This is a genomic window from Pulveribacter sp. (assembly GCF_032079985.1).
GTDB lineage: Bacteria > Pseudomonadota > Gammaproteobacteria > Burkholderiales > Burkholderiaceae_C > Melaminivora.
Genome location: NZ_DAMATK010000001.1, coordinates 1,044,579 through 1,099,020 on the forward strand (window position 1 = coordinate 1,044,579; position 54,442 = coordinate 1,099,020).

Below are 54,442 nucleotides of genomic sequence, written 5' to 3' on the forward strand. Positions count from 1 at the left end.
CCCAGGTTTTGAACAGTTCCGGGCACCCGGGCCGCTTTTTTCAACGGCGCGTGTAGCCCAGGCAGGCGCCGGCGTTGGGCAGGCCCTTGCATTCGCGGTACAGGCGGCGGTCGCGCTCGGCGGCGGTTTCCTGCGAATTGTTCTGCTGCGGCTTGACCTTCACGGCCTTGGATTTCTTCGGGGGCGCACCGGATGCCGGTGCTGCTTGCGCCATGCCGGCAGTGGCCAGGGCGAGCAGGGCGCATAACAGCGCGCGGTGCAGCGGAAGCGGGGCAAAGTGCATGGCGTGGACGTGGTTTCTGGCGGGCTGCGATCATGGATGGCCCGTCGCCGGCCGGCCATCCGTGGGGCTGCGGGTACCGGAAAAAGAACGCAGGCGATATAATCGACAGGTTTTGCATAGTGCAAGACGCACGCCGGCGGCCTTTCCAGTTGCCGGCGCAAGTCACAACCAGGCATCGGACACAGGCCTTTGCGTGGCGCGCGAACTCTCAGCTTCCGCCGCCCGCCTGCCGCCCGGCCTACATCAGGAAAAATTCATGATCGCATCCTCCGTCAAGGCCGAAGTCGTCAAGGCCAACCAGCGCGCCGCCAACGATACCGGCAGCCCCGAAGTGCAGGTGGCCCTGCTCACGGCCCGCATCAACGAGCTGACGCCCCACTTCAAGCAGCACGCCAAGGACCACCACGGCCGCCGTGGCCTGCTGCGCATGGTGAGCCGCCGCCGCAAGCTGCTGGACTACCTCAAGGCCAAGGACGCCGAGCGCTACACGGCGCTGATCGCCAAGCTGGGCCTGCGCAAGTAAGCGCCATGCCCGAGAGCAACGCCTGAGTTGGATGGTCTGACTCAGGCGTTTTTACTTCAAGTTTCCCGTTTGGAGATCCGTCGGCAGAGCGAAGCTGTGTCATTCCACGTGCGCGTTGGCTCATTTTTTGATAGCTGCCAGCGCTTGCCTGGAATGGCATCGCGGTCTGTTTGACCTCCAAAGCATTGCTGCTCAAGCGTGAGCAGCTATTTTTTCAGGAGCAAACCATGACGATGTTCAACAAGGTCACCAAGACGTTCCAGTGGGGCCAGCACACGGTCACTCTGGAGACGGGCGAGATCGCCCGCCAGGCCGGCGGCGCCGTGCTGGTCAATGTCGACGACACCGTGGTGCTGGCCACCGTGGCCGCGTCCAAGACGGCCAAGCCGGGCCAGGACTTCTTCCCGCTGACGGTGGACTACATCGAGAAGACCTACGCCGCCGGCAAGATCCCCGGCAGCTTCTTCAAGCGCGAGGCCAAGCCCTCCGAGCTGGAGACGCTGACCAGCCGCCTGATCGACCGCCCGATCCGCCCGCTGTTCCCCGAGGGCTTCTACAACGACGTGCACGTGGTCATCCACACCATCTCGCTGAACCCCGAGGTGGACGCCGACATCGCCGCCATGCTGGGCGTGAGCGCCGCGCTGTCGGTCTCGGGCATCCCGTTCAACGGCCCCATCGGCGCCGCGCGCGTGGGCTACATCAACGGTGAATACGTGCTCAACCCCGGCCAGACCGAGCGCAAGAACTCGCAGCTGGACCTGGTCGTGGCCGGCACCGAGGCCGCCGTGCTGATGGTCGAGTCCGAAGCCGAGCAGCTGCCCGAGGACGTGATGCTGGGCGCCGTGGTCTTCGGCCACGAGCAGGGCCGCATCGCCATCGAGGCCATCCACGAGCTGGTGCGCGAGGCCGGCAAGCCCACCTGGGACTGGCAGCCCGCCGCCAAGGACGAGGCCTTCATCGCCAAGGTTACGCAGCTGGCCGAGGACAAGCTGCGCGCCGCCTACCAGATCCGCAGTAAGCAGGCCCGCACCCAGGCGCTGCGCGAGGCCTCCGCCGCCGTGCTGCAAAGCCTCAAGGACGAGGGCGCGGCGTTCGACGCCACGGCCGTGGAGGCGCTGCTGTTCGACATCGAGGCGCGCATCGTGCGCAGCCAGATCCTGGCCGGCGAGCCGCGCATCGACGGGCGCGACACGCGTACCGTGCGTCCCATCGAGATCCGCAGCTCGCTGCTGCCGCGCACGCACGGCTCGGCCCTGTTCACGCGTGGCGAGACGCAGGCCCTGGTGGTGACTACGCTGGGCACCGAGCGCGACGCGCAGCGCATCGACGCGCTGGCCGGCGAGTTCGAGGACCGTTTCCTGTTCCACTACAACATGCCTCCCTTTGCCACCGGTGAAGTGGGCCGCATGGGCTCCACCAAGCGCCGCGAGATCGGCCATGGCCGCCTGGCCAAGCGCGCGCTGATCGCCGCGCTGCCCTCCAAGGACGAGTTCCCCTACACCATCCGCGTGGTGTCCGAGATCACCGAATCCAACGGCTCGTCCTCCATGGCCTCGGTCTGCGGCGGCTGCCTGTCGCTGATGGACGCCGGTGTGCCCATGAAGGCGCACGTGGCCGGCATCGCCATGGGTCTGATCAAGGACGGCAACCGCTTTGCCGTGCTGACCGACATCCTGGGCGACGAGGACCACCTGGGCGACATGGACTTCAAGGTGGCCGGCACCACGGCCGGCATCACCGCGCTGCAGATGGACATCAAGATCCAGGGCATCACCCGCGAGATCATGGAAGTCGCCCTGGCCCAGGCCAAGGAAGCGCGCATGCACATCCTGGGCAAGATGCAGGAAGCCATGGGCGAGGCGCGCACGGAGATCTCCAGCTTCGCGCCCAAGCTCTACACCATGAAGATCAACCCCGAGAAGATCCGCGACGTGATCGGCAAGGGCGGCGCCACCATCCGCGCGCTGACCGACGAGACCGGCTGCCAGATCAACATCGAGGAAGACGGCACCATCACCATCGCCTCTAACGACTCCGCCAAGGCCGACGAGGCCAAGCGCCGCATCGAGGAGATCACGGCCGAGGTCGAGGTGGGCAAGATCTACGAAGGCCCGGTCACCAAGATCCTGGACTTCGGCGCCCTGATCAACCTGCTGCCCGGCAAGGACGGCCTGCTGCACATCAGCCAGATCGCCCACGAGCGCGTGGAAAACGTGAACGACTACCTCAAGGAAGGCCAGGTCGTGCGCGTGAAGGTGCTGGAGACGGACGAGAAGGGCCGCGTCAAGCTGTCCCTGAAGGCCCTGACCGAGCGTCCCGCCGGCATGGAGCGCCCGGAGCGTGGTGACCGCGGCGATCGTGGTGAGCGCAGCGAACGCCGTGAAGGCGGCCGCGGCGAGCGCCGCGACGGCAACGGCCATGGCCAGCAGCACAACGGCCAGAGCGGCCATGGCGGCAACGCCGGCGGCGAGGCACCGGGCTCCACAGAGCTCTGATTGCTATTGAAAAAGTAGCTGCCAGCGCTTGTCCTACAAGCGCTGGCGCCTGTTTTAATGCCAATTTTTGCGATGAACGAAACCACCATGCAGGCCGTGGAAATCACGGCCTTTGGCGCGCCTGAAGGACTGCGCCTGGCGCAGCGTCCGCGCCCGCAGGCCGGCAGCGGCGAGTTGCTGATCCGCGTGGCCGCCAGCGGTGTGAACCGCCCCGACGTGCTGCAGCGCAAGGGCCACTATGCGCCCCCGCCCGGCGTATCCGATCTGCCAGGCCTGGAGGTCGCGGGCGTGGTCGAGTCCGGCGACGAGGCCGCCATGGAGCGTGCGGGCATCCGCGTGGGCGACCGCGTCTGCGCCCTGGTGGCGGGCGGCGGCTACGCGCAGTGGTGCGTGGCGCCCGTCGGGCAGTGCCTGCCGGTGCCGGCCGGACTGTCCGACGTCGAGGCCGCCTCGCTGCCCGAAACCTTTTTCACCGTCTGGAGCAACGTCTTCGACCGCGCCCGCTTGCAGTCGGGCGAGGTGCTGCTGGTGCAGGGTGGCTCCAGCGGCATCGGCGTCACGGCCATCCAGCTTGCGCGCGCCCGCGGCGCCACGGTGATCGTCACCGCCGGCTCCGACGACAAGTGCGCCGCCTGCCTGGGGCTGGGCGCGCACCACGCCATCAACTACCGCACGCACGACTTCGCCGCCGAGGTGCTGCGCATCACCGAAGGCCGCGGCGTCGACGTGGTGCTGGACATGGTGGCGGGCGACTACGTGGCGCGCGAACTCAGCTGCCTGGCCGAGGACGGGCGCATCGTCATCATCGCCGTGCAGGGCGGCGTCCAGGCGCAGATCGACGCCGGCGCGGTGCTGCGCAAGCGCCTCACCGTCACCGGCTCCACGCTGCGCCCGCGCCCGGTGGCCTTCAAGGCCGCCATCGCGCAGGCCCTGCGCGAGCAGGTCTGGCCGCTGCTGGCGGCGGGCACCATCCGCCCGGTGATCCACAGCACCTTTGCCGCCGCCGACGCGGCGCAGGCCCACACGCTGATGGAATCCAACCAGCACGTGGGCAAGATCGTCCTGACCTGGAGCGCGTGATGGCCAGAACCAAACTCATCGCCGGCAACTGGAAGATGAACGGCAGCCTGGCCGCCAACGAGGCCCTGCTGGGCGCGCTGCGCGCCGGACTGGAAGGCCAGCAGGGCGCTTGCACCGTAGCCGTGGCCGTGCCCGCGCCCTACCTGGCGCAGGTGCAGTCGCTGGTGGCGGGCTCCGCCATCCAGTTGGCCGCGCAGGACGTGTCGCAGCACGACGGCGGCGCCTATACGGGCGAGGCCTCGGCCACCATGCTGCGCGAGTTCGGCACGCGCTACGTGCTGGTCGGACACTCCGAGCGGCGCCAGTACCACGGCGAGAGCGATGCCGCCGTTGCGGCCAAGGCGCAGAAGGCACTGGCTGCCGGCATCACGCCCATCGTCTGCGTGGGCGAGACGCTGGCCGAGCGCGAGGCCGGCCAGACCATGGACGTGGTGCGCCGCCAGCTGGCCGCCGTGGTCCATACGAACGGTCATTGCATCAGCGAGATCGTCGTCGCCTACGAGCCCGTCTGGGCCATAGGCACCGGCCGCACGGCCACGCCCCAGCAGGCGCAGGAGGTGCACGCCGTGCTGCGCGCCCAGCTGGCCGCCGCCACCGGGCAGGCCGATCGCGTGCCGCTGCTGTACGGCGGCAGCATGAACGCGGCCAACGCCGCCGAACTGCTGGCCCAGGCCGACATCGACGGCGGGCTGGTGGGCGGGGCCTCGCTCAAGGCCCAGGATTTCTTGCAAATTATTGCTGCAGCCCGCGCCACGCAAGCGTGAGTAGCTATCAAATCAGGAGTTAAACGCGTATGAATGCCTTTGTGAACATCATCCTGGCGGTGCAGATACTGACCGCCCTGGCCATGATCGGTTTGATCCTCATCCAGCATGGCAAGGGTGCCGACATGGGTGCGGCTTTTGGCAGCGGCGGCTCGGGCAGCCTGTTCGGCGCCAGCGGCAGCGCCAACTTCCTGTCGCGCACCACGGCCGTGCTGGCCACCGTGTTCTTCGTGGCCACCCTGGCCCTGGCCTACCTGGGCAACCAGCGCACGCCCAGCGTGGGCAGCGTGCTGGAAGGCCCGGCGGCCGCGGTGCCGGCCAGCAGCGCCCCGGCGCCCGCCGCCGAGCCGGCCGCATCGGCCGAGGTGCCCGCACCCGCTGCCGAGCCGGCCTCCGGCGCGGCGCAGATCCCGACCAAGTAAGGCTGGGCAGGGCGGCGCAAATAATCCGCCGCCCGATCTGTCACAGGGTTTTTCCGGGTTAGAATCGCTGTCTGTCTGGAAAGCCGTGCCGGCCATCGGTCCGTGCTTTGAGGATGCGCAAAACAACAAGACAGCCGTCGTGGTGGAATTGGTAGACACGCTATCTTGAGGGGGTAGTGGCGAAAGCTGTGCGAGTTCGAGTCTCGCCGACGGCACCAATCACATAAGGCCGCCTTATCCGGGTCGCATGGCGATACGGGCAGGGCGGCTTTTCAACGGTGAGCAGGTCTCCACATGAATCTCGATCAGTACCTCCCAGTCCTCCTGTTCATTCTGGTGGGGGCTGCCATTGGGGTTGTACCCCTGCTGCTGGGCTACGTACTGGGCCCGAACCGGCCCGATCCGGCCAAGAACTCCCCTTACGAATGCGGCTTCGAGGCCTTCGAGGACGCGCGCATGAAGTTCGACGTGCGCTACTACCTCGTGGCCATCCTGTTCATCCTGTTCGATCTGGAGATCGCCTTCCTGTTTCCCTGGGCGGTGAGCCTGCAGCAGGTGGGAATGACCGGCTTCGTTGCCGTGCTGATCTTCCTGGCCATCCTGGTCGTGGGTTTCGCCTACGAGTGGAAAAAGGGTGCGCTGAACTGGGAATGAGCGCCGCAGAGCCGCTAGAAGGAATGACACGATGATTGAAGGTGTGATGAAGGAAGGCTTCATCACCACGAGCTACGACTCGGTGGTGAATTGGGCCAAGACCGGGTCGCTGTGGCCCATGACCTTTGGCCTCGCCTGCTGCGCCGTCGAGATGATGCACGCGGCGGCCGCGCGCTACGACCTGGGTCGCTTCGGCGCCGAGGTGTTCCGTGCCAGCCCGCGCCAGTCCGACCTGATGATCGTGGCCGGCACGCTGTGCAACAAGATGGCCCCGGCCCTGCGCAAGGTCTACGACCAGATGGCCGAGCCGCGCTGGGTCATCTCCATGGGTTCGTGCGCCAACGGCGGCGGCTACTACCACTACAGCTACTCGGTAGTGCGCGGCTGCGACCGCATCGTGCCGGTGGACGTCTACGTGCCGGGCTGCCCGCCCACGGCCGAGGCGCTGATCTACGGGATCATCCAGCTGCAGCAGAAGATCCGCCGCACCAACACCATTGCGCGTGCGTGAAAGGCATTCGATGATAGATATCGCTTCCGCCACCGCCGTTGCGCCCGAAGCCCTGCGCGACGCTGTCGCCTCTGCCCTGGGCGCCAAGGCACGTGCCATCACCCTGGCGCTGGACGAGCTGACGGTGGTGGTTTCCGCCGCCGACTATCTTGGTGCCATGCAGATTCTGCGCGACGCGCCCGGCTGCCGCTTCGAGCAGCTCATCGACCTGTGCGGCGTGGATTACTCCACCTACCGAGACGTTGGCGTCGAGGGCGCGCGCTACGCGGTGGTGGTGCACCTGCTGTCGGTGTCGCTGAACCAGCGCGTGCGCGTCAAGGTCTTCTGCCCGGACGATGACTTTCCCGTCGTGCCGTCGGTCAACGACCTGTGGAACTCGGCCAACTGGTTTGAGCGCGAGGCCTTCGACCTGTTCGGCATCGTCTTCGACGGCCACGCCGACCTGCGCCGCATCCTGACCGACTATGGCTTCATCGGCCACCCCTTCCGCAAGGACTTCCCGCTGTCGGGCCACGTCGAGATGCGCTACGACCCCGAATTGCGCCGCGTGGTCTACGAGCCGGTGACCATCGAGCCGCGCGAAGTCACGCCCCGCATCATCCGCGAGGAAAACTACGGAGGCCTGCACTGAAGCGCTGCCGCGCCCAGGTGAATCATCCATGGCTGAAATCAAGAACTACTCCCTGAACTTCGGTCCGCAGCACCCGGCAGCGCACGGTGTGCTGCGCCTGGTGCTCGAACTCGACGGCGAGGTGGTGCAGCGCGCCGACCCGCACATCGGCCTGCTGCACCGCGCGACCGAGAAGCTCGCCGAGCACAAGACCTACATCCAGTCGCTGCCCTACATGGACCGTCTCGACTACGTGTCCATGATGAGCAACGAGCACGCCTACTGCCTGGCGATCGAGAAACTGCTGGGTATCGAGGTGCCGCTGCGCGCGCAATACATCCGCGTGATGTTCGCCGAGATCACCCGGCTGCTGAACCACCTGATGTGGCTGGGCTCGCACGGCAACGACTGCGGCAGCTCGACCATCCTGATCTACACCTTCCGCGAACGCGAAGACCTGTTCGACATGTATGAGGCGGTGTCGGGCGCGCGCATGCACGCTGCCTACTTCCGTCCGGGTGGTGTGTACCGCGACCTGCCGGACAGCATGCCGCAGTACCAGGCCAGCAAGGTGCGCAACGCGCGCGCCATCGAGGAGCGCAACCGCAACCGCCAGGGCTCGCTGCTGGACTTCATCGACGATTTCACACAGCGCTTCCCCAAGTGCGTGGACGAATACGAAACGCTGCTGACCGACAACCGCATCTGGAAGCAGCGCACCGTGGGCATCGGCGTGGTGGCGCCCGAGCGCGCGCTGAGCCTGGGCATGACCGGCCCCATGCTGCGCGGCTCCGGCATCGCCTGGGACCTGCGCAAGAAGCAGCCCTACGAGGTCTATGACCGCATGGATTTCGACGTGCCCGTGGGCGTGACCGGCGACAGCTATGACCGCTACCTGGTGCGCGTGGCCGAGATGCGCCAGTCCAACCGCATCATCAAGCAGTGCGTGGACTGGCTGCGTGCCAACCCCGGCCCGGTCATCGTGGACAACCACAAGATCGCTCCGCCGCCGCGCGAGCGCATGAAGAGCGGCATGGAGGACCTGATCCACCACTTCAAGCTCTTCTCGGAGGGCTTCCGCGTGCCCGAGGGCGAGGCCTATGCCGCCGTGGAGCACCCAAAGGGCGAGTTCGGCATCTACATGGTGAGCGATGGCGCCAACAAGCCCTACCGCCTGAAGATCCGTGCCCCCGGCTTCGCACACTTGGCGGCGCTGGACGAAATGACCCGCGGGCACATGATCGCCGATGCCGTGGCCATCATCGGCACCCTGGATATCGTGTTCGGAGAGATTGACCGATGATCACGCAAGCGACCCAAGAGCGCTTTGCCCGCGAGGTGGCGAAGTACCCGCCCGAGCAGAAGCAGTCCGCCGTCATGGCCTGCCTGGCCATCGTGCAGCAGGAGCAGGGCCATATCACCCAGGCGGCCGAGGCCGAGATTGCCGAGTACCTGGGCATGCCCGAGATCGCGGTGCGCGAAGTCACCACGTTCTACAACATGTACAACCAGCAGCCCGTCGGCAAGTACAAGCTGGCCGTGTGCACCAATCTGCCGTGCCAGCTGCGCCGCGGCCAGGAGGCGCTGCACCATCTGGAGGCCAAGCTGGGCATCAAGATGGGCGAGACCACTCCCGATGGCATGTTCACGCTGCAGCAGTGCGAGTGCCTGGGCGCCTGCGCCGATGCGCCGGTGATGCTGGTCAACGACCGCAACATGTGCAGCTTCATGGAAGACGACAAGCTGGACCAGCTGGTGGACGGCCTGCGGGCCGCGGAGGGCCGGGCATGACGAGCGCGAGCCAAGTGCTGGAGCAGTTCCTGGCCACGGGCAACCAGACCTGCTTCCATGACCGCCACATCAACCCGCAGATCTACGCCGGCCTGAACGGCAGCAACTGGAGCCTGAAGGACTACGAGGCGCGCGGCGGCTACGCGGCGCTGCGCAAGATCCTGGGCCAGGACGGCGGCGAGGGGATGACGCAGGACCAGGTGATCGCCACCATGAAGGAGTCCGCCCTGCGCGGGCGCGGCGGCGCGGGCTTTCCCACAGGCCTGAAGTGGAGCTTCATGCCGCGCCAATTCCCGGGACAGAAGTACCTGGTGTGCAACTCCGACGAGGGCGAGCCGGGCACCTGCAAGGACCGCGACATCCTCATGTACAACCCGCACATCGTGATCGAGGGCATGGCCATCGCCGCCTACGCGATGGGCATCACCGTGGGCTACAACTACATCCACGGCGAGATCTTCCAGGTCTATGAGCGGTTCGAGGCTGCGCTGGAAGAGGCGCGTGCGGCCGGCTACCTGGGCGACGGCATCATGGGCAGCGGCTTCAACTTCCAGCTGCACGCCCACCACGGCTTCGGCGCCTATATCTGCGGCGAAGAAACCGCACTGCTGGAATCGCTGGAGGGCAAGAAGGGCCAGCCGCGCTTCAAGCCGCCTTTCCCGGCCAGCTTCGGCCTGTACGGCAAGCCGACCACCATCAACAACACCGAAACCTTCGCGGCGGTGCCCTGGATCATCCGCAATGGCGGCCAGGCCTACCTGGAGTGCGGCAAGCCCAACAACGGCGGCACCAAGATCTTCTCGGTCTCGGGCGACGTGGAGCGTCCCGGCAACTACGAGATTCCCCTGGGCACTCCCTTTGCCAAGCTGCTGGAGCTGGCCGGCGGCGTGCGCAAGGGCCGGCAGCTCAAGGCGGTGATCCCTGGTGGATCGTCCGCTCCGGTTTTGCCCGCGCACGTCATCATGGAATGCACGATGGACTACGACTCCATCGCCAAGGCAGGCTCCATGCTGGGCTCGGGCGCGGTGATCGTCATGGACGACTCGCGCGACATGGTTGAATCGCTGCTGCGCCTGTCGTATTTCTACATGCACGAATCCTGCGGCCAGTGCACGCCGTGCCGCGAGGGCACGGGCTGGATGTGGCGTGTGATCGACCGCATCCTGCACGAGAGCGGGCGCGATGGCGACCTGGACCTGCTGAACTCCCTGGCCGACAACATCCAGGGCCGGACCATCTGCGCTCTGGGCGATGCGGCGGCCATGCCGGTGCGCGCCATGATCAAGCACTTCCGTCCGGAATTTGAGACGCTGATTCGTCAGGCCAACCGCGAGGGCTCTCCCTCGGCGGGCGCCTGACCGCGAGTACACATATGGTTGAAATCGAACTGGACGGGCGCAAGGTCGAGGTCGGCGAAGGCTGCATGATCATGCATGCCGCCGAGAAGGCCGGCACCTACATCCCGCATTTTTGCTATCACAAGAAGCTTTCCATCGCCGCCAACTGCCGCATGTGCCTGGTGGACGTGGAAAAGGCGCCCAAGCCGCTGCCTGCCTGTGCCACGCCGGTCACGCAGGGCATGGTGGTGCACACCAAGAGCGACAAGGCCATCAAGGCCCAGCAGTCGGTGATGGAGTTTCTGCTCATCAACCACCCGCTGGACTGCCCGATCTGCGACCAGGGTGGGGAGTGCCAGCTGCAGGATCTGGCCGTAGGCTACGGTGCCAGCAGCTCGCGCTATGGCGAGGAAAAGCGCGTGGTGGCGCACAAGGACGTGGGCCCGCTGATCTCCATGGAAGAGATGACGCGCTGCATCCACTGCACCCGCTGCGTGCGCTTCGGCCAGGAGATCGCCGGCGTCATGGAGCTGGGCATGGTCAACCGTGGCGAGCACTCCGAGATCACCACGGTCATCGGCGACTCGGTGGACTCCGAGCTGTCGGGCAACGTCATCGACCTGTGCCCGGTCGGCGCCCTGACCAGCAAGCCCTTCCGCTACAGCGCCCGCACCTGGGAGCTGTCGCGCCGCAAGTCGATCAGCCCGCATGACTCGACCGGCGCCAACCTGATCGTGCAGGTCAAGAACCACCGTGTCATGCGCGTCGTGCCCTTCGAGAACGAAGAGGTCAACGAGTGCTGGCTGGCCGACCGCGACCGCTTCTCCTATGAAGCCCTCAACGGCGAGGAGCGCCTGACCCGTCCCATGCTCAAGCAGGGAGGGCAGTGGCAGGAAGTGGACTGGCAGACGGCCCTGGAGTACGTCGCCAACGGCCTGCAGTGCGTGACCAAAGAGCATGGCGCGCAGGCCATCGGCGCCCTGGTCAGCCCGCACAGCACGCTCGAAGAGCTGTACCTGGCCGGCCGCCTCGTGCGCGGCCTGGGCAGCGACAACATCGACCACCGCCTGCGCCATGCCGAGTTCGCGCCGGCCGACGGGGTGCGCTGGCTGGGCCTGCCCATCGCCGCCCTGAGCAATCTGCAATCGGTGCTGGTGGTGGGCTCCAACCTGCGCAAGGACCATCCGCTCTTTGCACAGCGAATTCGCCAGGCAGCCCGCTCCGGATGTGCGGTGGCAGCTATTAATTCGGTAGCATACGACTGGGCTATGCCGGTGCTGCAGACCCTGCTGGCGCCCGCCGCCGGCTGGGCCGGCCAGCTGGCCGCCGTGGCTGCGGCCGTCGCCGAGCACAAAGGTATCGCCGCTCCGGTGGCCGGCGCCCAGGCGGGCGACGAGGCCCGCGCCGTCGCCGCCTCGTTGCTGGCTGGCGAGCGCAAGGCCATCCTGCTGGGCAACGGGGCCGCGCACCACGCGCAGGCGGCGCAGCTGCTGGCCCTGGCTCAGTGGCTGGGCGAGCAGACTGGCGCCGCCGTCGGCTACCTGACGGAAGCGGCCAACACCGTGGGCGCGCAGTTCATCGGCGCGCAGCCGCAGCAGCAAGGCTTGAATGCCGCGCACATGCTGCAGGGCGGCCTGAAGGCGCTGCTGCTGCTGCAGACCGAGCCCGTGCACGATTCCGCCCTGGGCGCCGAGGCTGCGGCCAAATTGGGCCAGGTGGACATGGTCGTGACTCTGAGCCCCTTCAAGGCCAACATGGAATTCAGCGACGTGCTGCTGCCGATCGCGCCGTTTACAGAAACGTCGGGTACTTTCGTCAATGCCGAAGGGCGGGTGCAGAGCTTCCATGCCGCGGCCCGCCCGCTGGGCGAGACCCGCCCGGCCTGGAAGGTGCTGCGCGTGCTGTCCAACCTGATGGGCATCACCGGCGTCGACTACGAAACCTCGCAGGAGGTGCTGGCCGCCGCCACCGGCCAGCCGGCCGGTGCCATGACGCATCTGCCGGCCGAGCGCCTGAGCAACCACACGCAGGTGCAGCCCGCTGGCACCAGCGGCGAGTGCTCCGAGCCCGTGGTCGCCAGCATCTACCAGCTCGACGGGCTGGTGCGCCGCGCCCCCTCGCTGCAACTGACTGCCGATGCGCGCGCTGCGCGTGGCGAAGGAGTCGCCGCATGATCGACGCGCTGTACAACGGCGGCCTGAATCTGGTCGCCGCCGACTGGTGGAGCGCGGTGGCCTGGCCCATCGTGTGGAACCTGATCAAGATCGTTGCCGTGCTGCTGCCCCTGCTGGGCGCCGTGGCCTACCTGACGCTGTGGGAGCGCAAGTTCCTGGGCTTCATGCAGGTGCGCATGGGCCCCAACCGCGTGGGTCCCTTCGGCCTGCTGCAGCCTATCGCCGACGCGCTGAAGCTGCTGACCAAGGAGCTGATCCAGCCCACGGCCGCATCCAAGGGCCTGTTCTACCTGGGGCCGGTCATGGCCATCATGCCGGCGCTGGCCGCGTGGGTGGTCATCCCCTTCGGGCCGGACATGGCGCTGGCCAACATCAACGCTGGCCTGCTGCTGGTGATCGCCATCGCCTCGATCGAGGTGTATGGCGTGATCATCGCCGGCTGGGCTTCCAACTCCAAGTACGCCTTCCTGGGTGCGCTGCGCGCGTCCGCCCAGATGGTCAGCTACGAGATCGCCATGGGCTTTTGCTTCCTGGTGGTGATCATGGTCTCGGGCAGCATGAACCTGACCCAGATCGTGGCCGTGCAGGAGCGCGGGACGATGGCCGCCATGGGACTGAACTTCCTGTCCTGGAACTGGCTGCCGCTGCTGCCCATCTTCATCGTCTACCTGGTATCCGGCGTGGCCGAGGTGAACCGCCACCCCTTCGACGTGGTGGAGGGCGAGGCCGAGATCGTCGCCGGCCACATGGTCGAGTACTCGGGCATGGGTTTTGCCATCTTCTTCCTGGCGGAATACGCCGCGATGTGGCTGGTGTCCATCCTGGCGGTGCTGATGTTCCTGGGCGGCTGGCTTCCCCCGTTCTCCTTCCTGGCCTTCATCCCGGGCTGGATCTGGCTGGGCATCAAGACCTTCATGGTCGTGTCCTGCTTCATCTGGATCCGCGCCACCTTCCCGCGCTTTCGCTATGACCAGATCATGCGCCTGGGCTGGAAGATCTTTATCCCGGTCACCCTGGTGTGGCTGATCCTCGTGGGCGGCTGGCTGCTGTCGCCCTGGAACATCTGGAAATAACGGGGGCATCCATGGCTGCTGTTGCTGCTCCTTCTTCGTCCTTCTCCCTGAAGGACTTCTTCAAGAGCTTCCTGCTCTGGGAACTGGCCAAGGGCATGGTCCTGACCGGCCGCTACGCGTTTGCCCGCAAGGTCACCGTGCAGTTCCCGGAGGAGAAGACTCCGCTGTCGCCACGTTTTCGTGGCCTGCATGCGCTGCGTCGCTATGACAACGGCGAGGAACGCTGCATCGCCTGCAAGCTGTGCGAAGCCGTGTGCCCGGCGCTGGCCATCACCATCGAGTCGGACGTGCGTGCCGACGGCTCGCGCCGCACCACGCGCTACGACATCGACCTCACGAAGTGCATCTTCTGCGGCTTCTGCGAAGAAAGCTGCCCGGTCGATTCCATTGTCGAGACGCAGATCCTCGAGTACCACGGCGAAAAGCGCGGCGACTTGTACTACACCAAGGACATGCTGCTGGCCGTGGGCGACCGCTACGAGCCGCAGATCGCCGCTGCCAAGGCCGCGGACGCCAAGTACCGGTGACCCGCACGGCGACGACACCCTCACGCCTGAATTTTTGAAAAGACCCGATTCATGGACGTCAAGACCGGCTTTTTCTACCTGTTCTCGGTGGTGCTGCTGTATGCAGCCTTCCGGGTCGTCACGGCGCGCAATCCTGTGCACGCCGTTTTGCACCTGATCCTGGCGTTCTCGCAGGCGTCCGGTCTGTGGCTGTTGCTCAAGGCAGAATTTCTTGCCATCGTGCTGGTGCTGGTGTACCTGGGCGCGGTGATGGTGCTGTTCCTGTTCGTGGTGATGATGCTGGACATCCGCATCGAGAACATGCGGCGCAGCTTCTGGCGGCACTTCCCCCTGGCCGTGCTGATCGGTGCGCTGATCGCCCTGGAGATGGCGGCGGTACTGATGACGGGCTTTCGCGGCATGGAAGAGCCCAAGGTTGCGGGCGCGCTGGTTGACGCGGCTGGCAAGGCGCTGCCGTATTCCAACACCCAGGCGCTGGGCCAGCTGCTCTATACCGAGTACCTCCTGCCCGTGGAGATCGCCGCCGTGATTCTGCTGGTGGCCATGATCTCCGCCATCGCCCTGACGCTGCGCCAGCGCAAGGATTCCAAGGCCATCGACCCGGGCGAGCAGATCCGCGTGCGCGCCCAGGACCGCATGGTGCTGGTGAAGATGGCGCCCACCGCCGCACCCGTGCCGCAGGCCGCACCCACTGCCGAGGAGAACAAGCAATGACACCCACCCTGGGCCACTACCTGTCGCTGGGCGCCATGCTGTTTGCGCTGTCCGTGATGGGCATCTTCCTGAACCGCAAGAACCTCATCGTGCTGCTCATGGCCATCGAGTTGATGCTCTTGGCCGTGAACATGAATTTCGTGGCGTTCTCCAGCTACCTGGGGGACATGCACGGACAGGTGTTCGTGTTCTTCATCATGACGGTGGCGGCAGCCGAGGCGGCCATCGGCCTGGCCATCCTGGTGCTGTTGTTCCGCAACCGCTCCAGCATCGACGCGGAAGATCTCAACACCCTCAAGGGTTGATGCGGCCCCGCCACTTGCAAGGTTCTCAACAATGAGTCAAACGCTTTCTGTTTCGACGCTGCTGGCGGTGCCACTGGCGCCGCTGGCCGGCTCGCTGCTGGCAGGTGTCTTCGGCACGGCCTTTGGCGGTAACCGCATCGGCCGCGGCGTGTCCCACACGCTGACCATTCTGGGCGTGTTCATCGCCTTCGTGCTGTCCGCCATGACGCTCAAGAGCGTGGCCATGGACGGTGCCTACTTCAACGAAACCCTCTACACCTGGATGGTGGTGGGCGAGCTGAAGATGGAAGTGGGCTTTCTCATCGACAGCCTGACGGCGATGATGATGTGCGTGGTGACCTTCGTGTCGCTGATGGTGCACATCTACACCATCGGCTACATGGAAGAAGACCCGGGCTACAACCGTTTCTTCTCCTACATCTCGCTGTTCACCTTCTCCATGCTCATGCTGGTCATGAGCAACAACCTGCTGCAGCTGTTCTTCGGCTGGGAGGCGGTGGGCCTGGTGTCGTATCTGCTGATCGGCTTCTGGTTCAACAAGCCCACCGCCATCTTCGCCAACATGAAGGCGTTTCTGGTCAACCGTGTGGGTGACTTCGGCTTCATCCTGGGCATCGGGCTGATCGCGGCTTACGCAGGCACCTTCAACTATTCCGAAATCTTCGCCAAGTCGGGTGAGCTGGGGTCGGTAGGCTTTCCCGGTACCGACTGGATGCTGATCACCGTGATCTGCATCTGCCTGTTCATCGGCGCCATGGGCAAGAGCGCGCAGTTCCCGCTGCACGTGTGGCTGCCCGACTCCATGGAAGGCCCCACGCCGATTTCCGCGCTGATCCACGCCGCCACCATGGTGACGGCCGGCATCTTCATGGTCTCGCGCATGTCGCCGCTGTTCGAGCTGTCCGACACGGCACTGAACTTCATCCTGGTGATTGGCGCCATCACGGCACTGTTCATGGGTTTCCTGGGCATCATCCAGAACGACATCAAGCGGGTGGTGGCGTATTCCACGCTGTCACAGCTGGGCTACATGACGGTGGCGCTGGGCGCATCCGCCTATTCGGTGGCCGTGTTCCACCTGATGACGCACGCGTTCTTCAAGGCCCTGTTGTTCCTGGGTGCGGGCTCGGTCATCATCGGCATGCACCACAACCAGGACATCCGCTGGATGGGTGGCGTGCGCAAGTACATGCCCATCACCTGGATCACCTCGCTGCTGGGCTCGCTCGCGCTGATCGGCACGCCTCTGTTCTCGGGCTTCTATTCCAAGGAGAACATCATCGAGGCTGTGCACCACAGCAACCTGCCAGCCGCCGGCTTCGCCTACTTTGCCGTGATGGCCGGCGTGTTCGTGACGGCGTTCTACTCGTTCCGCATGTACTTCCTGGTTTTCCATGGCAAGGAGCGCTACGACCAGAACCCGGATGCCCACCACGACGACCATGGTCACGGCCACGATGCCCACGCCAAGCCGCACGAGTCTCCCTGGGTGGTGACGCTGCCGCTGATCCTGTTGGCGATTCCTTCGGTGGTCATCGGCTTCCTGTACGTGCAGCCCATGCTGTTCGGCGACTTCTTCAAGGACGTGATCTTTGTCGATGCCGCACGCCACCCCGCCATGGCGGCGATTGCCGAGGCCTTCCACGGCCCCATGGCCATGGCCACCCATGGCCTGATGACGCTGCCTTTCTGGCTGGCTGCCGCTGGTGTGGCGCTGTCGTATTACATGTACATGGTCAACCCCGCACTGCCAGCGGCCATCAAGCGCACCTTCCAGCCCGTCTACACACTGCTGGACAACAAGTACTACCTGGACTGGATCAACGAGAACATCGTCGCGCGCGGCGCGCGCGGTCTTGGTATTGCCCTGTGGAAGGGCGGCGATCAGGCGCTGATAGACGGCGCCGTGGTCAACGGTTCCTGGAAGCTGGTTGGCCGCATCGGGACGGTGGTGCGCTGGATGCAGTCCGGTTACCTCTACCACTACGCGCTGATCATGATCCTTGGCGTATTCGCCCTCATGACGTACTTCGTGTGGCTCAACAAATAACGGGAGCAGAAGAAAAATGGGTTTGTTGAGTCTTGCCATCTGGGTGCCCATCGCCTTCGGCGCCCTGGTGCTGGCCCTGGGCCGGGAGGGGCAGGCGCCGCTGGTGCGCTGGCTGTCGCTCATCGGTGCCCTGATCGGACTAGCCGTGACGGTACCGCTCATGAGTGGCTTCGACAGCACCAGCGCCGCCATGCAGTTCGTTGAAAAAGCGGTCTGGATCGAGCGCTTCAGCATCCACTACCACCTGGGCGTGGATGGCATTTCGCTGTGGTTCGTGCCACTGACGGCCTTCATCACGGTGATCGTGGTGATCGCCTCCTGGCAGTCGATCACCGAGCGCGTGAACCAGTACATGGGCGCGTTCCTGATCCTGTCGGGCCTGATGACCGGCGTGTTCGCCGCGCTGGACGGCATGCTGTTCTACGTGTTCTTCGAGGCCACACTGATCCCGATGTACCTGATCATCGGCATCTGGGGTGGCCCCAACCGAATCTACGCGGCGTTCAAGTTCTTCCTGTACACGCTGATGGGTTCGCTGCTCACCCTGGTGGCTTTCATCTACCTGTACAACCAGGCGGGCGGCAGCTTCGACATCCTGACCTGGCACCAGCTGCCCTTGACTGGCACGGCGCAGACGCTGCTCTTCTTCGCCCTGTTCGCCGCCTTCGCGGTAAAGGTGCCGATGTGGCCGGTGCACACCTGGCTGCCCGACGTGCACGTGGAAGCCCCCACCGGCGGCTCCGCCGTGCTGGCGGCCATCATGCTCAAGCTGGGCGCCTATGGCTTCCTGCGTTTTTCGCTGCCCATCGCACCCGATGCCGCGCATGAGTGGGCCTGGCTGATGATCACCTTCTCGCTGATCGCCGTGATCTACGTGGGCCTGGTCGCCATGGTGCAAAAGGACATGAAGAAGCTGGTGGCCTACTCGTCCGTGGCACACATGGGTTTCGTGACGCTGGGCTTCTTCATCTTCAATGACCTGGGCATCTCCGGCGGCCTGGTGCAGATGATTGCCCACGGCTTCGTCTCCGGCGCCATGTTCCTGTGCATCGGCGTGCTGTACGACCGGGTGCACTCGCGCGAGATCGCTGCCTATGGCGGCGTGGTCAACACCATGCCCAAGTTCGCCGCCTTCGCGCTGCTGTTCGCCATGGCCAACTGCGGCCTGCCGGCCACGGCGGGCTTCGTGGGCGAGTGGATGGTCATCATTGCCGCCGTGCGCTTCGACTTCTGGGTCGGCCTGGGCGCCGCCATCGCCCTGATCCTGGGCGCCAGCTACACGCTGTGGATGTACAAGCGCGTCTACCTCGGCCCCGTGACCAACGCCAACGTGCGCGCCATGGCCGACATCAACGGTCGCGAGTTCCTCATGCTGTCGCTGCTGGCCATCGCCGTGCTGTACATGGGGATCTATCCGAAGCCGTTCACCGACGCGATGGATCCGTCCGTGGCGCAGCTGCTCAAGCACGTAGCGCAAAGCAAGCTTCCCTGACCAGACTGAACCGAGAGATTGAAGATGATTGACAACATCAGCTGGCTGGCGATCTATCCCGAGATCGTGCTGCTGGTCATGGCCTGCGTGATCGCCCTGGTGGACCTGGGCGTCAAGAGCAGCCAGCGCACTGCGACCTACGTGCTGACCATGCTCACCCTGGCCGTCGTGGCCGCCATGCAGGCCATGTACGCCAGCACCGGCAACACCTTCTACGGCTGGGCCAACATGATCGTCAGCGACGCCATGGGCAACTGGCTCAAGTGCTTCGCCACCCTGGCCGTGATGGTCACGCTGGTCTACAGCCGTCCCTATGCCGCCGACCGCGACATGCTGCGCGGCGGCGAGCTGTTCACGCTGACCATGCTGGCGCTGCTGGGCATGTTCGTGATGATTTCGGGCAACAACTTCCTGGTGCTGTACCTGGGCCTGGAGCTGTTGACGCTGTCCAGCTATGCGCTGGTAGCCCTGCGCCGCGACCATGCGCAGGCCACCGAGGCGGCCATGAAGTACTTCGTGCTCGGCGCCATGGCCAGCGGCTTTCTGCTGTACGGCCTGTCGATGATCTACGGCGCCACCGGCTCGCTGGACATCGGCCAGGTCTTCAAGGCCATCAACGCCGGCCAGATCCGCCACCAGGTGCTGGTCTTCGGCCTGGTGTTCGTGGTGGCCGGCCTGGCCTTCAAGCTGGGCGCCGTGCCCTTCCACATGTGGGTGCCGGACGTGTACCAGGGCGCGCCTTCCGCCATCACGCTGTTCATCGGCAGCGCGCCTGAGCTGGCGGCCTTCGCCATCATCATTCGCCTGCTGGTGGACGGCCTGCTGCCGCTGGCCATCGACTGGCAGCAGATGCTGGCCGTGCTGGCCATCGGCTCGCTGCTGGTGGGCAACCTGGCCGGTATCGTCCAGACCAATCTGAAGCGCATGCTGGCCTACTCCACCATCGGCCAGATGGGCTTCGTCATGCTGGGCCTGATGTCGGGCGTGGTGCACGGCAACGTGGACGCCACGGCCGTCGAGAACGCCTACAGCTCGGCCATGTTCTACATCGTCACCTACGTGCTGACCTTCCTGGCCACGTTCGGCGTCATCCTGCTGCTGGCGCGCGACGGCTTCGAGAGCGAGGAGATTGCCGACCTGGCCGGCCTGAACCAGCGCAGCCCGCTGTACGCCGGCGTGATGGCGATCTGCATGTTCTCGCTGGCCGGCATTCCGCCGCTAGTGGGTTTCTACGCCAAGCTGTCGGTGCTGCAGGCGCTGGTCGCCTCCGGCCAGTCGCTGTACATCGCCCTGGCCGTGTTTGCGGTGGTCATGTCGCTGATCGGCGCCTTCTATTACTTGCGCGTGGTCAAGGTGATGTACTTCGACGCGCCGCTGACGGCTGCGCGCGTCACGGCGCCGCTGCAGGTGCGCGTGGTGCTGACGCTCAACGGCGCGCTGGTGCTGGTGCTGGGCATCCTGCCCGGCGGCCTGATGGCCCTGTGCGCGGACGCCATCGTGCGCGCGCTGGCGACCTGAGCATCGGTGCGCTGCACCCGGCCTGATCTTTCAATCCGATGACCCAGACTGCCGCCATCTGGCTGGTGATCGCCGCGGCCTTTGCCGCGGCCAACCTGCCGTTCCTGAGCGAGCGCTGGTTGATCGCCGGCCCGCGCGTTAAGGGCGGCCCCAAGCCCTTTGGCATGCGACTGGTCGAGCTGGTGCTCATGTATTTCATCGTCGGCGCACTGGCGCTGCTGATCGAGCAGCGCGCCGGCCAGATCGCCCCGCAGAACTGGGAGTTCTACGCCGTGACGGGTGCCCTGTTCGTCACGCTGGCCTTCCCGGGCTTCGTCTACCGCTACCTGGTCCGCCGCAAGGGGGCGGTCGTGGCCGAAGAGGCTTGAGGCCGCCGTGAAGGTGCTCGACCTCCTGTGCGCCCACGGCCACGGCTTCGAGGGCTGGTTCGGCAGCGAGGACGACTTCCAAAGCCAGCTGGCCCGCGGCCTAGTGCAGTGCCCCATGTGCGCCAGTGCCGACATCCGCAAGGCTCTGAGCGCCCCCCGCCTGAACCTGCGCAGCAACCAGGGCAGCGGCCCCGACCAGCCGACCGCGGCGCCTCATCCCCCACCGTCCACGGGCAAGGATGCCGCCCTGGCCTCCGTGCCGGCCGAGCTGCAGGCCGCCTGGCTGCAGCTGTCCCGCAGGATCATGGCCAACACCGAGGACGTGGGCACGCGTTTCGCGCAGGAGGCGCGCCGCATGCACCACGGCGAGATCGAGGAGCGCGGCATTCGCGGCCAAGCCACGGCGCAGGAGGCGGCGCAGCTGCTCGACGAAGGCATCGCCGTGCTGCCCTTGGCCCTGTCGGCGGCCGCCAAGGAATCGCTGCAGTAGTAGGGCGGCCAGGCCCTGCTTAAAAAAGGCCAAAGTGCGCCGCGAAGGCCTCGGCAAAGGCCGGCAGCCCGCTTATCGACAGCGTGAGGGTAACGCGTCCATCGCTTCCCGCCTGCAGGGCGGGCACCAGCTCGCCGCGCGCCCCGTCGTAGCGAAGCTCCTGCAGCGGCTGTCCCCGGCGTTCGCATTGCAGGTCGTATTGCCACAGGCCTCCCTCCTCATGAGGACCGTGCAGCGCGCCGAATTCCGTCCAGGCCCAGGCCAGTATGCTGTGCACCTCCTGGGCGAGCTCCTGCCGCCGCGCCTCGGGCACGCTGGCAATGGCGTCCCAGGTGGCGACGCCGTCCTCCGCCTCGCTGTAGTCGAAATCAAGAAAATGCAACGCCATGGCCTTTCCAACGTCTGAAATGCGAGCCCCGAGTGTGACCCAGGGCGCGGGCGCGCCGTCCTTCGTGCTGGCGGCGCATGCGGTGGATCTCGGCTTTCCCGGCAAGCCCCTCCTGCAGGGCTGGAGCCAGCATCTGCCGGCCGGCCTGGTCCTGGTGCTAGGGGACGAGGGCGCTGGCAAGACCAGCGTGCTACGGCTGCTGGCTGGCGAAATCGTGCCGGCCGCAGGCCGCCTGCAGCTGAACGGCCTGGCCCACGGCAGCCCCGGCTACCGCCAGCAGGTGTTCTGGCGCGACCCGCGCGATGCCTGGCTGCGGGACATGACGCCGCTGGCCTGGAGCATGGCCTTGGCCGCGCAATACCCGCGCTGGAGCGCCCCGGCATGGCAGCGCCATGTGCAAGGCTTTGCGTTGCAGCCCCACCTGGACAAGGCGATGTTCCAGCTCTCCACCGGCAGCCAGCGCAAGGTGCTGCTGGCCGCGGCCTTGGCCAGCGGCGCGCCGCTGACGCTGATCGACGAGCCCGTCGCCGCGCTGGACCGTGCCTCCATCGGCTACCTGCGCGCCGCGCTGCAGGACTGCGCCACGGCCGAGGCGGGCCGCGCCGTAGTGGTGGGCCACTACGACGACCTGGACGGCCTGCCCTGGCTGTGCACCGTGGCGCTGGACACGCACTAAACTGCGCTCCCGCCGTCCCGCCAACCAGGAGCGCGCCATGCAAGCCCTGCTGTTCTTCCCCGTGGCCTTTGCCATCGCGCTCACGCCCGGACCCAACAATTTCTGCGGCCTGAACAACGGCATGCGCGCCGGCGGGGGCGCCGCGCTGGTGGCCACCACCGGGCGCGTGGCGGCCTTCGCCATCTTCCTGGCCATCTCGGCCGTGGGGCTGGGCGCCATGCTGCTGGCTTCCGAGACCGCCTTCACCGCCGTGAAGTGGCTGGGCGCGGCCTATCTGTTCTGGATCGGTTGGCGCGCCTTTCACAGCCGCTCACTGGGCGGCACGGCGGACCTGTCCGAGGGAGCGGACGGGGCCATGGCGGGACGTGCGCCGCTGCGCGCGCTGGTGGCCCAGGAATTTCTGCTGGGCATCACCAACCCCAAGGCCATCATCCTGTTCGCGGCCATCTTTCCGCAATTCATCGACCCGGGTCAGCCCGCGGCGCGGCAGTTCCTGGTGCTGGGCTCGACCTATCTGCTGGCCGAGTTCGTCTCCACGGCCGTGTATGCCAGCTGCGGGCGGCAGATCCGCCGCCTGATCCGCACGCCGCGCGCCGTGGTGCGGCTGAACCGCGCCACGGACGGCTTCTTCATGGGCGCGGGCGGCCTGCTGCTGGCCGCCCCGCGCTGACGAAGGCTGCCGCTTAGACCACGCCCTGCGCCAGCATGGCGTCGGCCACCTTCACGAAGCCGGCGATGTTGGCGCCGTCGATGTAGCTCACGCGGCCGTCTGCGCGCTGGCCGTGCTGCAGGCAGGCCCCGTGGATGCCCTGCATGATCTGCAGCAGGCGTGCGTCGACTTCGTCGCGCGTCCAGGACAGGCGCGCCGAGTTCTGGCTCATCTCCAGGCCCGAGGTGGCCACGCCGCCGGCGTTGCTGGCCTTGCCGGGGGCGTACAGCACGCCGGCCGCTTCAAAGGCCTTGGCGGCCTCGTTGGTGGAAGGCATGTTCGCGCCCTCGGCGACGCACAGCACGCCGTTCTTGATGAGCGTGGCGGCGTCGCGCTCGTCCAGCTCGTTCTGCGTGGCGCAGGGCAGGGCCACGTCCACCGGCACGTGCCAGGGGCGCACGCCGGCCTCGAAGCGCACGCCGGTGCGCTCGGCGTAATCGCTCACGCGGCCATAGTGGTGGTTCTTCACGTCCATCAGAATGGCCAGCTTCTCGGGAGTGAAGCCTTCCTCGTCGATCACCGTGCCGCTGGAGTCGGACACCGTGACCACCTTGGCGCCGTGCTGCATGGCCTTCTCGACCGCGTACTGCGCCACATTGCCCGAGCCGGAGACCGACACGCGCAGCCCGTCCAGCGAGCGGCCGCGCGTCTTGAGCATCTCCTCGGCGAAATACACCGTGCCATAGCCCGTGGCCTCGGGGCGGATCAGCGAGCCGCCAAAGGCCAGGCCCTTGCCCGTGAACACGCCGGCAGCGGTGTTGGCCAGCTTCTTGTACATGCCGGCCATGAAGCCCACCTCGCGCCCGCCCACGCCGATGTCGCCGGCCGGCACGTCCGTGTCGGCACCCACGTGGCGGAACAGCTCGGTCACGAAGGCCTGGCAAAAGCGCATGACTTCGGTCGGGCTCTTGCCCTTGGGATCGAAGTCCGAACCGCCCTTGCCGCCGCCCATGGGCAGCGTGGTCAGCGCGTTCTTGAAAGTCTGTTCGAAAGCCAGGAACTTGAGCACCGACAGGTTCACCGAGGGGTGAAAGCGCAGGCCGCCCTTGTAAGGGCCGATGGCCATGCTGTGCTGGATGCGGTAGCCGCGGTTGATGTGCACCGTGCCGTGGTCGTCGAACCAGCTCACGCGGAACATGATCACGCGCTCAGGCTCGACCAGGCGTTCCAGCAGGCCCTGTTCGGCGTAGCGTGGGTTCTTCTCGATGAAGGGCCACAGGCTTTCCATCACTTCGGTGACGGCCTGCAGGAATTCCGGCTGGCCGGGGTTGCGCTGGGCGACATGCTCGAGGAATTGGCCCACGGACTGATGCTTCATAAAACAGGGACTTTCTGCAGGGAGAGAAGGGGAACAGAGTAACGGCCTTGCGGCGGTGCAGCATAGGATTATGTCTAAACGACATGAACTTATGCGCGACCAGCCTTTATCCGACTGCTCTTCGGGTTATTTCTGCTGTTTTTTTGCATCAGGAGCCGGTTTTCTTGCGTGCGCAGGCCTTCCCAACCCTGGGTCAGCAAGGCTGATCGACAGAACACAGGGGGCGGGCCGGTGGCCCGTACGGTCAGCGGCCGCGCAGGAAGAGCGCGTCCAGCTCTTTCATCGACAACTGGCGCCAGGTGGGCCGGCCGTGGTTGCACTGGTCCGAGCGCTCCGTCACCTCCATCTGGCGCAGCAGGGCGTTCATCTCCTCCAGCGTCAGGCGACGGTGGGCGCGCACGGCACCGTGGCAGGCCATGGTGGCCAGGATCTCGTTGTGTGCCCGCTGCAGCACGGTGGATGCGTCATGCGCCGCCAGCTCGGCCAGCACGCTGCGCGCCAGCTCCACGGCATTACCCTGGGCGAGCGTGGTGGGCACGGTGCGCACGGCCAGGGTGCGGGCGGAAAACGGCACCACCTCCAGCCCCAGCGCCGCCAGGGTCTCGGCCTGCATCTCGGCCGTGGCGACTTCCTCGGGCGTGGCGGCGAAGGTGGCCGGGATCAGCAGCGGTTGGCTGGCCATGCGCCGTCCCTCGCCCACCTGGGCCTTCAGCCGCTCGTAGACGATGCGCTCGTGCGCGGCGTGCATGTCGACCAGCACCAGGCCCTGGGCGTTCTCGGCCAGGATGTACACACCGTGCAGCTGCGCCACGGCGCGCCCCAGGGGCCAGGTGTTTTCCTCGGGCAGCGGGGCGGCAGGCAGGGAGGTCGGCGGCACCTGAAAGGCGGGGGCGGGTGCCGGCGGGTTCCACGGCGCGCCCTGGTCCGAGACCATATGGCCGGTCTGCGGAGTCTCAAATTTGATAGCTGTCTGCGCTTGATTGGCGGGCGTTAGAGGCTGTTTTGACCATATATCTCCCAGCATGGGCAGGGCCGCCGGCGCCGCGGGCTGCGGTGCCGCCTGCTGTTGCTGCTGCAGCTGTTGTGCGCGCGGAGCGGCCAGGGCGTCGTCGATGGCATGGCGCACGGCCTGGTGCACCTCGCGGCTGTCGCGAAAGCGCACCTCGATCTTGGTCGGGTGCACGTTCACGTCCACCCGCTGCGGGTCCATCTGCACGTACAGCGCGTACACCGGCTGGCGGTTGCCGTGCAGCACATCCTCGTAAGCGCTGCGGGCGGCGTGGGCCAGCACCTTGTCGCGCACGAAGCGGCCGTTTACATAGCAGTACTGCTGGTCGGCCCGGCTGCGCGCGGCGTCCGGCAGACCGGCCCAGCCCGTGACCTCCACGCCGCCCAGGCGCCGGTGCACGGGCACGGACTGCTGCAGGAAATCCTCGCCGAGCACGTCCGCCAGGCGGCGGCCCAGGGCGGCTCGCCAGGCTTCAGCGTCATCGGCGGCGTTGGCGTCCAGCGCAGGGCGCCACTGCTCCACCAGTCGGCCTTCATGCCAGATGGCAAAGCCCACGTCGGGCCGTGCCAGGGCATGGCGTCGCACCGCCTGCACGCAGTGCGCCAGTTCGGTCGCGTCGCTCTTGAGGAACTTGCGCCGCGCCGGGGTGGAGAAGAACAGCTCCTTGACCTCCACCGTCGTGCCCTGGCTGCGCGCGGCCGGGCGCAGCTCGCCGCTGCGTGCGTCCAGCAGGAAGGCGCTGGCCTGGCCGGGCGGGCGCGACAGCAGCGCCATCTCCGACACCGAGGCAATGGCGGCCAACGCCTCGCCGCGAAAGCCCATGGTGGCCACCGATTCCAGGTCGTGCAGATTGGCGATCTTGCTGGTGGCGTGGCGGCGCAGGGCCAGATGCAGCTCTTCCTCTGGAATGCCGGCGCCGTCGTCCTCCACGGCGATCAACCGCACACCACCGGCCAACAGCCGCAGGGTGACCTGGGTGGCACCGGCGTCCAGGGCATTGTCCACCAGCTCGCGCACGGCGGAGGCAGGACGCTCCACCACCTCGCCGGCCGCTATCTGGCTGATGAGTTCGTCGGGCAGGTCGCGTATCGAGCGGCGGGTAGAAGGCAGTTCGGAATGCACCCGGCAGATTCTATGCAGGGCCTGCGGCGCTACATTACGGCGCGATGCCGCTGGCACCCGGCCGGCGCGCATGCATGTTTTGGGGACGTTGTGGAAGTTCTGTCGTTTCTGGTCGATTTCATCCTGCACGTGGACAAGCACCTGGCTGCCTTCGTCGCCAGCTATGGGCCGTGGGTGTATGCCCTTTTGTTCATCATCGTGTTCGTGGAGACGGGCGTGGTGGTGATGCCCTTTTTGCCGGGCGACTCGCTGCTGTTCGTGGTGGGTGCGCTCAGCGGAGCAGGGCTGATGAATTTTCCACTTGCCTGCGCGCTGTTGCTGGCTGCGGCCATTTTGGGTGACCAATGCAACTACAGCATCGGCCGCTGCCTGGGGCCCAAGGTGTTCCAGTGGGAGCAGTCGCGCTGGTTCAACCGCCGGGCCTTCGACCAGGCCCATGCCTTCTATGAGCGCTACGGCGGCGTGACCATCGTGCTGGCACGCTTCATGCCGTTCATTCGCACCTTCGCACCCTTCGTCGCCGGAGTGGCGCAGATGGAACGGCGCAGCTTTACCGCGTACAACGTGGGCGGGGCCGTGCTGTGGGTGCTGGGCATCTGCACGGCAGGATATTTCTTCGGCAACCTGGACTGGGTGCAGCAGCACCTGGACAAGATCATCTGGGCCATGATCTTCGTGCCCGGGTTGATTGCCATCTTTGGCGCTTGGCGAGCCGGCCGCAAGGCCCAAAGCGCTTCAAATTAAATAGCTGCCAGCGCAGGCTGGGCCTGCGCTGGAGCTAATTTTCACCGTTAAAAGACTAGGCTGCCTTACCGGCGGCCCCGGCGCTGGTCGCGGTCCCGATCCTCGCCCAGCTCATGGCCGACCAGGGCCCCTGCACCGGCACCAACCACGGTAGCTGCGGTGCCGCCCACGGCGCTACCCAAAACGCCGCCGGCCACGGCGCCTACGCCCGTACCGATCTGGGCATTGGTGGGGTTGCTGGAGCAGCCGACCAGGCCCAGGGTGGCGGCGCTGGCTGCGACACACAGAAGATGGCGGTAATTCATGATGGACTCCTTGTGAAGAATGGGCCTTGCGGCCGGAGGCGCCGCCGGGTGGTGGTGCCCTTCCTAGCCCCCGAGGGGTCTGTATCTTCACTATGGCTGCGGCCTTTCTTGGCCGCTGTAGTCCGCCCTTGCCGCCCCCTGTAGGAACGTTGTCGCGCCAGCCTCGGACCGGGCTCAGCCCGGTTGTAGGCAGATGGTGACCAGCAGCGAGCAGTCGTGCACGGCGCGCAGAGCGTGCGGTGCACGGGCCTGCAGGTGCAGCAGGTCGCCCGCGCGCAGCAGATGCACGTCCTGGTCAAGCTGGAACTCCACTTCGCCCTCCAGGCACTGCACGGTGATCTCGCCGGGCGTGTCGTGCTGGCGCATGAGTTCGCCCGCGCGCAGCACGACGCGGATCACCTCCAGCTGCTGCGCCTTGATGATGGCGTAGGACTGTGTCTGCGGCAGCACCGCGCCCAGCGGGCGGATGCTGACGACCTGGGCAGATTGGGCGTGGGGCAGGGCCATGGCAACCTCCTTGTGCAAACACGACAAGGCCGGCTGGCGCACGGGCCTACACGGTGCGGCTGCGCGCCAGCGGCGGGTTCTTGGCGAAGTATCGGGTGATGCCGCGCATCAGCGCGTCGGCCAACTGCTCCTGGTAGGCAGCCGAGCGCAGGCGCGATTCTTCCTCGGGGTTGCTGATGAAGGCGGTCTCCACCAGCACGCTGGGAATATCGGGCGCCTTGAGCACGGCAAAACCAGCCTGCTCCACCCGCGGCTTGTGCAGCTTGGCCATGCCGCCGATCTCGCCCAGCAGCACGCTACCCAGCTTGAGGCTGTCGTTGATCTGCGCGGTGGTGCTCATGTCCAGCAGCACGCGCTGCACGTGGCGGTCCTGTCCGCCCACGTTCACCCCGCCGATCAGGTCGGCCTGGTTTTCCTTGTTGGCCAGCCAGCGCGCGGCCGAACTGGAGGCGCCGCCCTCGCTCAGGGCAAAAACGCTGGCGCCGCGCGCGGCCGGGTTGGTGAAGGCGTCAGCGTGGATGGAGACGAACAGGTCGGCCTGCACACGCCGGGCTTTTTCCACGCGCGTGGCCAGGGGCACGAAGAAGTCGCGGTCGCGGGTCAGGAAGGCGCGCATGGGATTGCCGCCCACGGTGGTGGCGTTGATGCGATCGCGCAGCAGCAGGGCGACCTTGAGCACCACGTCCTTCTCGCGCGTGCCGGCGGGGCCGATGGCGCCCGGGTCTTCGCCGCCGTGGCCGGGGTCCAGCGCCACGATGATCAGCCGGTCGGTGGCCCGGGCGACGGCCGGCGCGGGCGGGCGGGCGGGCGTGGAGGGGACCGGTGCTGGCGACGGTGCGCTGGCGACGGGGGGCTTGGCCGGCACGGGCAGGGGCAGGCCCTGGGGCGGGGCTTCGCCGCGGGCGCTGTGGCGCGCGATCAGCTCCTCCAGCGGGTCGGTGGACGGTGCGGCCGCCGCCATGGGGGGCAGCGCCGGGGCGGTGGCCACGGGAGCCGTGGGGTCGCGCAGGCGCTCGGCGATCAGCGCTTCCAGGGGGTCGGTCGCCTGCTCGGGGTATAGGTCGAACACCAGCCGGTGCCGGTAGGCGGCCACGGGTTCCAGCGAGAACACCTGGGGCAGCGCGGCCTGCTTGAGGTCCACCACCAGCCGCACCACGCCCGGCGCGTACTGGCCCACGCGGATGCCCGCGATGTTGGGGTCGTCCGGCTTGACCTTGGCCACCAGCTCGCGCAGCGACGAATCCAGGTCCAGACCGTCGATGTCCACCGCCAGGCGCGGCGGCGTGGCCACGAAGAACTGCCTGGCCACCAGCTTGCGGTCGGACTCGATGGTCACGCGCGAATAGTCCTGCGCCGGCCACACGCGCACGGCCACGATGCCGGCGCCGCGCGCGATCTGCTGGGCGCCCAGCAGCAGCACCAGCGTGCCCGCGCGCAGCAGCGTGCGCCGCGCGGGGTCGGTTGCGGGGCGGACGATGGAGGCGGAGGAGGGGGGCGCGGCTTCGTTCATGGCATGTCCGGCAGGGGCTGGGCCAGGCCTTGCAGCATGTCGCGCCCGCGAGGCGTGTGGGCGGTCAGCGTCGCCTGCCGGGACGCATCATCGTTCGCATGCAGGCAAATGGCAACATCGGCCGGCGGCAGGGCGGCGCCCGCTTGCTGGGGCCATTCCGCCAGCTTCAGGCCGGGGCTGGCGAAGACGTCGCGAAAACCCGCGTCCTCCCACTCGCGCGGATCGGTGAAGCGGTAGAAGTCGAAGTGCCAGATGTCCAGGCCCGGGGCCTGGTGAGGCTCGACCACGGCGTAGGTCGGGCTCTTGATGCGCCCGGCCACTCCCAGCGCGCGCAGCAGGTGGCGCACCAGCGTGGTCTTGCCGGCGCCCAGGTTGCCGTGCAGCGTGATGAAGGCGTCGCGCAGCTGCGGCTGGCGCGCCAGCGCGGCGGCAAAGCGCTGCGTGTCGTCCTCGTCGTCCCACTGCAGCTGCAGGGTCAGCAACGCCTGCGCGCCGCGCGGGGTTTCTACAATTTCATGTTGATGGTGATCGGCAGCAGTCAACTCATTCCCCAGATCCGGCAGTGGGCCCGCGAGCTGGGATTTTCCCAAATCGGCGTGGCCGGCGTGGATTTGTCCAGCGCCGAACCCGGTCTGATGCAGTGGCTTGCCCAGGGGTTCCATGGCGAGATGCATTACATGGCCGCGCATGGCACCAAGCGCGCCCGCCCGGCCGAGCTGGTGCCCGGCACGGTGAGCGTGATCACCGCCCGCATGGACTACCTGCCGCGCGACACGCCGCCCGAATGGCAGGCCGTGGAATGGAGCCGCCTGCAGCGCCCAAACGAGGCCATCGTCTCCGTCTATGCCCGCGGGCGGGACTACCACAAGGTGCTGCGCTCGCGCCTGCAAAAGCTCAGCGAGCGCATCGCCCAGACGCTGGGCCCTTTCGGCCACCGCGTGTTCACCGATTCGGCCCCGGTGCTGGAGGCCGAGCTGGCCCGCCGCAGCGGCCAGGGCTGGCGCGGCAAGCACACGCTGGTGCTCAGCCGCGAGGCCGGCTCGATGTTCTTCCTGGGCGAGATCTACGTGGACATGGCGCTGGAGCCCACCGAGCCGGTCAGCGCCCACTGCGGCAGCTGCCAGGCCTGCATCGACGTGTGCCCGACGCAGGCCATCGTCGCGCCGCACCGGGTGGATGCGCGCCGCTGCATCTCCTACCTGACCATCGAGCACGCCGGCCCCATCCCCCTGGAGCTGCGCCCGCTGATGGGCAACCGCATCTATGGCTGCGACGACTGCCAGCTGGTCTGCCCCTGGAACAAGTTCGCCCAGGCCAGCAGCCTGCCGGACTTCGACCTGCGCGCCGGGCTGGTGGGCCAGCAGCTGGCCGCCCTGTTCGCCTGGGACGAGTCCACCTTCCTGCGCATGACCGAGGGCGGGCCCATCCGCCGCATCGGCCACGAGCGCTGGCTGCGCAACATCGCCGTGGCGCTGGGCAACGCGCTGCGCGCCGCCGATGCACAGCAGGCCCCGGCGCTGCGCGCCGCGCTGGCCACGCGCGCGGACGACGCCAGCGCCCTGGTACGCGAGCACGTGGCCTGGGCGCTGGCCCAGCAAGTTTGAATGAAATCGGGCTCAAACGCCCGTGCAGAAAGCGCCGGCAGCTATCAATAAGGTAGCTTCAGCGCAGCATGCCCAGCGCGAGCGTCAGGCTTGCCGCGCCCAGCACGGTGGACAGCGTCACCAGCCCCGCCACGTAGGCGCCGTTGTGGCCCATGCGCGCCGCCAGCACGTAGCAGCTGGAGGCCGTGGAGACGGCGCAAAAGGCCATCAGCACCGAGGTCTGCACCGCATCGAGCCGCAGCAGATGCGCCAGGGCCCAGGCGACCAGGGGCATCGCCACGTGCCGTATGGCCAGCACCGACGCCGACAGCAGCTTGCCGCGCGAGAGCAGTCCAAACTGCATGCCTGCGCCCGCCGCCATGAGGCCCAGCGCCAGCGAGGCCGCGCCGATGCGGCTCACCGCGGGATCCAGCCACTGCGGGATGCGCAGGCCCAGCAGGTTGGCCGCCAGGCCCGTGGCGGTGGCGATGATCAGCGGGTTGCGCAGCAACTCGCGCGCAAAGCCCAGCTGGCCGCCGCGCGCCATGGGCCAGACGGCAGCGACGTTGACCAGCGGCACGCACACGCCGATGAGAACGGCCATCATGAGCAGGCCCTGCGCGCCGGCCAAGCGCTCGGCCAGGGCCAGCACGATGAAGGAGTTGAAGCGGAACGCCACCTGGGCAGCGGCCGCGTGGTCGCGCCGGTCGATGCGCCGGCCCAGCCAGGGCAGGTGCGGCAGGCTGTAGGCCAGGGCCACGCCGCACAGCGTGGTGCCCGCGCCGGCGGCGACCAGGCCCGCGGCCTCGCCCACGTCGATGGGGCTTTTGACGACCGACTGGAACAGCAGCACCGGGAACAGCAGGTAGTACACCAGGCCTTCCACCGGCTGCCAGACCGAACGGTTCAGGGGCGTGTGGCGGCAGACCAGGTAGCCGCACAGGATCAACAGGAAGTCCGGCGCCAGCAGTTGCAGGTAGGACATGGCGTGTTCAGCCGGGGGCGCCGTCGGCGTGCGGCTGCGTGCAGGCAGACAGCAGCGTGATGCCTCCGTCCGAAGGCAGCCAGTGCCCCATGGGGCGGCAGCTGCCGTGCACGCACAGCGTGAAGTCGGGGGTGAATTCCGAGCGGGTCAGGCGCAGCGCCTCCGGCAGCGGTGTGGTGGGCCGGTAGTGGTACCAGCCGCCCCGCAGTTGCGCGTCGTCGGGCGGCTCCATGCCAGCGGCCGATCCGCGCACCCGCGCCGAGAGGGCGCGCAGCGCCACCGGCGGACCAGGGAGCACGGCATAGTCTTCTTCCCAGCGCACCTTCTCGATGGAGTGGGTCCACGCCACGGTGAACTGGGAGGCTGGAATGAAGACCTGCGCGGCGGCCGAGGCCGCCAGCGCCAGGCAGATACCCGTCAGCGGCATGGATCAGGCCACGGCGACCTGCTTGCGTGAGCGCCGCGCGTGCCACACCAGGAACAGGCCGACGGCCAGCAGGCCGACCTCGTCCGTCATCGGCAGCGCCACCACCAGCAGACTGGCGGAGGCGACGGCGACCAGGCGCTCGAGCCAGTTCAGCGGGCCGAACAGGTAGCCGATGGCGCCGGCGCCCCACATGGTCACGGCCACCAGGGCCTTGAACACCACCCAGACGGTGGCCAGCCACGTACCTCCCTGCAGCATCAGCGCCGGGCTGTACACGGCCATGTAGGGCACGACGAAGCCGGCGATGGCGATGCGCACGGCCTGCATGCCGATCTTCAGGCCGCTCTCGCGCGCGATCGGCGCGGCGGCGAATGCGGCCAGGGCCACGGGCGGCGTCAGGTCCGCCATGATCCCGAAGTAGAAGACGAACATGTGCGAGACGATGAGCGGCACGCCCAGCTGCAGCAGCACCGGCGCCGCCAGGGAGCTGGTGATGATGTAGTTGGGAATGGTCGGGATGCCCATGCCCAGCACCAGGCAGGTCAGCATGGTCAGGAACAGCGCCAGGAACAGGCTCTTCTCACCGATCAGGATGATGCGCCCGCCCAGTTCCGCGGCCACGCCGGTGAGGTTGATGATGCCGATGATCACGCCGACCAGCGCGCAGGCGATGGCCACGGGTAGTGCGTGGCGCGCGCCGTCGGCCAGCGCGGCCAGCGCCAGGCGGCGCGCGTCACCGCCCGTGCGGCGGATGTAGGTCAAGGCGACGAGCATCAGCGTGACCACGATGAAGGTGCCGACGCCGAAGTAGAAAAAGCCGGCGCAGGCAAAGCCCAGCAGCACCCAGAACAGCGCCCGCAGCGGCGTGCCACGCACGCCGCTGGCGACGGCCGCGCCGAAGATCAGCACCACCGTCAGCGCCAGGCCCACCGTGCCCGAGAACATGGGCGTGTAGCCGGAAAACAGCAGCGCCACCAGGCCGATCAGCGGCAGCAGCAGGTACCAGCGCTGGCGCACGGCGGTCCAGGGGTTGGGACACTCCTCGCGCGACAGGCCGGTCAAACCCTTGCGCCCGGCCTCCAGGTGCACCATCCAGAAGGCGGTGAAGAAGTACAGCATGGCCGGGATGACGGCGGCCTTGACGATGTCCACGTAGGGCACGTTGATGGTCTCGGCCATGATGAAGGCCACGGCGCCCATCACCGGCGGCATGATCTGCCCGCCCATGCTGGCGGTGGCCTCCACGCCGCCCGCAAAGGCCGGGGCGTAGCCGAAGCGCTTCATCAGCGGGATGGTGAACTGGCCGGTGGTCACCACGTTGGCCACGCCCGAGCCGTTGATGGTGCCCATGAGAGCCGAGGAGATGACCGAGACCTTGGCCGGGCCGCCGCGTGTGTGGCCCACGGTGCCCAGGGCGAAGTCGTTGAACAGGTTGATCATGCCCGCCTGCTCCAGAAAGGCGCCGAACAGGATGAACAGGAAGATGTAGGTGGAGGACACGTAGGCGGGCGTGCCGTAGATGCCCTCGGTGCCGAAGGCCAGCGTGCTCACGATCTGGTCCAGCCCGAAGCCGCGGTGCGCCAACGGACCCGGCAAGTGCTGGCCGAACAGGCCGTAGAGCAGAAAGATGCCGCAGATCAGCGGCAGGCCCCAGCCCATGGCGCGGCGCGCCGCTTCGAACACCAGGGCGACGATGGTCACGCCGATGACCCAGTCCATGGGAATGAGCTCGCCGGCGCGGGCCGTCAGGTCGGACTCGAACACCCAGTGGTACAGGCTGAAGACGAAGCCCACCAGCCCCAGCGTCCAGCCCAGGATCTTGCCCAGCCGCGCCGCGCCGGTGCTGCCGCCCTGCAGCGGCGGGTAGAGGATGAAGATCATCAGCAGCACGAAGCCCACGTGCAGTGCGCGGATGACCTGGCTGGACAGCGGGTGGAATGCCGCCATCCAGATCTGGTAGCTGGAAAACAGGATGGCCACCGCAAAGACGGCGCCGCGCAGGCCGGTACCCGGGCTATCGGTCGTTGAATCGTTCATGGGTATGTCTCATGCGGAAAAAAAACGGCCCCTTGAAGCGGGGCCGGTTTCCAGTGCCAGGCGTCTTACTTGATGACGCCCACTTCCTTGTAGTAGCGCTCGGCCCCCGGGTGCAGGGGGATGGGCATGCCCTTGGTGGCGTTCTCCCTCTGGATCGCCTTGGCCGCATTGTGTGCGGATTTCAGGGTATCCAGATGTTCGTACAACTGCTTAGCCATCTGGTAGGCCAGCTCGTCGGACACGCCGGCGTGCGTGATCAGGTAGTTGGGGATGGCTGCGGTCGGCACATCCGCGTCCTGGCCGCCATAAGTGCCGGCCGGGATGGTGGCAGGCTGGTAGGCGGCGTCGCCCACCTTGGCCACTGTCTCGGCGGGAATCGGCACCACCACGATCTTCACGGCCGTGGCCAGGTCGCGGATGGAAGCCACGCCCAGACCGGCGGACTGCAGCGTGGCGTCCAGCTGGCGGTTCTTGATCAGCTCCACCGACTCGCCGAACGGCAGGTATTCCACCTTGGCCAGGTCCTTGTAGTCGATACCCGCGGCCTTGAAGATGGCGCGTGCGTTCAGCTCGGTGCCGGAGCGGGCGGCGCCCACGGAGATGCGCTTGCCCTTCAGGTCGGCCAGCGTCTTGATGCCGGCGTCGGCGTTGGCGACGATCTGGATGTAGTTGTTGTAGGTGGCGGACAGGCCGCGCAGTTTGTCCAGCTTCTTGGGGAAACCGGCTTCGGCGTCGCCCTTCCAGGCGTCGGAGACAGAGTCACCCAGGGAGAAGCCCACTTCGCCGCGGCCTGCCTGCAGCAGGTTCAGGTTCTCGGCGGATGCCTTGGTCACCTGGGCCGTGGCGCGCACGTTGGGGATGGACTTGGCGTACACCTGCGACAGCGCCACGCCCAGCGGGTAGTAGACGCCGCTCTGGCCGCCGGTCAGGACGTTGACGAACTGTTGTTGCTGGGCATGGGCCACCGAGGCCACGAGGGCCGTGCCCAGGGTGAGGCCGAGGCCGAGTTTCTGAAGCCAGCGCATGTAGGGGTCTCCTGTTTTTCGAGCAAAAGGGAGCGGGCAGAATAGCGTAACCAGAGGCATCCGACAGGACGGGTCCGACAAACCTTTCAAGGGTTTTCGCGGATTGCCGCAGGGCGTGATAACCATCCGTGATACTCGCTTTCCGACTGCGTGCGCCATGATTTCCTCAGCCGTCTCCCCTCCGAAGGCCGCCCAGCAGGAGCCGCTCATCGACCAGTTCGTCGATGCGCTGTGGCTGCAGGATGGTCTGGCGCGCAACACCTTGCAGGCCTACCGGCGCGACCTGGTGGCGCTGGCCGACTGGCTGGCCGAGCAGGGCACGGGCCTGGCGCGGGCCGGCGAGGCGGAGCTGAACGGCTACCTGGCCCACCGCCACGCGCAGACGCGGGCCACCACGGCCAATCGGCGGCTGACCGTGTTCCGGCGCTTTTATGCCTGGGCGTTGCGCGAGCGCCTGGTGCTGCAAGACCCCACGGTGCGCCTGCAGGCGGCGCGCCAGCCCCTGCGCGTGCCCGGCACGCTGACCCAGGGGCAGGTGGAGGCACTGCTGCAGGCACCTCCGGTCGACACCCCGCTGGGCCTGCGCGATCGCGCCATGCTGGAGCTGATGTATGCCAGCGGCCTGCGCGTGAGCGAACTGGTAACCCTCAAGACGCTGCATGTGGGCATGGCCGAGGGCGTGCTGCGGGTGCTGGGCAAGGGGGCCAAGGAGCGGCTGGTGCCGTTTGGCGAAGAGGCCCGCAGCTGGCTGGAGCGCTACCTGGCCGAGGCGCGCGGCGCCATTCTGGGTAGCCGGCAGACGGACGACCTGTTCGTGACCCAGCGCGGCGCTGCCATGAGCCGGGTGATGTTCTGGATGGTGGTGAAGAAATATGCGCGCGTGGCGGGCATCACCGCGCCGCTGTCGCCGCACACGCTGCGCCACGCCTTTGCCACGCACCTGCTCAACCACGGCGCGGATCTGCGCGTGGTGCAGCTGCTGCTGGGGCATGCGGACATCTCCACCACCACCATCTACACCCACGTGGCGCGCGAGCGGCTCAAGCTGCTGCACGCGCAGCACCACCCGCGCGGCTAGCGCCGGAGCGCGCGCTTTTTTTAATCCTCGGCGGTGAGGCTCTCGGCCCAGGTCAGCGCCTGCAGGTGGGCCCAGTTGACCTGGCGGTTGGACAGGTGCAGCGCCTCGGCGGCGCGGGCGAAGGCCTCGTCGTCGCCGCTCTCGCAGGCGCGGGTCAGCTCCAGGAACGGCGCGAACACGCCCTGGTTGTGCATCAGCGCATCCACCACAGGCTGGGGCAGGGCGACGGTCTCCAGGGCGCGCTCCAGGGGCACGCCCAGCATGGCGTCCAGCAGCGAGAACACGCCCACCACGAAGGCATTGTCGCAGTCCTCGGGCGGCAGCAGCTCGGCGGCCAGCAACTCCATGAGGCGCCCGCGCACCACGGCGGTCTGGCCCACGGCCGGGGGCGAGCCGGTGTTGCGCGAGGTGGTCAGCAGCAGCGCTGCCCAGCGAAACAGCTTCTTCAGGCCCAGGATCATGACGGCGTGGCGGAAGGAGGTGATCTCCACCGACAGCCCGAAGCCCGAGGAATTGATGAAGCGCAGCAGGTTGAACGACAGCGTCGGGTCCTTCTTCAGCAGGTCCTCGATTTCCGATACCGCCGCCTGCTTGCGCACCAGGTTGATGAGCTGCAGGATGGTTGCCTGCGACGGCCGGATGGTCTGCGCCTGCACCAGCGTCGGGCGGGCGAACCAGTAGCCCTGGAAGAGCTTGACGCCCAGCGCGGCCATGCGCTCGTACTGCTCGGCCGTCTCCACCTTCTCGGCCACCAGCTTGGCCTGGCTGTGTGCCGTGGCGAACTTCACCAGCGGCTCGGCCAGCTCGGGTTTGAAGGCCTGCAGGTCCAGCTTGATGAAGGAGGCCAGCGGGACCCAGGCGGCATAGGCGCGGCGCAGCACCTCCTGGTTGAAAGCGATGCGAAAGCCGCGCGAGCGCAGGCCCTGCAGCGTGGGGATGATCCCGGCGATCTGCTCGGGCGTGGCGCTGGCACCCAGGGTGGGTACCTCCAGCACCACCTTCTCGGGGTGGATCAGCTCCAGATGCGCGCCGGACAGGCTCTCCAGCATGCAGTTGATGAACACCGTCTTGCGCCCCACCAGGGCCTCGGAGCCGGCATAGGACAGGGCGTTGAACAGCAGCGCCGCATCGCTGGCGGCGGTGTGTGCGTCGGCGGCCGTGGAGCGGTCGAACAGCTCGTAGCCGAACACCGCGCGCTTTTCGTCCAGGATGGCTTGGCGGGCGATGCTGACCAGGTTGTCGGTACCGGCTTCGCTGGCGTCGGTGATCGGGGGAGGGCTGTCCAGGGTGTCGGGCATGGAAAGAGAGGATGCAAGGAGCTGCAACAGGAGTTGCCGGATTCTAGAAGGCTGCTGCTACACGGCGATGGCATCGGCCCAGGCAATCGCCTGCAGGTGGGCAGCGTTGACCTGTTCACTGCTCAGGCCCAGGGCCTGGGTTGCTTGGGCGAAGGCGGCGTCGTCACCGCTCTCGCAGGCCTGCGCCAGGGCCAGCAGCGTGCCGTGCGGGCCGCGGTGGTGCAGCAGGGCCTGGGCCGTTGCCTCGGGCAGGGCCAGCAGGCCGATGGCGTCGGGCAGAGGCATGTTCAGCAGTTGGTCGAGCAGGGAGAACAGGCCGATGACGAAGGCCTGGTCGGCCTCTTCGGGGCCCTGCAGCTGCAGGGCCAGCAGCTCCATCAGCCGCCCGCGTACCACGGCGGTCTGGCCCACGGCCGCCGGCGTGCCGCTGCTGCGCACGGCGGTGAGCAACAGCGCCGCCCAGCGGAACAGCTTCTTCAGGCCCAGCAGCATGACGGCCTGGCGCAGCGAGGTGATCTCGCGCGTCATGCCCAGCCCAGCAGAGTTGATCAGCCGCATCAGGTTGAAGGCCAGGCTGGCGTCCTTCTTCAGCACGTCCTCGATGGCCTCGGCCTCGGCCTGGCTGCGCACCAGGTTGAGCAGCTGCACGATGGTGGCCTGCGCCGGGGTGAGCACCTTGGCCTGCACCAGCGTGGGGCGCGAGAACCAAAAGCCCTGGAACAGCTGAACGCCCAGGGTGGAGACCTGGTCGTACTGCTGCGCGGTCTCGATCTTCTCGGCGATCAGCTCGGCCTGGCAGTGCCGGCCGGCGTAGTTGATGAACACCGCCACCTGATCGGGCGCCAGCACCGACATGTCCAGCTTGATGTAGTCGGCCAGCGGCAGCCAGGGCGCGTAGGCCGACTGCAGCACCGTATGGTTGAAGGCCAGGTGAAAGCCGCGCCCCTGCAGCTCGGCCAGGATGGGCAGGCGGGCGTGCACCTCGTCGGCCGCGGCATGGCCCAGCGGGGGGATCTCCAGCACCACCTTGTCCGGGTTGACCAGGTCCAGGTGGCCGCCGGACAGGCTCTCGTGCGTGCAGTTCACGAAGATGAGCATCTTGCCCACCAGCTCCTCGGTGCCGGCGTGCGACAGCGCGGTGAACACCAGGGTCACGTCGCTGGCGGCCGTGTGCAGGCTGCGCGAGCGGTTGAACAGTTCATAGCCCACCACGGACTGCTGGCCGTTCATGATGGCCTGGCGCGCGATCATGGCGCCCTCTCCGCCGGCGGGGGTCAAGGGGTAAGGCTTTGTCATGGCAGCGGTCATTGTAGGGAGGCGCCCTGCGCCCTAGCCGTGTTCCAGCCACTGCAGCTCGGCTTCGGAAAAGCCGGCCGCGCGGCGGGCGGCGGTGTTCAGCGGGGGTTTGGGCCGCGGCGCCTCGTAGCGCTGCACCAGCTGGGCGTAGTGCGCCACGGGCTCCAGCCCCTCGCGCGCGCACAGCCAGCCGTACCAGTGGTTGCCGATGGCCACGTGGCCAACCTCTTCGCACAGGATGATGTCCAGGATGCCGACCGCCGCCAGCGCATCGGCCGTGCCGGCGTTGCGCAGCTTGCGCTGGATCTGCGGCGTGGCGTCCAGCCCGCGCGCCTCCAGCGTGCGCGGCACCAGAGCCATGCGCGCGACGATGTCGTGCGCCGTCTTCTCGCACATGCTCCACAGGCCCTGGTGGGCGGGAAAGTCGCCGTAGTCGTGATCCAGGTGCTGGCGCAGATGGTCGCGCAGCAGGCGAAAGTGCTTCGCCTCCTCGCCGGCCACCTGCAGCCAGTCCAGGTAGAACTGGCGCGGCATGCCGGCAAAGCGCCAGATGGCATCCAGCGCCAGGTTGATGGCGTTGAACTCGATGTGGGCGATGGCGTGGATCAGCACGGCCCGGCCCTCGGGCGTGGCGGGCGAGCGCCGCGCCAGCTGCGTGTGCTGCAGCAGCTGCGGCCGCGCCGGGTGCCCGGGCAGGGCCCGGGTGGGCTTGAAGGTGGCGTCGATTGCTATCGGAACGATAGCTGCCTGCGCATGCAGGGCAAGGGCTGCGGCCGATTTTTCTTCTGCATCGGTGAGGCACAAGACCTCCAGGGCGCGTTGGCGAAGCTCCATCCCTACAATTGTAGTTTTCTGGCAACTACACGAAGGGCGGGTGCGATGGCGATCTATGAACTGGAAGGCGTGGCGCCGCAGCTGGCGGAGAGTGCCTGGGTGGCCGACAGCGCCCAGGTCATGGGCAACGTGCGCCTGGGCAAGGACGCCAGCGTGTGGTTCGGTGCCGTGGTGCGCGGCGACTGCGAGTGCATCACCATCGGCGCCGGCTCCAATGTGCAGGACGCCAGCGTGCTGCACGCCGACTTCGGCAAGCCCCTGGTCATCGGCGAGCGGGTGACGGTGGGCCACCAAGTCATGCTGCACGGCTGCACCATCGGCGACGAGACGCTGATCGGCATCGGCGCCGTGATCCTCAACGGCGCCAAGATCGGCAAGAACTGCCTGGTGGGCGCGGGCGCCCTGGTCACCGAGGGCAAGGAGTTTCCCGACGGCTCCATGATCCTGGGCAGCCCGGCGCGCGTGCTGCGCCAGCTCACGCCCGAGCAGATCGAGGGCCTGCGCCAGAGCGCCCAGCACTACGTCGACAACGCCCGGAGCTTCCGCACCACGCTGCGCAAGATCGGCTGAGCACTGCCGCCGTGGCCCCACTGAAGAGATTGATCCCCCCGTGTCCGAACTGCATAAATTTCTGTTTGACGGCCTGCCCGTGCGCGGCGCCATCGTGCGCCTGACCGACGCCTGGACCGAGCTGCTGTCCCGTCGTGCCAGCAACAGCGAGACCGGCGCCTATCCCCCGCCCGTGGCCGAGCTGCTGGGCGAGATGGCCGCCGCCGGGGTGCTGATGCAGTCCCACATCAAGTTCAACGGCGCGCTGGTGCTGCAGGTGTTCGGCGACGGCCCGGTCAAGCTGGCCGTGGCCGAGGTGCGCTCCAGCCTGGCGCTGCGCGCCACGGCCACCATCAGCGGCGAGGTGCCGGACGGCGCCCGCCTGCCCGATCTGGTGAACGCCGGCGGCCAGGGCCGCTGCGCCATCACCCTCGACCCGCAGGACCGCCTGCCCGGCCAGCAGCCCTACCAGGGCGTGGTGCCGCTGAACGACGCGCAGGGCGACAAGCTGGGCAGCCTGGCCGAAACCATCACGCAGTACATGCGCCAGTCCGAGCAGCTGGACGCCACGCTGGTGCTGGCTGCCAACGACCAGGTGGCCGCCGGCCTGCTGATCCAGCGCATGCCGGTGCAGGGCGAAGGCAACCTGGCTGGCGGCGCCGGCAGGGCGGACGACGACGAGCAGCGCGCGCAGCAGGACGAAGACTACCGCCGCATTGCCACCCTGGCCGCCAGCCTGACGCGCGAGGAGCTTTTGAGCCTGGACGTGCCGACCATCCTGCACCGCCTGTTCTGGGAGGAGCGCCTGCTACGCTTCGAGCCGCGCCAGGGCGCCGATGGCCCGCGCTTTGCCTGCACCTGTTCGCGCGAGCGGGTGAGCGCCATGCTGCGCAGCCTGGGGGCCGAAGAGGTGCAGTCCATCCTCCATGAACGCGGCGATGTCGAGGTGGGCTGCGACTTCTGCGGCCGCCAGTACCACTTCGACAAGGTGGACGCGACCCAGCTGTTCACCGAGCCGGGCAAGCAGCCGCCCGCGTCCTCGGGCGTGCAGTAAACGCCAAAAAAAGCATCAAAAGTGGCTGAAACCCGCGCCGGATAAGCGCGAGCAGCTACTATTTTTGCGTGGGTTGGGGCTGCTGCGCGGGAGTGACGTGCACGTAGATCTCGCCCTGGCGCACCATGCCCAGTTCGCTGCGGGCCTTTTCCTCCACCATGTCCAGGCCCTCGCGCAGGTCCTGCACCTCGGCGGCCAGGCGCTCGTTGGCCTGGCGCGCCTGGGCGTTGGCCTGCTGCTGCTCGGCCAGCTGGCGGCGCATCTCCTGCACCTGGCCGATGCTGCCGCGCCCGGTCCACAGCTGCCCGTGCAGTACCACGAGCAGCAGCAGCAAGGTGAGGGCGACCAGGCGCGAGCCCATGGCGGGGTGGGGCGCAGTCAGCCGGGCGGCAGCCAGGAGCGGGGCGACGCCGTGCGTCAGCGCAGGTTGTAGAAGGCCGCGCGACCGGGGTATTCGGCCACGTCGCCCAGGTCTTCCTCGATGCGCAGCAGCTGGTTGTACTTGGCGATGCGGTCCGAGCGCGACAGCGAGCCGGTCTTGATCTGGCCGGCGTTGGTGCCCACGGCGATGTCGGCGATCGTCGAGTCCTCGGTCTCGCCCGAGCGGTGGCTGATCACGGCGGTGTAGCCGGCGCGCTTGGCCATCTCGATGGCGGCGAAGGTCTCGGTCAACGTGCCGATCTGGTTGATCTTGATGAGGATCGAATTGGCGATGCGCTTGTCGATGCCTTCCTTCAGGATCTTGGTGTTGGTCACGAACAGGTCGTCGCCCACCAGCTGCACATCCTTGCCCAGACGCTCGGTCAGGGTCTTCCAGCCGTCCCAGTCACCCTCGGCCATGCCGTCCTCGATGGAGATGATGGGGTACTTGTCCACCCAGGTGGCCAGCATGTCGGTCCACTGCTGGGCGGTGAGCTGCAGGCCGCCTTCGCCCTCCAGCACGTACTTGCCGTCCTTGAAGAACTCGCTGGCCGCGCAGTCCAGGCCCAGGGCGATCTGCTCGCCGGCGGTGTAGCCGGCGGCCTCGATGGCCTGCAGGATCAGCTGGATGGCGGCCTCGTGGTTCTCGACGGAAGGCGCAAAGCCGCCCTCGTCGCCCACGGCGGTGCTCATGCCGCGGTCGTTGATGATCTTCTTCAGGGCGTGGAACACCTCGGCGCCCCAGCGCACGGCTTCGCGAAAGCTCGGCGCGCCCACGGGGATGATCATGAATTCCTGCAGGTCCAGGCTGTTGTTGGCGTGTGCACCGCCGTTGATGACGTTCATCATCGGCACTGGCAGCTGGCAGCCGCCCATGCCGCCGAAGTAACGGTACAGCGGCAGGCCGGCCTCTTCGGCGGCGGCGCGTGCCACGGCCATGGAGACGGCCAGCATGGCGTTGGCGCCCAGGCGCGACTTGTTGTCGGTGCCGTCCAGGTCGATCAGGGTTTTGTCCAGGAAGGCCTGCTCGGAGGCGTCCAGGCCCAGCACGGCCTCGCTGATCTCGGTGTTGATGTGCTCCACGGCCTTGAGCACGCCCTTGCCCAGGTAGCGGCTCTTGTCGCCATCGCGCAGTTCGATGGCCTCGCGGCTGCCGGTGGAGGCACCGCTAGGCACGGCGGCGCGGCCCATCACGCCCGATTCGAGCAGCACGTCACATTCGACGGTGGGGTTGCCGCGGCTGTCCAGCACTTCGCGGCCTACGATGTCAACGATTGCACTCACTTTAAAGCCTTTTTATGGAGCAAAAAATAATCAGACCAACTTACGGACGGATGGCAGCATTGTTCAGCGTTATTTCTTTGACGCGTCGAGTAATTTCTCCTTTATTGTCGGCTTCCTGAATGGGGAAGCCGCGCCATACCCACTCTTGCCTATCATCAATAATAAATTTACATGCTTTAAGTTGGCCTACTTGCGTAGTGATCGCATCCTTGCCCACATACTTAATTGTCTTTGCCCTCTCAATGACTCCCTCTTCTCGTCCAGGAGAGCCGGGGTAGTAGGAATTTTTTACAAATCTCCCGGTGATGGTAAATTTCAAAGTTTCACCACTCTTCAGATTGTATCTGGAATCGGTATAAGCGGGATTATAGTATTCAGTGTTATTCCAAGAGCTAATGTTGAGTTGTCCCGCATTGATGTAACCATACACGGTCTTCTCGCTGTTTTCTCCAAGGCGGAAATAACTTTTATAGTTCTCAGTGACGATAGTTCCGGGAGTGACCTGAGTTTCACTTAAACTTAAAACTGTCAATTCTTTTTGGTCGGAAAATTCTGCATTTAAAGAATCTATGTGGAATGTTTTGGTAACTATAACTGCAGATACCGATCCATTTTGGAAGGTTTCATAAGTCAGTTTCCACGTATTGTCTGTATTCTTTAAGAGATCTTTATCTTGACAGTCGCGTGCGGTATCCTCCTCGACTGGCAACGGGTCATTCCCTGCGCTGCCGCCTCCACACGAGGAAAGAGTAAAAATAAATAGAAAAAGGAGGTGCCGCATGAAAATCTCCAAAGAAATTACATTCCTTCGACGCAGACCAGCCGCATGACGGCCGCGCCCTCGCGCGCGGCGCGCGCCTTGCCGTACTCGGGCGAGTCGTAGAAGGCCTTGGCGGCCTCGAAGCTGGGGAATTTGGCGATCACCACGCGCTCCGGCTCCCAGTCGCCTTCCATCACCGCCACCTGGCCGCCGCGCACGCAGATCTCGGCGCCGTGCGCCTGAAAGGCGGCGGTGGACCACTTCTTGTATTCCTCGTACTGCTCGGGGTTGGTCACGCGTACGTTGGCAATTAGGTATCCGCTGGGCATGGGGGTCTCTCTTTCGTTCGTGTGGAAGGGTCAGGCGCCGAAGTCGTTTTCCAGGAAGCCATTCTTCTTGGTCACGGCGTCCAGCTGCACCAGGGTCTCCAGCAGCGCGCGCATGTGCTTGAGCGGCACGGCGTTGGGGCCGTCCGACAGCGCGTTGCACGGGTCCGGGTGCGTTTCCATGAACAGGCCGGCCACGCCCACGGCCACGGCGGCGCGCGACAGCACCGGCACCATCTCGCGCATGCCGCCGCTGCTCGTGCCCTGGCCGCCCGGCAGCTGCACGCTGTGCGTGGCGTCGAAGACGACCGGCGCGCCGGTCTCGCGCATGATGGCCAGGCTGCGCATGTCGCTCACCAGGTTGTTGTAGCCGAAGCTGGCGCCGCGCTCGCAGGCCATGAAGCGGTCCTCGGACAGGCCCGCCTCGCGCGCGGCGGCGCGGGCCTTGTCGATGACGTTCTTCATGTCGTGCGGGGCCAGGAACTGTCCCTTCTTGATGTTCACCGGCTTGCCCGACTGGGCCACGGCGCGGATGAAATCGGTCTGGCGGCACAGGAAGGCGGGCGTTTGCAGCACGTCCACCACGGCGGCGACGTGCGGCACTTCGGCTTCGGTGTGCACGTCGGTCAGCACGGGCACGCCGATCTCCTTCTTCACCTTGGCCAGGATCTCCAGCCCCTTGTCCATGCCCGGGCCGCGAAAGCTCGTGCCCGAGCTGCGGTTGGCCTTGTCGAAGCTGCTCTTGAAGATGAAAGGGATGCCCAGTGCCTGGGTGATCTCCTTGAGCTGGCCGGCCACGTCCAGCTGCAGCTGCTCGGACTCGACCACGCAGGGGCCGGCGATCAGGAAGAAGCGGTGTTCAAGGCCGACGGGAAAGCCGCACAGTTGCATGGTGGTGGTGTCCTTGTAGAGGCCTCAGGCGCTGGCCTGCGCGCCCTGCTGGTGGTGCCGCACGGCGGCGGCCACGAAGTCGTTGAACAGCGGGTGGCCGTTCCACGGCGTGGACTTGAACTCGGGGTGGAACTGCACGCCCATGTACCAGGGATGCACGTCCTGCGGCAGCTCGACGATCTCGGTCAGCTGCTCGCGCTGGGTCTGCGCCGAGATGACCAGGCCGGCGTCGCGCAAGCGGTCCAGGTACTGCACGTTGGCCTCGTAGCGGTGGCGGTGGCGCTCGGTCACCGTGTCGCCGTAGATGCGGTGGGCCAGGGTGCCGGGCTGCACGTTGGAGGTCTGCGCGCCCAGGCGCATGGTGCCGCCCAGGTCGGAGTTCTCGTGGCGCGTCATCACGCGGCCGTCCTCGTTCTTCCACTCGGTGATGAGGGCGATGACGGGATGCGGGCTGGCCTGGTCGAACTCGGTGGAGTTGGCGCCGTCCAGCTGCGCCATGTGCCGCGCGTATTCGATGGTGGCCACCTGCATCCCCAGGCAGATGCCCAGGTAGGGCACCTTGTGCTCGCGCGCATAGCGGGCGGTGCTGATCTTGCCCTCGACTCCTCGTGAGCCGAAGCCGCCGGGCACCAGGATGGCGTCGAAGCGGCCCAGCTGCTCGGCGGCGTTGGCGTCGGTGATGCCTTCGGAGTCCATGTGCGTGATCTGCACGCGCACGTGGTTTTGCATGCCGGCGTGCTTGAGCGCCTCGTTGACGGACTTGTAGGCGTCCGACAGATCGGTGTATTTGCCCACCATGGCGATGCGGATCTCGCCGCCCGGGTGCTCGCACTCGTGCACCAGGTCGTCCCAGCGCTTGAGGCTGGCCGGCGGCGTGTTCAGGCGCAGCTTGTCGCAGATCAGCCCGTCCAGGCCCTGCTCGTGCAGCATGCGCGGCACCTTGTAGATGGTGTCCACGTCCCACATGGAGATCACGCCCCACTCGGGCACGTTGGTGAACAGCGAGATCTTCTCGCGCTCCTCATCGGGCACGGATTTTTGCGCGCGGCACAGCAGGGCGTCGGGCTGGATCCCGATCTCGCGCAGCTTCTGCACCGTGTGCTGGGTGGGTTTGGTCTTGAGCTCGCCGGCGGTCTCGATCCAGGGCAGGTAGGTCAGGTGCACGAAGGCCGAATTGTTCGGCCCGAGCTTCAAAGACAGCTGGCGCACCGCCTCCAGGAAGGGCAGGGATTCGATGTCGCCCACCGTGCCGCCGACCTCGCAGATGGCCACGTCCACCGCGTCGGGCGTGCCGATGCCGGCGCCGCGTTTGATGAACTCCTGGATCTCGTTGGTGACGTGCGGGATGACCTGCACCGTCTTGCCCAGGTAGTCGCCCCGGCGCTCCTTCTCCAGCACGGACTGGTAGATGCGTCCGGTGGTGAAGTTGTTGGTCTGCTTCATGCGGGTTTCGATGAAGCGTTCGTAGTGGCCCAGGTCCAGGTCGGTCTCGGCACCGTCATCGGTCACGAAGACCTCGCCATGCTGGAAGGGGGACATGGTGCCCGGGTCCACGTTGATGTACGGGTCGAGCTTGATGAGGGTGACTTTGAGGCCGCGCGATTCGAGGATCGCGGCAAGGGAGGCTGAGGCGATTCCCTTGCCCAGGGAAGACACCACACCGCCGGTGACGAAGACGAATTTGGTCATGTCGGGATGGAGTGGGAAATGGCGATTATAGGTTCGACCCCGGGACCGGCCGGCTGGCGCAGGCCTTTGCCGGGGCCAGGCGGCAGCTTTGCACCTGTGGCGCCCTGCAGCCTGCGAGGGCCAGTCCCGCACCCGCTTGCCGCCGACGCCTGGCGACGAGCCGTCCTACACCCGGGATGCCCCAGACGCGCAAGCTGACGGCTGCGCGCCCGCTCTGGCGCGAGCCTTTCCAGGAGCCTGTGCATGCCCTCTTGCATCCGTCCCCTTGTGCTCTCACGCGGCCCCGTGGCCAGCCTGTGCCTGGCCGCTGTGCTGGTCGCCTGCGGGGGCGACAACACCAGCTCGGCAGTGCCTCTGGCAGGTGCCCCGGCTGCCCCCGGCACGCGGGCGCTGGATGCCGGTGCCGCGCTGCTGCAGGACAAGCCCCCCCGTCGAGGCCCTCAATGCCTACCTGGACGGTTTTCATTTCTACAACGGCCGCATGCAGGCGCAGACCGAGGCGCACCACTATTGCGCCATCCTGGGCGAGGAGCTGATCCAGTGCGTGATCTTCGATGGCAACGTGCAGGACGCCCGCTTGATGGGCGTGGAGTACATCGTCAGCCAGCGCCAGTTCGAGTCGCTGCCCGAAGCCGAGAAGGACCTGTGGCACAGCCATGTGCACGAGGTGAAGTCCGGACAGCTCATCGCGCCCGGCATTCCCCAGGCGGCGGAACATGCGCTGATGGCTCGCCTGGTGGGCACCTACGGCAAGACCTGGCACACCTGGCACACCGACCAGGGCAAGGGCCTTCCACTGGGCACGCCCCAGCTGATGATGGGCTTCACCGCGGACGGCCAGGCCGATGCCGTCATGGTGCAGACGCGCGATGAGCGGTTTGGCGTGAGCACCCAGGAGCGGCGCGCCAGCCGCGCCGACATCCCGGCGCCCCCGATCGCCCCGGGCGCCAACGCCTGGGAGCAGGGCGTGGTGGTGCAAATCCCGGACCTGACTGGTGCCCATGCCACCATGCCCGCTCACGAGCCGCCGGCGGCTGCCGGCAGCGCCGGCGGCTCGTGAGCGGGCGGCGTCCGCCGCTGCCTGCGCGGGAGTGCTTCAACTCCTTAATCCATAGCTGCCTGCGCAGGCTGCACAAGGGTTTGAGCCGTTTTTTGTTTCAAACTTGCTATTGACCCCAGGTCTTTCCAGCCCAACCACCCAGGAGGACATATGAGCGAACGCGACACCGCATCCACCCGGCCCGGCAGCGCCCTGCCTGAACCGCCTCGGCCGCAGGCCGGGCCCGCGCCGGCCGGCGCTGCGGACCCGCAGGAGCAGCCAGAGCTGCAGGTGCGCAAGGTCCCCGAAAGCACGCTGGACGACGCTGTGGAAGCCACCTTCCCGGCCAGCGATCCGGTGGCCGTGGTCACGACGAAAACCATTGCGCCCGAGGAGTAGCTACGCCCGCACGGCCGCGTCGGCGGCCCTCTGCCAGAATCGCGGCCCATGACTGCACTCGCTGGCAAACACATCGTGCTGGGCCTCTCCGGAGGCGTGGCTTGCTACAAGGTGGCCGAGCTGGCCCGGCTGCTCATCAAGGCGCAGGCCACCGTACAGGTGGTGATGACCGAAGCGGCCGAGCAGTTCATCACTCCCGTGACCATGCAGGCTCTGACCGGCCGCCCCGTGTACGGCTCGCAGTGGGACGCTCGCGAGGCCAACAACATGGCCCACATCAATCTCTCGCGCGAGGCCGACGCGGTACTGATCGCCCCCTGCAGCGCGGACTTCATCGCGCGTCTGGCGCAGGGCCGGGCGGACGAGCTGCTCAGCCTCCTGTGCCTGGCCCGCCCCAGCGAGCGCGTACCCCTGCTGCTGGCCCCGGCCATGAACCGCGAGATGTGGGCCCACCCCGCCACCCAGCGCAACCTGGCCCAGGTGCAGGCCGACGGCGCCACCGTGCTGGGCGTGGGCCACGGCGACCAGGCCTGCGGCGAGACCGGCGACGGGCGCATGCTGGAGGCCGCCGAGATCCTGGAGGAGCTAACCGTCTTCTTCGCGCCGAAGCTGCTGGCGGGGCAGCAGGTGCTGATCACCGCCGGGCCGACCTTCGAGGCCATCGACCCGGTGCGCGGCATCACCAACCTGTCATCGGGCAAGATGGGCTTTGCCATTGCCCGCGCCGCGCGCGAGGCCGGTGCCGAGGTCACGCTGGTGGCCGGCCCGGTGCACCTGCCCACTCCGCGCGGCGTGCGGCGGCTGGATGTGGTTTCGGCACAAAATATGCTTGAAACCGTTGCTGGACAAGCGCAGACAGCTACTGTATTAATAGCAACAGCGGCCGTGGCCGATTGGCGCCCGGCGACCAGCGCCGATCACAAGATCAAGAAGGACGGCTCGGGCACCGTGCCGGCCCTGGCCTTCGTGGAGAACCCGGACATCCTGGCCACCGTGGCGCAGTCGCCGCGCGCGCGCAGCGGCCAGCTGTACTGCGTGGGCTTCGCCGCCGAGAGCGAGAACCTGCTGGAGCACGCCAGCGCCAAGCGCCAGCGCAAAGGCGTGCCGCTGTTGGTGGGCAACATCGGCCCGGCCACTTTCGGCCAGGACGACAATGCCCTGCTGCTGGTCGACGCCGACGGCCACCGCGAGCTGCCGCGCGCCTCCAAGGCCGAGCTGGCGCGCCAGTTGGTGGCCGAAATCGCCCGGCGCCTGCGGCACACTCGCGCCGCATGAACGTCGACATCAAGATTCTTGACCCCCGCCTGGCGGATCAGCTGCCCGCCTATGCCACGCCGGGCAGCGCCGGCCTGGACCTGCGCGCCTGCCTGGACGCGCCGCTGCTGCTGCAGCCCAACGCCTGGCAGCTGGTGCCCACCGGCATCGCCATGTACCTGAAGGACCCCGGCTACGCCGCGCTGATCCTGCCGCGCTCGGGCCTGGGGCACAAGCACGGCATCGTGCTGGGCAACCTGGTGGGGCTGATCGACAGCGACTACCAGGGCCAGCTGATGGTGAGCGCCTGGAACCGCAGCGACACCGCCTTCACCCTGCAGCCCATGGAGCGCCTGGCGCAGCTGGTCATCGTGCCGGTGGTGCAGGCGCAGTTCCGCGTGGTGCAGGAATTTCCCGCCAGCCAGCGCGGCGAGAGCGGCTACGGCTCCACCGGGCGCCATTGACGGGGCGCCTGTCAGCGCCTGCTGACGGCCAGGCGCTGGCGCGAACTACGCGCCCGCCGGCCTTTGCCCGGCCCGCGCGCGCGGCGTCCCTTGCTTCAATCGAAAGCCTGCAGCGTGGGTCGTGTCGCCTGCGCCGCTGTCTTTCCGTCTGACAGTCAACAAACAAGGAGTGAAGCCATGCGCACATATTCCCGTCTCGCCGCCATTGCCGGCGCCGTCACGCTGGCCGGAGCGCTGGCCGCATGCGCCGAGGCGCCGCGCTACGGCGACCAGCCCTACTACTCGGGCCAGCCGGCACAGACCTACCCGAGCTACGACGAACGCGTGACCGAATACGGTACCGTCTCCTACATCGAGGGCCTGCAGGCGCGCAACCGCACCACGGGCGCCGGCGCCGTACTGGGCGCCGTGGTGGGCGGCGTGCTGGGCAACCAGATTGGCAGCGGCGGTGGCCGCACCGCCGCCACCGCCATCGGCGCCGTGGGTGGTGCCCTGGCCGGCAATGCCATTGAATCGCGCAACGACCGCGTTGACTACGAGGCCTACCGCATCACCATCCAGCTGGACCGTGGCGGCCAGCGCGTGTACGAGGTGCCCACGCCGGGCGACTTGCGAACGGGCGACCGCGTGCGCCTGTACGCGGGGCAAATCTCGCGCATTTGACGTGAAAGGAGCTGAGGGCGGTGCTTAACCGCCTTCGGCCCTTCAATGCAGCGTGTCGCTGCCCGGTGCCTGCGGCTGGATGCGGAAGAACCCCGCACCAGCCGTACGGCGTTCCAGCTCTTGCTCAGTGGCCTCGCGCACGGCGTGTACCTTGACCTGCAGCCGCAGCGCCATGCCGGCCAGGGGGTGGTTGCCGTCCAGCACCACGTGGTCCGGATAGATCTGTGCCACGGTGTACAGCGCGTCGCGCGGGGCGTCCACGCTGGCGCCCGCCGGCAGGGCCGAGCCCTCGAAGGTCATGCCTTCTTCCAGCTCGTCCGGGAAGAGGGCGCGCGGCTCCAGGAAGAGCAGCTGGCCGTCATAGTCGCCAAAGGCGTCCTCGGGCTCCAGATGCAGGGATAGTTCGGCCCCGGCTCCATAGCCTTGCAGGGCCTGCTCGATGCGCTCCAGCAGATCGTCGCCGCCGACGAGGAATTCCACCGGATCGTCCAGCACATCCAGTTCCTCGCCCAGGGTGTCCTTGAGCACCCAGGTCAGGGCGACCACGCATTGTTCGTTGATTTCCATAGGACAATTGTCGCAGCTCCCTTCTGCCTTGCCGCCGCCCGCCCGGCCGCCACACCCCATGGACGTACAACAACCGCTGCCGCTGCTGGGCGGCCTGAGCGCCGAACAATTCATGCGTCGCCACTGGCATAAAAAGCCGTTGCTGGTGCGCCAGGCCATTGCCGGCTTCAAGCCGCCCGTCTCGCGCAGCGCCCTGCTGCAGCTGGCGGGCAGCGAGGATGCGGAGTCGCGCCTGATCCAGCACAAGGACGGGCGCTGGCTGCTGCGCCACGGGCCGCTGCCGCGCCGCGCCATTCCACCCCTGTCCATCCGTGAATGGACCGTGCTGGTGCAAGGTGTGGACCTGCACGACGATGCCACGCACGCGCTGATGCAGCAGTTCGCCTTCGTGCCGCAGGCGCGCTTGGACGACCTGATGATCAGCTACGCCAGTGATGGTGGCGGTGTCGGCCCGCACTTTGACAGCTACGACGTGTTCCTGCTGCAGGCCCAGGGCCGCAGGCGCTGGCGCATCGGCCGGCAGAAAAACCTGGAGCTGGTGGACGGCCTGCCGCTCAAGATTCTGGCGAACTTCGAGCCGGAAGAGGAATATGTGCTGGAGCCCGGCGACCTGCTGTACCTGCCCCCACGCTGGGCGCACGACGGCGTGGCCGAGGGCGAGTGCATGACGTACTCCATCGGCTTTCGCTCGCCTAGCCGGGCCGGTCTGGCGCACGAGGTGCTGCTGCGCATGGCCGACGCCGCGGCCGACGAGGAGGGCGGCCCCATCTACCGCGACCCGCAGCAGCCGGCCGTGGCCACGCCGGGCGCCATTCCGCAAGAGCTGCAGGCCTTTGCCCGCCAGGCTGTCGAGCGGGCCCTGGCCCAGCCGCAGGCGCTGGAGTGCGCGCTGGGCGAGGCGCTGACCGAGCCCAAGTCCAACGTCTGGTTCGAGCCGGGCGCGGGCGCCGGCCTGCTGGAGAGCGTGGCGCTGGACCGGCGCACCCGCATGATGTATGACGCGCGGCACATCTTCATCAATGGCGAGAGCTACCGCGCCGCCGGGCGCGACGCGGCGCTGATGCGGCGCCTGGCCGACGCCCGCGCGCTGACGCCGGCCGAGCTGGCCCGCGCCAGCGATGAGGCGCTGGAGCTGCTATCCACCTGGTGCGACGCCGGCTGGGCGCACGCCGGGCCGGGCCCGACTGAGGCCGAGGGGTTCGTGCATGGATGACATGAATGCAGTACCGCCCGCCCTGCCTGAGGGGCGCTTCGAAGGCCGCGAGGAGTTTCGTCAGCGGGTGCGCGATGCGCTGGCCACGGCCGCGCGCGAAGGCTGGGGTGAACTGATCCTGGCCGATGCCGAGTTCGTGGACTGGCCGCTGGGGGAGCGTGAGGTCGTCGAGACGCTGCAGCAGTGGTCGCGCGCCGGACGGCGCTGCACGCTGCTGGCGCTGGACTATGCCGAAGTGGTGCGCCGCCATCCGCGCTTCGTGCAGTGGCGCCGCCAGTGGGACCACCTCATCACCTGCCGCAAGGGCACGGGCACCGACCCGCTGGCCCTGCCCAGCGCCCTGTGGTCGCCGGCCTGGGTGCTGCATCGCCTGGACCCGGTGCGCAGCGTGGGCATCACGGGCAGCGAGCCCAGCCGGCGCGTGCAGCTGCGCGAAACCTTGAACGAATGGATAGAGCGCAAGAGCAGTCCGGCCTTTCCCGCCTCGGTGCTGGGGCTGTAGCGGCGGGCTACGCGTTATTCAGGATTGACGGATAATCATCGGCTGGTTTTGCCCCGGGGCATGTGGAGTGCCCCAGCCGGTCCTTGGCCATCGCGGCAAGGGTCACGGCGTTTCATAACTATCCCTGTCCATCATAGGAAGACTGCAATGAAGAACTCCGTTGTTCTGGCTGCCCTGGTTGCTGCCGTTGCCCTGGCCGCCTGCGGCAAGAAGGAAGAGCCGGCACCTGCTCCTGCTCCTGCACCGGTGGAAGCGCCCGCTCCGGCACCCGAGCCCGCGCCCGCTCCTGCCGAGGCCCCCGCTTCGGTCGAAGCCCCGGCTGCCGCCGTCGACGCCGCTTCCGATGCCGCTGCTGCAGACGCCAAGGCTGCTGCGGACGCTGCCGCTGCCGCTGCGACGGGCGCCGCTTCGCAAGAAGCCAAGTAATCCGGGCCTTCCTGCTGCCTTCTGCTGGGCCCCATGGCCCAGGCAGTGGGCAACGCAAAGCAAAAACCCCGTACCGCTCAGGCGGACGGGGTTTTGTTTTGCGTCAGCTCCAGTGGCAGTCGCGGGCTAATAGCTGGCTTCGACCCAGCCGGTGCCCGTGCGCTGGTCGGCGACGATGATGTCCGTGTCGGCGCAGCCCCAGGCACCGGCCAGTGCGGCCTGGGCCAGGTGCGGCTGATTGTTGCGCACGCTCAGGTGGGCGGCCACCACGTGGCGCAGGCCGGGGTGACACAGCGCGTGCAGCAGGTCGGCGCTGGCGTCGTTGGGCAGGTGGCCGTAAGGACCGGCGATGCGCCGCTTCAGAAAGGCCGGGTAGCGGCCGCCCTGCAGCATGTCGCTGTCGTGGTTGGTCTCCAGCAGCAGCGCGTGGCAGCCCTGCAGCTGCTGCAGCACGTGTTCGCCGGCATGGCCCAGGTCGGTCATCAGGCCGATGTGCGTGGCCCCGTCGCTGCAGCGCAGGTGCAGCGGCTCGCGCGCATCGTGGGGCACGGCAAAGGGCCGGGCCTCGAAGTCGCCCAGGTCGATGGGCTCGCCGTCGCGCGCGATGCGCAGCAGGCCCTCCAGCTCGGGTGCGCCCATGCCTTCCCAGGTACCTTGGCTCATCCACACGGGGATGCGCTCGCGCAGCGCCAGCTTGAGCACGCAACCCGTGTGGTCCGAGTGTTCGTGGGTGATGAACACGGCGTCCAGCTGCGCGGCGCTGGTGCCGGCGGCGGCCAGGCGCGCGTCCACCTGGCGCAGGCTCAGGCCGCAGTCCATGAGCAGCCGGCGCGTGTGAGCGCCGCTGCGTCCTTCGATCAGGGTGGCGTTGCCGCCACTGCCGCTGGCCAGGTTGCGAAAGCGCAGC

59 protein-coding genes and 1 tRNA gene (1 of these 60 running past the window's edge) are annotated in these 54,442 nt (G+C 67.3%); 37 read left to right on the top strand and 23 right to left on the bottom strand.

Annotation, left to right across the window (positions count from 1 at the left end):
* Positions 1–40: 40 nt before the first annotated feature.
* On the bottom strand, positions 41–283 hold the full coding sequence (locus tag RT282_RS04890) for a hypothetical protein (protein ID WP_312303736.1): 243 nt from the start codon (positions 281–283) through the stop codon (positions 41–43).
* Between the two features lie 256 nt (positions 284–539).
* Between RT282_RS04890 and rpsO the strand changes: the two genes are divergently transcribed.
* The 22 genes from rpsO to RT282_RS05000 all read left to right on the top strand — a co-directional run bounded on the left by rpsO (position 540) and on the right by RT282_RS05000 (position 21,184).
* A complete protein-coding gene (gene rpsO, locus RT282_RS04895; RefSeq protein WP_019373299.1) occupies positions 540–806 on the top strand; it encodes a 30S ribosomal protein S15 in 267 nt (88 codons plus the stop codon).
* Between the two features lie 227 nt (positions 807–1,033).
* Positions 1,034–3,304 (top strand): polyribonucleotide nucleotidyltransferase, encoded by a 2,271-nt coding sequence (gene pnp / locus RT282_RS04900; RefSeq protein ID WP_313312148.1) that lies wholly within the window; start codon positions 1,034–1,036, stop codon positions 3,302–3,304.
* A gap of 87 nt (positions 3,305–3,391) precedes the next feature.
* Positions 3,392–4,384, top strand: coding sequence for an NAD(P)H-quinone oxidoreductase (locus RT282_RS04905; protein WP_409519459.1), 993 nt, complete (start codon positions 3,392–3,394; stop codon positions 4,382–4,384).
* Positions 4,384–5,148, top strand: a complete 765-nt coding sequence (gene tpiA, locus RT282_RS04910; protein ID WP_312303754.1) for a triose-phosphate isomerase — start codon at positions 4,384–4,386, stop codon at positions 5,146–5,148. Before RT282_RS04905 ends, tpiA begins: the two co-directional genes overlap by 1 nt.
* Before the next feature lie 29 nt (positions 5,149–5,177).
* Positions 5,178–5,570 (top strand): preprotein translocase subunit SecG, encoded by a 393-nt coding sequence (gene secG / locus RT282_RS04915; RefSeq protein WP_312303756.1) that lies wholly within the window; start codon positions 5,178–5,180, stop codon positions 5,568–5,570.
* 133 nt (positions 5,571–5,703) lie between these two features.
* Positions 5,704–5,788: transfer RNA gene (locus RT282_RS04920), tRNA-Leu, on the top strand.
* A gap of 76 nt (positions 5,789–5,864) precedes the next feature.
* The gene (locus RT282_RS04925) at positions 5,865–6,224 is read left to right on the top strand and encodes an NADH-quinone oxidoreductase subunit A (RefSeq protein ID WP_106847110.1); all 360 of its coding nucleotides are present in this window, start codon (positions 5,865–5,867) and stop codon (positions 6,222–6,224) included.
* Positions 6,225–6,255: 31 nt separating this feature from the next.
* A complete protein-coding gene (locus RT282_RS04930) occupies positions 6,256–6,735 on the top strand; it encodes a NuoB/complex I 20 kDa subunit family protein (protein ID WP_106847109.1) in 480 nt (159 codons plus the stop codon).
* A 10-nt stretch (positions 6,736–6,745) separates the two neighbouring features.
* Positions 6,746–7,366: an NADH-quinone oxidoreductase subunit C gene (locus RT282_RS04935; protein ID WP_313312154.1), complete on the top strand. Its 621-nt coding sequence runs from the start codon at positions 6,746–6,748 to the stop codon at positions 7,364–7,366.
* Between the two features lie 28 nt (positions 7,367–7,394).
* Positions 7,395–8,648: an NADH-quinone oxidoreductase subunit D gene (locus RT282_RS04940; protein ID WP_312303769.1), complete on the top strand. Its 1,254-nt coding sequence runs from the start codon at positions 7,395–7,397 to the stop codon at positions 8,646–8,648.
* Positions 8,645–9,136 carry an NADH-quinone oxidoreductase subunit NuoE gene (nuoE, locus tag RT282_RS04945; RefSeq protein WP_312303771.1) on the top strand — a complete coding sequence of 164 codons (492 nt, stop codon included), beginning with the start codon at positions 8,645–8,647 and terminating at the stop codon, positions 9,134–9,136. The genes RT282_RS04940 and nuoE overlap by 4 nt, the downstream gene beginning before the upstream one ends.
* Complete coding sequence (gene nuoF, locus RT282_RS04950) at positions 9,133–10,494, top strand: NADH-quinone oxidoreductase subunit NuoF (RefSeq protein ID WP_312303773.1); 1,362 nt, start codon at positions 9,133–9,135, stop codon at positions 10,492–10,494. The genes nuoE and nuoF overlap by 4 nt, the downstream gene beginning before the upstream one ends.
* Before the next feature lie 14 nt (positions 10,495–10,508).
* Complete coding sequence (gene nuoG / locus RT282_RS04955; protein ID WP_313312158.1) at positions 10,509–12,647, top strand: NADH-quinone oxidoreductase subunit NuoG; 2,139 nt, start codon at positions 10,509–10,511, stop codon at positions 12,645–12,647.
* Positions 12,644–13,720, top strand: coding sequence for an NADH-quinone oxidoreductase subunit NuoH (gene nuoH / locus RT282_RS04960; protein WP_312759830.1), 1,077 nt, complete (start codon positions 12,644–12,646; stop codon positions 13,718–13,720). Before nuoG ends, nuoH begins: the two co-directional genes overlap by 4 nt.
* An 11-nt stretch (positions 13,721–13,731) precedes the next feature.
* Complete coding sequence (gene nuoI / locus RT282_RS04965; RefSeq protein WP_106847102.1) at positions 13,732–14,247, top strand: NADH-quinone oxidoreductase subunit NuoI; 516 nt, start codon at positions 13,732–13,734, stop codon at positions 14,245–14,247.
* Between the two features lie 51 nt (positions 14,248–14,298).
* Positions 14,299–14,961, top strand: coding sequence for an NADH-quinone oxidoreductase subunit J (locus RT282_RS04970; protein WP_312303782.1), 663 nt, complete (start codon positions 14,299–14,301; stop codon positions 14,959–14,961).
* Complete coding sequence (nuoK, locus tag RT282_RS04975; protein ID WP_106847100.1) at positions 14,958–15,266, top strand: NADH-quinone oxidoreductase subunit NuoK; 309 nt, start codon at positions 14,958–14,960, stop codon at positions 15,264–15,266. Before RT282_RS04970 ends, nuoK begins: the two co-directional genes overlap by 4 nt.
* Before the next feature lie 31 nt (positions 15,267–15,297).
* Positions 15,298–17,316: an NADH-quinone oxidoreductase subunit L gene (gene nuoL / locus RT282_RS04980; protein ID WP_313312163.1), complete on the top strand. Its 2,019-nt coding sequence runs from the start codon at positions 15,298–15,300 to the stop codon at positions 17,314–17,316.
* 16 nt (positions 17,317–17,332) lie between these two features.
* The gene (locus RT282_RS04985; RefSeq protein WP_312303792.1) at positions 17,333–18,808 is read left to right on the top strand and encodes an NADH-quinone oxidoreductase subunit M; all 1,476 of its coding nucleotides are present in this window, start codon (positions 17,333–17,335) and stop codon (positions 18,806–18,808) included.
* A gap of 24 nt (positions 18,809–18,832) precedes the next feature.
* Entirely contained in the window at positions 18,833–20,326 is a 1,494-nt protein-coding gene (nuoN, locus tag RT282_RS04990; RefSeq protein ID WP_313312166.1) for an NADH-quinone oxidoreductase subunit NuoN, read from the top strand.
* Positions 20,327–20,364: 38 nt separating this feature from the next.
* A complete protein-coding gene (locus RT282_RS04995) occupies positions 20,365–20,694 on the top strand; it encodes a DUF2818 family protein (RefSeq protein WP_313312168.1) in 330 nt (109 codons plus the stop codon).
* 7 nt (positions 20,695–20,701) lie between these two features.
* Positions 20,702–21,184 (top strand): DUF1178 family protein, encoded by a 483-nt coding sequence (locus RT282_RS05000; RefSeq protein WP_313312169.1) that lies wholly within the window; start codon positions 20,702–20,704, stop codon positions 21,182–21,184.
* A gap of 19 nt (positions 21,185–21,203) precedes the next feature.
* Here RT282_RS05000 and RT282_RS05005 read toward each other — a convergent pair whose 3' ends face one another.
* Positions 21,204–21,572, bottom strand: a complete 369-nt coding sequence (locus RT282_RS05005) for a hypothetical protein (protein WP_313312171.1) — start codon at positions 21,570–21,572, stop codon at positions 21,204–21,206.
* A 19-nt stretch (positions 21,573–21,591) separates the two neighbouring features.
* Between RT282_RS05005 and RT282_RS05010 the strand changes: the two genes are divergently transcribed.
* Positions 21,592–22,248 carry an ATP-binding cassette domain-containing protein gene (locus RT282_RS05010; RefSeq protein WP_313312174.1) on the top strand — a complete coding sequence of 219 codons (657 nt, stop codon included), beginning with the start codon at positions 21,592–21,594 and terminating at the stop codon, positions 22,246–22,248.
* Positions 22,249–22,285: 37 nt separating this feature from the next.
* Positions 22,286–22,918 carry a LysE family transporter gene (locus RT282_RS05015; protein ID WP_313312177.1) on the top strand — a complete coding sequence of 211 codons (633 nt, stop codon included), beginning with the start codon at positions 22,286–22,288 and terminating at the stop codon, positions 22,916–22,918.
* A 13-nt stretch (positions 22,919–22,931) separates the two neighbouring features.
* On the opposite strand, the gene gdhA is transcribed toward RT282_RS05015, so the two are convergent.
* Both gdhA and mutL read right to left on the bottom strand, forming a co-directional pair.
* A complete protein-coding gene (gene gdhA / locus RT282_RS05020) occupies positions 22,932–24,275 on the bottom strand; it encodes an NADP-specific glutamate dehydrogenase (protein ID WP_312757514.1) in 1,344 nt (447 codons plus the stop codon).
* Between the two features lie 244 nt (positions 24,276–24,519).
* Positions 24,520–26,406, bottom strand: coding sequence for a DNA mismatch repair endonuclease MutL (gene mutL, locus RT282_RS05025; RefSeq protein WP_313312179.1), 1,887 nt, complete (start codon positions 26,404–26,406; stop codon positions 24,520–24,522).
* 90 nt (positions 26,407–26,496) lie between these two features.
* On the opposite strand from mutL, the gene RT282_RS05030 reads away from it, so the two are divergent.
* Positions 26,497–27,150: a DedA family protein gene (locus tag RT282_RS05030; RefSeq protein WP_313312182.1), complete on the top strand. Its 654-nt coding sequence runs from the start codon at positions 26,497–26,499 to the stop codon at positions 27,148–27,150.
* A gap of 65 nt (positions 27,151–27,215) precedes the next feature.
* Here the strand turns inward: RT282_RS05030 and RT282_RS05035 are convergent, their stop codons facing one another.
* From RT282_RS05035 to tsaE, 4 genes are all read right to left on the bottom strand, one after another.
* A complete protein-coding gene (locus RT282_RS05035) occupies positions 27,216–27,455 on the bottom strand; it encodes a glycine zipper domain-containing protein (protein WP_312305341.1) in 240 nt (79 codons plus the stop codon).
* Positions 27,456–27,629: 174 nt separating this feature from the next.
* Positions 27,630–27,962 (bottom strand): cupin domain-containing protein, encoded by a 333-nt coding sequence (locus tag RT282_RS05040; RefSeq protein ID WP_312305344.1) that lies wholly within the window; start codon positions 27,960–27,962, stop codon positions 27,630–27,632.
* 46 nt (positions 27,963–28,008) lie between these two features.
* On the bottom strand, positions 28,009–29,472 hold the full coding sequence (locus tag RT282_RS05045; protein WP_312305346.1) for an N-acetylmuramoyl-L-alanine amidase: 1,464 nt from the start codon (positions 29,470–29,472) through the stop codon (positions 28,009–28,011).
* Entirely contained in the window at positions 29,469–30,014 is a 546-nt protein-coding gene (gene tsaE / locus RT282_RS05050) for a tRNA (adenosine(37)-N6)-threonylcarbamoyltransferase complex ATPase subunit type 1 TsaE (RefSeq protein ID WP_409519452.1), read from the bottom strand. The genes RT282_RS05045 and tsaE overlap by 4 nt, the downstream gene beginning before the upstream one ends.
* On the opposite strand from tsaE, the gene queG reads away from it, so the two are divergent.
* Positions 29,988–31,076 (top strand): tRNA epoxyqueuosine(34) reductase QueG, encoded by a 1,089-nt coding sequence (queG, locus tag RT282_RS05055; RefSeq protein ID WP_313312188.1) that lies wholly within the window; start codon positions 29,988–29,990, stop codon positions 31,074–31,076. The genes tsaE and queG overlap by 27 nt on opposite strands.
* 58 nt (positions 31,077–31,134) lie before the next feature.
* Here queG and RT282_RS05060 read toward each other — a convergent pair whose 3' ends face one another.
* The 4 genes from RT282_RS05060 to RT282_RS05075 all read right to left on the bottom strand — a co-directional run bounded on the left by RT282_RS05060 (position 31,135) and on the right by RT282_RS05075 (position 35,529).
* Positions 31,135–32,040, bottom strand: a complete 906-nt coding sequence (locus tag RT282_RS05060) for an AEC family transporter (protein WP_313312189.1) — start codon at positions 32,038–32,040, stop codon at positions 31,135–31,137.
* 7 nt (positions 32,041–32,047) lie between these two features.
* Positions 32,048–32,467 carry a DUF1850 domain-containing protein gene (locus tag RT282_RS05065; protein ID WP_312305354.1) on the bottom strand — a complete coding sequence of 140 codons (420 nt, stop codon included), beginning with the start codon at positions 32,465–32,467 and terminating at the stop codon, positions 32,048–32,050.
* 3 nt (positions 32,468–32,470) lie between these two features.
* Positions 32,471–34,504, bottom strand: coding sequence for a TRAP transporter permease (locus RT282_RS05070; protein ID WP_312305356.1), 2,034 nt, complete (start codon positions 34,502–34,504; stop codon positions 32,471–32,473).
* A 65-nt stretch (positions 34,505–34,569) separates the two neighbouring features.
* Positions 34,570–35,529: a TAXI family TRAP transporter solute-binding subunit gene (locus tag RT282_RS05075; protein ID WP_313081371.1), complete on the bottom strand. Its 960-nt coding sequence runs from the start codon at positions 35,527–35,529 to the stop codon at positions 34,570–34,572.
* Positions 35,530–35,686: 157 nt separating this feature from the next.
* Between RT282_RS05075 and xerD the strand changes: the two genes are divergently transcribed.
* Positions 35,687–36,607 (top strand): site-specific tyrosine recombinase XerD, encoded by a 921-nt coding sequence (gene xerD / locus RT282_RS05080; protein WP_313312191.1) that lies wholly within the window; start codon positions 35,687–35,689, stop codon positions 36,605–36,607.
* Between the two features lie 20 nt (positions 36,608–36,627).
* Here xerD and RT282_RS05085 read toward each other — a convergent pair whose 3' ends face one another.
* From RT282_RS05085 to RT282_RS05095, 3 genes are read right to left on the bottom strand one after another with little or no spacing between them, the layout of a single operon-like run.
* Positions 36,628–37,905 carry an HDOD domain-containing protein gene (locus RT282_RS05085; RefSeq protein WP_313312192.1) on the bottom strand — a complete coding sequence of 426 codons (1,278 nt, stop codon included), beginning with the start codon at positions 37,903–37,905 and terminating at the stop codon, positions 36,628–36,630.
* A gap of 57 nt (positions 37,906–37,962) precedes the next feature.
* The gene (locus RT282_RS05090) at positions 37,963–39,201 is read right to left on the bottom strand and encodes an HDOD domain-containing protein (RefSeq protein WP_313312194.1); all 1,239 of its coding nucleotides are present in this window, start codon (positions 39,199–39,201) and stop codon (positions 37,963–37,965) included.
* 33 nt (positions 39,202–39,234) lie between these two features.
* Entirely contained in the window at positions 39,235–40,035 is an 801-nt protein-coding gene (locus RT282_RS05095; protein WP_313312195.1) for a ferritin-like domain-containing protein, read from the bottom strand.
* 45 nt (positions 40,036–40,080) lie between these two features.
* Here RT282_RS05095 and RT282_RS05100 point away from each other — a divergent pair, with 45 nt between their 5' ends.
* Positions 40,081–40,605, top strand: a complete 525-nt coding sequence (locus RT282_RS05100; RefSeq protein ID WP_313312197.1) for a gamma carbonic anhydrase family protein — start codon at positions 40,081–40,083, stop codon at positions 40,603–40,605.
* A 40-nt stretch (positions 40,606–40,645) separates the two neighbouring features.
* On the top strand, positions 40,646–41,638 hold the full coding sequence (locus RT282_RS05105) for an Hsp33 family molecular chaperone HslO (RefSeq protein WP_313312200.1): 993 nt from the start codon (positions 40,646–40,648) through the stop codon (positions 41,636–41,638).
* 58 nt (positions 41,639–41,696) lie between these two features.
* Here RT282_RS05105 and ftsB read toward each other — a convergent pair whose 3' ends face one another.
* From ftsB to RT282_RS05135, 6 genes are read right to left on the bottom strand one after another with little or no spacing between them, the layout of a single operon-like run.
* On the bottom strand, positions 41,697–41,999 hold the full coding sequence (gene ftsB / locus RT282_RS05110; protein WP_312305378.1) for a cell division protein FtsB: 303 nt from the start codon (positions 41,997–41,999) through the stop codon (positions 41,697–41,699).
* A gap of 56 nt (positions 42,000–42,055) precedes the next feature.
* Positions 42,056–43,342, bottom strand: a complete 1,287-nt coding sequence (gene eno / locus RT282_RS05115) for a phosphopyruvate hydratase (RefSeq protein ID WP_313312203.1) — start codon at positions 43,340–43,342, stop codon at positions 42,056–42,058.
* A gap of 40 nt (positions 43,343–43,382) precedes the next feature.
* A complete protein-coding gene (locus RT282_RS05120) occupies positions 43,383–44,123 on the bottom strand; it encodes a hypothetical protein (protein WP_313312205.1) in 741 nt (246 codons plus the stop codon).
* Between the two features lie 17 nt (positions 44,124–44,140).
* Complete coding sequence (locus RT282_RS05125; protein ID WP_312305387.1) at positions 44,141–44,431, bottom strand: DUF1330 domain-containing protein; 291 nt, start codon at positions 44,429–44,431, stop codon at positions 44,141–44,143.
* A 30-nt stretch (positions 44,432–44,461) separates the two neighbouring features.
* Positions 44,462–45,319: a 3-deoxy-8-phosphooctulonate synthase gene (gene kdsA / locus RT282_RS05130; protein ID WP_313312207.1), complete on the bottom strand. Its 858-nt coding sequence runs from the start codon at positions 45,317–45,319 to the stop codon at positions 44,462–44,464.
* A gap of 24 nt (positions 45,320–45,343) precedes the next feature.
* Positions 45,344–47,008 (bottom strand): CTP synthase, encoded by a 1,665-nt coding sequence (locus RT282_RS05135; RefSeq protein WP_313312209.1) that lies wholly within the window; start codon positions 47,006–47,008, stop codon positions 45,344–45,346.
* Positions 47,009–47,402: 394 nt separating this feature from the next.
* On the opposite strand from RT282_RS05135, the gene RT282_RS05140 reads away from it, so the two are divergent.
* The 5 genes from RT282_RS05140 (at position 47,403) to RT282_RS05160 (ending at position 50,827) form a co-directional block, all read left to right on the top strand.
* Entirely contained in the window at positions 47,403–48,068 is a 666-nt protein-coding gene (locus RT282_RS05140) for an OBAP family protein (RefSeq protein WP_313312211.1), read from the top strand.
* A gap of 150 nt (positions 48,069–48,218) precedes the next feature.
* A complete protein-coding gene (locus RT282_RS05145; protein WP_313312214.1) occupies positions 48,219–48,446 on the top strand; it encodes a hypothetical protein in 228 nt (75 codons plus the stop codon).
* Between the two features lie 48 nt (positions 48,447–48,494).
* Positions 48,495–49,721 (top strand): bifunctional phosphopantothenoylcysteine decarboxylase/phosphopantothenate--cysteine ligase CoaBC, encoded by a 1,227-nt coding sequence (gene coaBC, locus RT282_RS05150; RefSeq protein WP_312757552.1) that lies wholly within the window; start codon positions 48,495–48,497, stop codon positions 49,719–49,721.
* Positions 49,718–50,164 carry a dUTP diphosphatase gene (gene dut, locus RT282_RS05155; protein ID WP_312757554.1) on the top strand — a complete coding sequence of 149 codons (447 nt, stop codon included), beginning with the start codon at positions 49,718–49,720 and terminating at the stop codon, positions 50,162–50,164. Before coaBC ends, dut begins: the two co-directional genes overlap by 4 nt.
* A gap of 177 nt (positions 50,165–50,341) precedes the next feature.
* Complete coding sequence (locus RT282_RS05160; RefSeq protein ID WP_313312218.1) at positions 50,342–50,827, top strand: glycine zipper 2TM domain-containing protein; 486 nt, start codon at positions 50,342–50,344, stop codon at positions 50,825–50,827.
* Between the two features lie 42 nt (positions 50,828–50,869).
* Here the strand turns inward: RT282_RS05160 and RT282_RS05165 are convergent, their stop codons facing one another.
* Positions 50,870–51,394, bottom strand: a complete 525-nt coding sequence (locus RT282_RS05165; protein WP_313312219.1) for a peptidylprolyl isomerase — start codon at positions 51,392–51,394, stop codon at positions 50,870–50,872.
* 58 nt (positions 51,395–51,452) lie between these two features.
* On the opposite strand from RT282_RS05165, the gene RT282_RS05170 reads away from it, so the two are divergent.
* The 3 genes from RT282_RS05170 to RT282_RS05180 all read left to right on the top strand — a co-directional run bounded on the left by RT282_RS05170 (position 51,453) and on the right by RT282_RS05180 (position 53,535).
* On the top strand, positions 51,453–52,607 hold the full coding sequence (locus RT282_RS05170) for a cupin domain-containing protein (RefSeq protein WP_313312221.1): 1,155 nt from the start codon (positions 51,453–51,455) through the stop codon (positions 52,605–52,607).
* On the top strand, positions 52,600–53,109 hold the full coding sequence (locus RT282_RS05175) for a hypothetical protein (RefSeq protein WP_312307232.1): 510 nt from the start codon (positions 52,600–52,602) through the stop codon (positions 53,107–53,109). Before RT282_RS05170 ends, RT282_RS05175 begins: the two co-directional genes overlap by 8 nt.
* Positions 53,110–53,256: 147 nt before the next feature.
* Positions 53,257–53,535, top strand: a complete 279-nt coding sequence (locus tag RT282_RS05180; RefSeq protein WP_312307233.1) for a hypothetical protein — start codon at positions 53,257–53,259, stop codon at positions 53,533–53,535.
* Between the two features lie 126 nt (positions 53,536–53,661).
* Here the strand turns inward: RT282_RS05180 and RT282_RS05185 are convergent, their stop codons facing one another.
* Positions 53,662–54,442, bottom strand: the 3' portion of a protein-coding gene (locus tag RT282_RS05185; RefSeq protein WP_313312223.1) for an MBL fold metallo-hydrolase. Its footprint extends 2 nt past the window's final position; the window shows 781 of its 783 coding nt (coding positions 3–783); only part of the start codon is in view: it crosses the right edge, with 1 base visible at position 54,442; it ends in the stop codon at positions 53,662–53,664.

Coding starts and splice junctions, on each gene's coding strand:
- RT282_RS04890 (WP_312303736.1), bottom strand. CDS start 283: ATGCACTTTGCCCCGCTTCCGCTGCACCGCGCGCTGTTATGCGCCCTG.
- rpsO (WP_019373299.1), top strand. CDS start 540: ATGATCGCATCCTCCGTCAAGGCCGAAGTCGTCAAGGCCAACCAGCGC.
- pnp (WP_313312148.1), top strand. CDS start 1,034: ATGACGATGTTCAACAAGGTCACCAAGACGTTCCAGTGGGGCCAGCAC.
- RT282_RS04905 (WP_409519459.1), top strand. CDS start 3,392: ATGCAGGCCGTGGAAATCACGGCCTTTGGCGCGCCTGAAGGACTGCGC.
- tpiA (WP_312303754.1), top strand. CDS start 4,384: ATGGCCAGAACCAAACTCATCGCCGGCAACTGGAAGATGAACGGCAGC.
- secG (WP_312303756.1), top strand. CDS start 5,178: ATGAATGCCTTTGTGAACATCATCCTGGCGGTGCAGATACTGACCGCC.
- RT282_RS04925 (WP_106847110.1), top strand. CDS start 5,865: ATGAATCTCGATCAGTACCTCCCAGTCCTCCTGTTCATTCTGGTGGGG.
- RT282_RS04930 (WP_106847109.1), top strand. CDS start 6,256: ATGATTGAAGGTGTGATGAAGGAAGGCTTCATCACCACGAGCTACGAC.
- RT282_RS04935 (WP_313312154.1), top strand. CDS start 6,746: ATGATAGATATCGCTTCCGCCACCGCCGTTGCGCCCGAAGCCCTGCGC.
- RT282_RS04940 (WP_312303769.1), top strand. CDS start 7,395: ATGGCTGAAATCAAGAACTACTCCCTGAACTTCGGTCCGCAGCACCCG.
- nuoE (WP_312303771.1), top strand. CDS start 8,645: ATGATCACGCAAGCGACCCAAGAGCGCTTTGCCCGCGAGGTGGCGAAG.
- nuoF (WP_312303773.1), top strand. CDS start 9,133: ATGACGAGCGCGAGCCAAGTGCTGGAGCAGTTCCTGGCCACGGGCAAC.
- nuoG (WP_313312158.1), top strand. CDS start 10,509: ATGGTTGAAATCGAACTGGACGGGCGCAAGGTCGAGGTCGGCGAAGGC.
- nuoH (WP_312759830.1), top strand. CDS start 12,644: ATGATCGACGCGCTGTACAACGGCGGCCTGAATCTGGTCGCCGCCGAC.
- nuoI (WP_106847102.1), top strand. CDS start 13,732: ATGGCTGCTGTTGCTGCTCCTTCTTCGTCCTTCTCCCTGAAGGACTTC.
- RT282_RS04970 (WP_312303782.1), top strand. CDS start 14,299: ATGGACGTCAAGACCGGCTTTTTCTACCTGTTCTCGGTGGTGCTGCTG.
- nuoK (WP_106847100.1), top strand. CDS start 14,958: ATGACACCCACCCTGGGCCACTACCTGTCGCTGGGCGCCATGCTGTTT.
- nuoL (WP_313312163.1), top strand. CDS start 15,298: ATGAGTCAAACGCTTTCTGTTTCGACGCTGCTGGCGGTGCCACTGGCG.
- RT282_RS04985 (WP_312303792.1), top strand. CDS start 17,333: ATGGGTTTGTTGAGTCTTGCCATCTGGGTGCCCATCGCCTTCGGCGCC.
- nuoN (WP_313312166.1), top strand. CDS start 18,833: ATGATTGACAACATCAGCTGGCTGGCGATCTATCCCGAGATCGTGCTG.
- RT282_RS04995 (WP_313312168.1), top strand. CDS start 20,365: ATGACCCAGACTGCCGCCATCTGGCTGGTGATCGCCGCGGCCTTTGCC.
- RT282_RS05005 (WP_313312171.1), bottom strand. CDS start 21,572: ATGGCGTTGCATTTTCTTGATTTCGACTACAGCGAGGCGGAGGACGGC.
- RT282_RS05010 (WP_313312174.1), top strand. CDS start 21,592: ATGCGAGCCCCGAGTGTGACCCAGGGCGCGGGCGCGCCGTCCTTCGTG.
- RT282_RS05015 (WP_313312177.1), top strand. CDS start 22,286: ATGCAAGCCCTGCTGTTCTTCCCCGTGGCCTTTGCCATCGCGCTCACG.
- gdhA (WP_312757514.1), bottom strand. CDS start 24,275: ATGAAGCATCAGTCCGTGGGCCAATTCCTCGAGCATGTCGCCCAGCGC.
- RT282_RS05035 (WP_312305341.1), bottom strand. CDS start 27,455: ATGAATTACCGCCATCTTCTGTGTGTCGCAGCCAGCGCCGCCACCCTG.
- RT282_RS05040 (WP_312305344.1), bottom strand. CDS start 27,962: ATGGCCCTGCCCCACGCCCAATCTGCCCAGGTCGTCAGCATCCGCCCG.
- RT282_RS05045 (WP_312305346.1), bottom strand. CDS start 29,472: ATGAACGAAGCCGCGCCCCCCTCCTCCGCCTCCATCGTCCGCCCCGCA.
- queG (WP_313312188.1), top strand. CDS start 29,988: ATGTTGATGGTGATCGGCAGCAGTCAACTCATTCCCCAGATCCGGCAG.
- RT282_RS05060 (WP_313312189.1), bottom strand. CDS start 32,040: ATGTCCTACCTGCAACTGCTGGCGCCGGACTTCCTGTTGATCCTGTGC.
- RT282_RS05065 (WP_312305354.1), bottom strand. CDS start 32,467: ATGCCGCTGACGGGTATCTGCCTGGCGCTGGCGGCCTCGGCCGCCGCG.
- RT282_RS05070 (WP_312305356.1), bottom strand. CDS start 34,504: ATGAACGATTCAACGACCGATAGCCCGGGTACCGGCCTGCGCGGCGCC.
- RT282_RS05075 (WP_313081371.1), bottom strand. CDS start 35,529: ATGCGCTGGCTTCAGAAACTCGGCCTCGGCCTCACCCTGGGCACGGCC.
- xerD (WP_313312191.1), top strand. CDS start 35,687: ATGATTTCCTCAGCCGTCTCCCCTCCGAAGGCCGCCCAGCAGGAGCCG.
- RT282_RS05085 (WP_313312192.1), bottom strand. CDS start 37,905: ATGCCCGACACCCTGGACAGCCCTCCCCCGATCACCGACGCCAGCGAA.
- RT282_RS05090 (WP_313312194.1), bottom strand. CDS start 39,201: ATGACAAAGCCTTACCCCTTGACCCCCGCCGGCGGAGAGGGCGCCATG.
- RT282_RS05095 (WP_313312195.1), bottom strand. CDS start 40,035: ATGGAGCTTCGCCAACGCGCCCTGGAGGTCTTGTGCCTCACCGATGCA.
- RT282_RS05100 (WP_313312197.1), top strand. CDS start 40,081: ATGGCGATCTATGAACTGGAAGGCGTGGCGCCGCAGCTGGCGGAGAGT.
- ftsB (WP_312305378.1), bottom strand. CDS start 41,999: ATGGGCTCGCGCCTGGTCGCCCTCACCTTGCTGCTGCTGCTCGTGGTA.
- RT282_RS05120 (WP_313312205.1), bottom strand. CDS start 44,123: ATGCGGCACCTCCTTTTTCTATTTATTTTTACTCTTTCCTCGTGTGGA.
- RT282_RS05125 (WP_312305387.1), bottom strand. CDS start 44,431: ATGCCCAGCGGATACCTAATTGCCAACGTACGCGTGACCAACCCCGAG.
- kdsA (WP_313312207.1), bottom strand. CDS start 45,319: ATGCAACTGTGCGGCTTTCCCGTCGGCCTTGAACACCGCTTCTTCCTG.
- RT282_RS05135 (WP_313312209.1), bottom strand. CDS start 47,008: ATGACCAAATTCGTCTTCGTCACCGGCGGTGTGGTGTCTTCCCTGGGC.
- RT282_RS05140 (WP_313312211.1), top strand. CDS start 47,403: ATGCCGGTGCCGCGCTGCTGCAGGACAAGCCCCCCCGTCGAGGCCCTC.
- RT282_RS05145 (WP_313312214.1), top strand. CDS start 48,219: ATGAGCGAACGCGACACCGCATCCACCCGGCCCGGCAGCGCCCTGCCT.
- coaBC (WP_312757552.1), top strand. CDS start 48,495: ATGACTGCACTCGCTGGCAAACACATCGTGCTGGGCCTCTCCGGAGGC.
- dut (WP_312757554.1), top strand. CDS start 49,718: ATGAACGTCGACATCAAGATTCTTGACCCCCGCCTGGCGGATCAGCTG.
- RT282_RS05160 (WP_313312218.1), top strand. CDS start 50,342: ATGCGCACATATTCCCGTCTCGCCGCCATTGCCGGCGCCGTCACGCTG.
- RT282_RS05165 (WP_313312219.1), bottom strand. CDS start 51,394: ATGGAAATCAACGAACAATGCGTGGTCGCCCTGACCTGGGTGCTCAAG.
- RT282_RS05170 (WP_313312221.1), top strand. CDS start 51,453: ATGGACGTACAACAACCGCTGCCGCTGCTGGGCGGCCTGAGCGCCGAA.
- RT282_RS05175 (WP_312307232.1), top strand. CDS start 52,600: ATGGATGACATGAATGCAGTACCGCCCGCCCTGCCTGAGGGGCGCTTC.
- RT282_RS05180 (WP_312307233.1), top strand. CDS start 53,257: ATGAAGAACTCCGTTGTTCTGGCTGCCCTGGTTGCTGCCGTTGCCCTG.